This window comes from Bacteroidota bacterium, from assembly GCA_016713925.1.
Lineage (GTDB): Bacteria > Bacteroidota > Bacteroidia > AKYH767-A > OLB10 > JAJTFW01.
In genome coordinates, this window is record JADJOH010000008.1 from 1038089 (window position 1) to 1095759 (window position 57671).

Genomic DNA, 57671 nt, shown 5'->3' on the forward strand with positions numbered 1-57671 from the left:
GGAATCCGCAATCCAGGGCTGCTCGAAGTTGATAGAGTCTAAAACGGCAATGGCTATCTGTGGAGTTCCGGTACATCCGCCATAGTCCATGTTGACTCCGTTGATTTCATAGCTGGGACGGTTGATTTCATGTGTCATCAACAATGAATAATTGGAGGAGATGAACTTGGTTTGGCGAATAGAGTCCAGCCAGATCATATTGGCGAGATTACTTTCTTTAAATTGGTAATAGTTCGACTGCGACCATCCCGTCACGCCCGGTTTGTAGAGGAAGGAACTGGATTTCCACTGGTATTTAGAGGAGATGACAGAATCCGGATCCATGATGGAATCATTGGCTACTCTCCAGAAATACGCAACGTTGGAATCTATTTGCTGGGGTACAGTCCAGGAAACAATACCAAAGGCATTGCTGACCAATCCGGATTGTTTTACCGGACTATTAAAGAAAAAAGAAGTGTCAATTTCAAACCGGTAGTTCTTGGGAGCTGCGAATAAATTAGCCGTTGTCGCTTTGAGTACTATATTACCATTAGGAACAATTCCGTATTTCTGTGGGTAAACAGGATTAATATCGGTAGAGTTGATCTGTAATTGGGCATTGGCTACATTGTTACCGACGTTGTCAATTTCGTCGACTTCATTATAAATGTCCACGGTTACTTCAAATAAATTTAAGCCGGCACCATTGGCGAAATCAACGGGCAACTCCACAGTGAAGGTGTCGCGGTAAGTAATGTAGGGGACCGGAACTATCGTGTCACGCTTACTTCCATCGGGCATGGTACGGCTGATAAGCAGATGAAGGGTGTCGCCTGTGTTTTTGCCCAGATTACTGATCACTACTTTCACGGCAAAAGTGTCGGTTTCCGTTGTGACTACGGAAGGCTCGAAAAATATTCCTTCGTTGTTAATACTGTAGTCCGGCTTTTCAAAGGAATTCATATGGATAGCCGGATCACCGTGCAAGGTCATGTTCATGCAAACGCTCTTGCGTTCAAAAGTAGCATCAATAATTTGCTCTACTGTTTTACGCATATTCTCACCCAATGCCTCACCGTAATTTTCACGGAAAGTGTTTTCGTGAAAGCGTATCGAATATTCATCCAATGGATCTATAAGCCCTTTGTCCGGAACAGCGATGAATGCAATAGACCCTTTATCAGGGGTGAGTACAAAACGTTCATTGAGCAGCCTGCTGGTAGTATGCACGTCTCCCACAAAACAAGAAAGCGCAAGTACAACCGGATAGCGGTCTTTGTTATTGTAGTTCTCCGGATCGTCGGTAGCAATATCGAATGAAGTTCCTGCAGCATGACCGTAGAAGGTCATCATCGTACAGCCGGTGTCAATGAGTTGCTGAATGTATTGTCCGAGATTAATTTGAATAGGATCCGTTGAACTTTTTAAGATGGTAGTGACGTTACCTCCAAAGAGGGTGTCTTCAACTATTGTTTTATAAATACTCAATTTACCGGAGAGGATATTCTGTTCTCCAATGTCAGTTCCGCCGCCAAAATGCAGGATGTTTTTCATCCATGGTGCGGGATTAAAGTTTTGCTGATTTTCAAACGAAATAAGTTTGTCGAGGTATGCCGTTACATCCGGTTCATTCTGCGCTGAAATTCTTCCCGTGGCCATCTCCGGAACAAAGTTGGGAGTATTTAATTGTGAGGTGTAGATTTGATCCGATGCAGGTTCCCCATAGGTCGGAATGAAGTTTTGGTTATAGGCATTTCCTCCTCTGGAATTTTGTGATAATACTGATTTACCCAACAGCAGTAAATACTTCGGCTTTGGCGTGATATTGTCAAGCAGCTGATCGGAGAAATTGCGAATGGATAAAACATGCTTTTTTATTCCCCAGGCAAACTGGTCATAGAGTTCATCAATATCCGCAAGCAGTACATTATATCCTTTCGAATTTCTATAACCGGCATAACTTGTTGCACCATTCCATATGGCTTTGTGTGATATGATGAGAAAGTCTTTCCCTGCACCCTGTTCTGTGAAATTGTTAAACCGTGCGTATTTATTCGGGTCTGTATCCGTATTTACTGTCTTCAGTTCCATGTTGCCGGCATAATTAAAAACCAGGCTATTGTCAGTCAATAAGCATTTCTGTTCGGTTCCGTTGATAGGGATGATGGCCTGCAGCAGATTTCCTGAGGTACCGGTGTTTACAATTTTGACAGTATCACCACTAATGATGTATAGTCGTGGTGAAGCGGCATTTACATTCGACATCTGCAATAAAATCTTTGATGCGGTACCATTCACAATCATACTCATCGGTAAGGCGTCACCGTTAAAATCAAAGGAACGGGGATACCGCAACTTCGTATACGCCATCTGCATGTAATTCAGATTGCCGGCAAAGGTAGGGTCGTTTTGTGGAGCGAATTGAAAGGTGTAAGCCCCGGATGCAGGAAGGTTGCTGATGCCAAACTGATGCTTTACCAATTCGTAAGCGTAGAAAATCGTATCAAAGATTTGCGTGCCCGCACTTTTAAATATATATGGATGGGCGTTGGCGTTAGCTCCCATGATCATCGTTTCAACTGTCGGCTGCGGTCCTGATGAGAGGAACTTTCCAATGGTGAAATTTACATCAAAAGGAGCCTGCTTGCTGATTCTGTTGGATAAAAAACCTTCTCCTTCGGTAAAGGAATTGTCGGCGATATCATTAAAATCTCTCCAGCCAATATTGTATTCACTCCCATAGACTTTAATTTCTTCTTTCAGAAAATGGGCTTCCGGTGTATAAGCGCTGAAATTATTGTCATTTACTACCGGCATTCTTCTGTTGTTGGTAGAAAATGGCGAATAGGTCAGGAAGTAGGCAGAAGTGTCATTGTACAAACTATAATAAGGATTGGCCTGACTTTCCGGTACATCATAGAGTTTGGCGTCGTATGCCCCATCATTGCCCTTCCCATAAAATTCCAGATAATCGCCGGGACCAAAAATATTATCCGCATTCGCATCTTCTACTCTTATAAATTGCTCCTTTCCGCGATGGTACATCTGATAACGATCCGGACTAAACCAGGAGCTGACAGGAACGCCGGTGTTCTGCATGTCGTTGTAGGTAACTCTATAGATACCTTCTTTCCAAATACTGATGCGGAAATATTGCTGCGTGGAGAGTGCCTGGCCATTGGTGAAAGCAATCCATTCATTTCCGTAGGGCTGCGCATTTGCAGATGAAGTGGCAATGAGTAGGAATAGGACGAGGGTGTAAAATTTTTTCATAGTAACTCTTTTTACTTAGTGACTGACGCGGTCTTTTGTTTAAAGATGCTCAGGCGAATCGAGAATACATTTGAATAGAGGGATTCAGATGTGTTACCGATATTGGTGAGGGCATAATCAATACTTACATTCTTAAGCCGGAGTCCGACTCCTATATTGGGCTGCGCGGTAGTGGAAGTACTCGCATCGATATTTTTTACCGATTGAATGTTGCCCAAACCGGCACGCAGAAAAATGAAATCATCGTAGGCAAATTCAAGACCTATCTTCGGATCTATACTCACCACATCTGTTTTCACAGGTACATTTCTTTTGCCATCAAAGGTGATGTCCAGATCCAATGAAGGCTGGACTGATATTTTTTTTGTGATACCTGTTTTATAAGCAGTACCTAATATGAGTCGTGGTAAGGTGACTTCTAAACCATTTTCAGGAATTTCATTGCCGGTTTGATTGAAAACTGCTTCCAGGCTTTCGGTGTTGTATGACCATGCATTAAACGTGGAGGTGATGTCTTTTCCTGTAGCAGCAAATCTCCACTTGCCCCTTTCATATTGTGCACCTGCATCGAGACCGAAGCCCCAGGCCTTGGCGAAATCTCCTACTTTCCGGTGGACTACTTTCACATTTCCGCCAATACTCAATCCTTCAATTTTCATTTTTTGTGCATAAGAAAATAAGAAGGCATAGTTGGCCGATGAAAATGATTTCAGACGGTCGTAGTCGATGTTACCGTCTTTATCAATTAAGTCGGTGGAGTCAATAATGTCATCAATGGCGAAGCGAATGACGGATACCCCTATGGTTCTTGTTTCATCTATGGGGGCAGCAAAGGCACCGAAAGCGTATTTGGCAATACCGGCGAAATACTCACTATGCATCAGGGCGATTTGCAAATTCCCTTTTACGCGCGTGAGTCCTGCAGGATTCCAGTAGCCGGCAGTGGCGTCATCAACAATGGCTGACATAGCACCGCTTAAGCCAAGCCCACGGGCACCAACGCCGATGGCTAAAAACTCATTACTGTATTTTGGCGCTTGGGCAGTAAGCGTAGCGGGAATCACCATCAGCATGTGGATGATGAACAGGAAATATTTGGTTGTTGTCTGCATAGGTTTGGATACCGGTAGAAACGATATACCTGAATAAAAAGTATATTCCGGTATAATTGGTTTTACGTCTGTAAGAGGGTAAAGGTTCTGTTACTCAAAAGTAAGCAGGTTTTATCTTTAAAAGGGTGGGTGAAAAGTAAAATATTAACATCTTCTTTTTATCACCGGTAACACCAGGAGCAGGCCTTCTCCTGAAATGCAATATCTTCGCAACCGTGCGCCATCTGCCTAATCTGTTAACACTATTAAACCTGCTCTTCGGGTGCATGGCGATTGTTGCTGTATTCAATGCGAAAATGGAGTTGGCCGGGCTGTATGTGCTCCTGTCTATTGTTGCTGATTTCTTCGATGGATTTGCCGCCCGGGCGCTGAAGGCCTATTCTGAGTTGGGGAAACAACTGGATTCATTGGCGGACATGGTGAGCTTCGGCGTGGTGCCGGGGATGATTCTTTTTACCATTTTTTACATGGGATCCTCTTCTTCCGAAGCCGATGAAAATCTCCTGTTGGCCGGACAGTATTCGATGTTCATTGTCACCTTATTTTCAGCCCTGCGTCTGGCCAAGTTTAATATCGATCCCCGTCAGGCTTCGTATTTTATCGGACTTCCAACTCCCGCTAATGCGCTGATGATCATTTCGTTTCCCCTAATTCTGAGCCACGATGAGTTCGGACTTTCTACCTTGATTTACCATCCTTTATTTCTGATCCTATTTGCAGTTGTGAGTGCTTTCCTTTTGATCGCTGAAATTCCTTTGATCGCTCTAAAGTTCAAATCCTTTGATTTAAAAAGTAATAAGGGGCCATATTTCCTGCTGACAGGCAGCATTTTGCTTGGAATTGTTTTCCGTTATGCCGCCCCGCCGTTGATCATTGTTTTCTATGTAATTTTGTCGCTGATACTACCACCTGATAAAATAAGAAAATGAAATTTAACGCCCATATTAATGTCATGCCGCAAAAAGCATTATTGGATCCACAAGGAAGAGCAGTAAGTGCCGGCATGAAAAATCTGAACCTTCCTGAAATAGGAAATGTAAGAATTGGAAAGCATATTACGCTGGAAGTAGAGGCATCAAATAAAGAAGAAGCTACTGAAAAGGTAGATATTGCCTGCAAAAATTACTGTCAAATCCAATCATGGAAACTTACGAGTTTCAGTTGGAGCAAGCTTGATAATTTTTCATCAGAATTTCTTAAGATGAAATATTTCCTGATAGTCGTTTGTTGCTGCTTTTTCGGAACGGCTGTTTTTGCACAATCCGACACTTCGGGATTTGAAGAAGCGGTTCAAAAATTCAGAAAGGAGCTGGATGATGATTACCGCAATGTGGAAACATCGCCGCTGGGAAAGGATCGCGCCCTTACTTTTCAGGGACATCATTTTTTTCCTTTCGATTCCCGCTATTGCATTCCGGCCAAAGCAGAACGTTTAGAGAAACCTGAAGTTTTTAAGATGCGTACCACCACCGATCGCACCCCTGAATACAGAAAACTATACAAGCTGACATTCAGCATTCGGGACACCGCTTATTTTTTATATGCTTATCAGAATATTTCCCTCCTTGAAAAGGAAGAATATAAAGATCATTTATTTCTTCCTTTCACCGATAAAACCAATGGCTTTGAAAGTTATGGTGGCGGACGATATATCGATTTACAACTTCCGGAAGGCGATTCGATGCTGATCGATTTTAATAAAAGCTATAATCCTTATTGCGCGTATAGCACGAAATACTCCTGTCCTATTCCTCCTAAAGAAAATGCTCTTCCCATAAAAATTGAAGCAGGAATTCTTGCACCTGAAGAGCATTAAGTAAAAACTGATTTTAGGAACCACGATAGTTCATAGAGATTCTAGTCTTGATAGAAACTATCATTGTAACCACGGCACTAAGGACACGAAGGATCACGGAGGACTTTTTTTAAAACAAGAAAGTAGCATCCATTCCAAAACATTCATCAATTCAATAACTCAACAACTCATTAATTCAAACTAAATCCTGATGTGAAAAACGAATTTACTTCCTCCCGATCAGTATTTTGATAAGAAGAATTTTTTTTCACCTCAATTCAAAATTCTTCCCGAGGTAAACTTTTCGCACCTGTTCATCGTTGGCGAGGTCCTGGGCGGTACCTTCTTTTAAAATTCTTCCTTCAAAGAGGAGGTAGGCGCGATCGGTGATGTTTAAGGTTTCGTGAACATTGTGATCAGTGATGAGAATGCCAATGTTTTTTTCTTTCAGTTTATGAATGATGCTCTGAATGTCTTCTACAGCAATGGGATCTACTCCTGCAAATGGTTCGTCCAATAAAATGAATTTCGGGTTTACGGAGAGGCATCGCGCAATTTCTGTTCTTCGCCTTTCTCCTCCGGAAAGTACATCGCCTCTGCTCTTCCGGATTTTTACAAGGCCAAATTCTTCCAGTAAGGATTCTACTTTTATTTCCTGATCCTTTTTTGATAAGCCGGACATCTCCAGCACCGACTTAATATTATCTTCTACACTTAACTTCCTGAAAACAGAAGCTTCTTGCGCCAGATAGCCGATGCCCATCTTCGCCCTTTTATACATGGGTTCCTTCGTGATATCTTTATCGTCAAGAAATATATAGCCTTCGTTGGGTTTAATCAATCCCACTGTCATGTAAAAAGTAGTGGTCTTGCCGGCACCGTTGGGGCCGAGTAATCCCACAATTTCTCCTTGTTCCACCCGGATGGAAACGTTATCCACGACCGTACGGCGTTTGTATCGTTTTACCAAATGATCGCTTCGGAGAATGGACATGCGGCGAAGGTAGTGATTAAAGAAATGAAGGGGTGTAAATTTGCTCTAGAAGGTCAGTTGGAAACTTCCACGGAACCCGAACTTGGAGATATCAGGGTTTTCCAGATAGCTCATCCGCCAGAGAAAGTCCATGCGGAAAACTTTGAAGATGTTTTCAACGCCTAAACCCATCTCTACATAGGGCTTTTTATTGAGGGAATAAAACAGCGTGTTGTCCGTTTGTAAATTCAGGTTGGAATTTTGCAATTCTCCCCAAACTGCTTTTACCTGTGCCACCTCTCTCCATTTTAACTTTCTTAGCAATGGAATTTTATCCAGGAAGAATCCGTCAAAGTGATGGGTAGCGTATCCGCTGAAATAATAATCACTTACAAATTCAAAGAAATTCATCATATTAAATGCAGCATAATCATAAAAATAAGTCTCGTTGCCCGGATGAATCTCCAGCAAAGGGTAGGGGACTTTCCCCCATGTTCTTCCTGCACTCAAAACCCAGTACGTATAACCAAAAGGCGCGAGCTTTAAGCGGTCGTCTATGCGGATGGATAATTTATCGAAGTTGAAATCTCCTTCATAAAATCCTTTAAATCCTTTTGTATAATTGATTTGTATCGTGGGATAATCGCTGCCTAAACTGATGCGATCCACTTTGCCTGCTACAAATTTTTCTCTGTAAGCAAAGCGCGTAAAGAAAGAAACCGATGTGGTGGTAAAATTATTTTTTAATGACGGTACGACTATCGTCAGCGAAGTAACTGATGTCAAGATCTCCAATGGGAACAAACTCATTGTGCGTAAAGGTGACTTTGTTGGAGAGTCCGGGAAACCACTCGATTTCATACCAGGCTTTCTGGCTTTCAGAGGTATTTAATTTTGTAGCCGGATTTCTTCTGAACAAAGAAGAGAGAATGTTGTCGTCCTGAAATGCATTGTCACTTTGTCCGAGTTGCTCTACATCGAACCGGTATTTTAATCCTGCGAATTGCCGGGGCTTGGAGGAGATTTTATATTTAAAACCACCCATATATTTGAATTTTTCATCCTTCAATCCGTAGGCAAGATAACCTTCCAGTTGAATTTTTGTACTTAAATCATCACTGGTACGTAAGCCGACACGGAAGCGGTTTCCTTCAATGGGATTATAACTGTAGAGCGTATAATAAGGACCGAGTTCAATTAAGCCGATGTCCTTATAGCCGGTGAAGAAGAGAGTGATGAGATCTACATACGTTTTAAAGGCCGGCAATGTTTTTATCGTGTCGACCATATGGTAGATTTTCAATTCCCGCTCCGCCAGCGAATCATGCCTCGACTCATCCCAGAAATCCGCCGTTCGCGCCAACGCATCTTCACTGACAACAATATTTTCTGTCCCTTTAAAAATCTCATCCGGAATATCATGATTGATGAGAATTTTTTTGTAGGATGTCGTCTTCCTTCCGATAAAACTCATGCCGTTCTCTCTGGTAGCAAAATCCAAAACCAGCATATCTTTGGACATGATCCATTGCTTGTTATCTACCCTCACATATTCCTGTACTACCGCCATATCTTCTACCCAGTTGATGTTGGCATCATGCGCAATACGCATCGATATTTTTTTTCACGGCCCAGGTCGTATCGTGTACCCAGAATTCGCCGCTAAAGGTTAATTCCTGCGGACGACGTGGTTTGAATTTTAATTTATAACACCATTGATCATCGATAAAGGTGGAATCGAGCAGGTAGTAGCGGTAGTAAACAAGTCCGAGATCAGAAATAGGACTGATAAATCCTTTGCCAAAGAGATCAATGAAGTTACTGTAGATATTCACCCGCTGGTACATGTCTCCGAGAAACTGCGTGACAGAAGCGTTTTCCAGTCCGGAGACCTTGCTGGCTTTGATGATTTCTTTTTTATTCTGTGGATTGTTTTTAAAATAGATATCGGATAAGGTTTCCGAAATGAAAAAGGGAAGAAAGGGTTTACTGTTTGTTTCTGTACTGTCGATGTTATCCCAAACAAATGCAAAAGGTTTTAATAATTTATTGCCTTTCATTTTCTGGCTGATATTGGTCAAATCAAATTCCAGTTTGTTGTAGACTTCGTACTGATAGGATTCGAGTTTGGTGGGATCGTTCTCGTCTTTTTTACGGATAATATTTTTGAGGATGATGTTGGCGGGATTTTCTCCGGCTTTAATCACGACTTCCTGCAATTCGACTTTACTTGCTTTTAAAACGATATTGATCACCTGCTCTTGTCCCTTCTTCACACGCATCTTCACGGTTTTATAACCTACCAGCGTACAAATTATCGAATCGCCAGGTGTGTCTGTGGAGATGATATATTTCCCGTCGAAGTCGGTATTCACTCCGATGGTGGTTCCTTTGAAAACAACGGTGGCAAATGGGATAGGCTCGTTGGTTAATTCATCCGTAACTTTACCGGTAATTTTCGTTTGCTGTGCATTTGCAGCGAAAGTGCTGAAAACAAAAATGATCAAATAAAAATAATGCAAACGTTGAAGCATAAATCTTAATAAATTATTTATCTGTTTTAACGTGAATTTTAGTCTAAGGTTATCAGTTCTTCCCAGAACTCCAGGGCTCTGCGGGTATGTGGAATAACAATGCTGCCTCCGACCAGGTTGGCGATAGAAAACGCTTCAAACAATTCATCCGTCGTCACTCCCTGTTCTCTGCACTTGCCAAGGTGGTAGCGAATACAATCGTCGCACCGAAGCACCATGGAAGCTACTAATCCGAGTAATTCCTTGGTTTTAACATCCAATGCACCTTCCTGATAAGTGGAAGTGTCCAGTGCAAAAAAACGTTTCATGTTGAGGTTGCCTTGCTCAAGAATCTTACCGTTCATCTTTTCACGGTAGGCATTGAAATCTTTTACTGTGGTCATAGGTATGTTCTTGCGAAATTACGGTTCAACAATCAATTAACGGCAAGATTTTTCTGAAATGACAAAATCATGGCGTAAAACGGTTTTAAACGGCGATGGCCTTTGCACGTTCAGTAGCTACCATCTTTGATACATAGATACTGATTTCATAGAGCAGAAAAAGTGGAATGGCTACCATGAGCTGGCTCGTGATGTCGGGAGATGGAGTGATCAAGGCAGCAATGATCAGGTTCAGTACCATGGCATGCTTACGGTATTGTCGCATGAAGGCAGGTGTGAGAACCCCCAGTTTACTGAGGAAATACACGACCATGGGTAACTCAAACACAATGCCGGTCGACATGGAAAGAACGGTCACCGTATTGATATAGGAATCCATGCTGATGGAGTTTGCAATTTCTTCGCTTACCTTATAGTTCCCCAGGAAATTAATAGAAAGCGGGGTGATGATAAAGTAGCCAAAGCTGATGCCCAACATAAAAAGTAGAGAAGTAAAGAATACTATTCCTTTTGAATATTTAATCTCTTTAGCGGAAAGTGCCGGTTTAACAAAGCGCCATATCTCCCAAATCAGATAGGGAAATCCCAGAACAAAGCCGGCCATGAAGGCAATCCACATATGCGTGGTAAATTGACCGCTGATGTTCAGATTTACGACACTGAAATCCACTTTATCCAGACACATGTCAAGATTATACCGCGCCGATAAATCACATAAAACTCTATAGGTTAGGAAGTCAGTGTTTTTTGGCGCCATGATAATGCCGTCAAAAACAATTTCTTTATTCATAAAAGCCACTATCGCAATCACAAGAATTACTGCAGCAGAACGTACCAGATGCCAGCGGAGGGCTTCCAGATGATCAAGAAAAGTCATTTCATGTGGCTCTTTCATTCAATTAGTTCATGCGTTTAGTTAAATAATTAAATTTTTTAAGTACATCGGCATTGATTTTAAATAATCCCTTCTTTCAGCAAATCATGAAGGTGAACAAAGCCAAGGAACTTTTCTCCATCGGTAACGACCAGTTGTGTGATATTGTGTGTTTTCATCAGGGCCAGGGCTTCAACCGCCATGGTGTTTCGTTCGACAGTTTTGGGTGATTTGGTCATGATGTTAATTGCTTTTAATTTTTCAAAGCGGGTATTCTTTTGCATCATTCTGCGCAAGTCACCATCGGTGATAATTCCCAATAACTTATTTTTTTGTACTACAGCGGTGGCTCCCAGACGTTTGGAAGAGATTTCGAAGATGATTTCAGTCAAGGGGGCCTGAGGAGAAACAATCGGTTGAGGGGTACCCGGGAAAACGTCTTCCACTTTGAGGTAGAGGCGTTTGCCGAGTGCGCCACCGGGATGAAATTTTGCGAAATCCAATGCCGTAAACCCTTTCATCTCCAATAAACACACTGCCAGTGCATCGCCTAAAGCCAATTGAGCCGTTGTACTGCTGGTTGGGGCAAGATTATGGGGACAAGCTTCTTTGTCGACACTTGTAGAGAGAACATAGTCAGCGTGTTGTGCTAAAAAGGAATCCGTTTTCCCCACCATGGCCACCAACTTATTTCCACCGCTCTTGATGAACGGGGCTAAAACTTTGATTTCAGGAGTATTACCGGAGTTGGAGATTAAGATCACGACGTCATTTCGTTGTATCATTCCCAAATCCCCGTGAATGGCATCGGCAGCATGTAAAAAGATCGAAGGCGTGCCGGTCGAATTAAAGGTGGCTACCATTTTATTGGCGATAATGGCTGATTTTCCGATTCCGCTCACGATCACTCTTCCGGAGGAACCATGAATCATCTTTACAACGGCTACAAAATCTTTTCCCACAAAAGCAGATAATCCGGTAATGGCATCTGCTTCGAGCTTTAAAGTGTTTCTTGCTAATGAAATAATTTTTTTATCGCTAAGCATCTTTTGATTTTGATTTGACGAAGATCATATAAATTTATTTTCAATGGTTGAAACCCTGTCATCTTTTACTTGTTTTATTCAATACAATACAATATCTTCACCGTTACAATGTTGTTATATTGGCCTAAACAGTATGAATTCGTAATGAACCTGTAGTTTTTTATGAAATATTATCTCGGATCCGGCCCAAAAATAACTTAAATTCGCAGTCCTTAAATTTCCCGTTAAATGTTAGTTGCAGAAAATACGCTGTCAGAGGCGTTAATTAAATACTTTGGTTACGATTCTTTCAAGGGAGAGCAGGAAGCTGTTATCCGTAATGTACTTGAAGGGAAGAATACTTTCGTAATCATGCCTACCGGTGGTGGCAAATCCATGTGTTATCAGTTGCCCGCTTTAATGAGCGAAGGTACCGCTATAATCATTTCACCATTGATTGCCTTGATGAAGAATCAGGTGGATGCAATTCGTGGTTTCAATACCGATGATGGTGTCGCGCATTTTTTAAATTCTTCTCTTACGAAGATTGAGATTGCCAGAGTGCGTAAGGACATGAAAGCCGGTAAGACGAAGTTGCTCTATGTTGCTCCTGAGTCGTTGACCAAGGATGAAAATGTAAAGTTTCTGAAAGAAGTTAATATTTCATTTTTCGCGATCGATGAAGCACATTGTATTTCGGAGTGGGGTCATGACTTCCGTCCGGAATACCGTCGCCTCCGACCCATTATTGATTTAATAGGAGAGTTTCCTGTCATCGCTCTAACGGCTACCGCTACCGAAAAAGTGCAAGCCGATATTCAGAAGAATCTGGGCATGATGGATGCTAAAGTTTTTAAAGCATCTTTTAATCGCCCTAACCTTTATTATGAAATCCGCCCGAAGCTGAATGTGCTGAAGGAGATGATTAAATTCGTGAAGCAACATCCCGGTAAATCCGGAATTATCTATTGCCTCAGCCGTAAGAAGGTGGAGGAAGTGGCTTCTACGCTTTCTGTGAATGGAATTCGTGCCTTGCCTTATCATGCCGGACTCGACGCCGGAACACGCGCTTCTCATCAGGATAAATTTTTGATGGAAGAGATTGATGTCATCGTTGCCACGATCGCTGGATATTATCAGGAAACCGGTCGTGCCGGAAGAGATGGACGTGAAGGGAGATGTGTGACTTTCTACAGCTATAAGGATATCGAAAAGCTGGAGAAGTTTATGAAAGGTAAGCCGGTGGCCGAACAGGAAATCGGAAAGCAGTTGCTGCTGGAAACAGTGGGCTATGCAGAGACAACCGTTTGTCGTCGTCGCGTTTTGCTCAACTATTTTGGCGAGCGTTATGATCAGGATAATTGTGGCAGTTGTGATAATTGTCTGCATCCGAAACCATTGATAGAAGTACAGGATGAATTAAGTCTTTTGCTCGAAACGATTTTACTGGTGAAAGAAAAACATCAGTCGGAGCATGTGGTGAATGTGTTGATCGGAAAAGTAGATCAGCAGGTTAAAAATTATAAGCACGATAAGCTGGAAGTCTTTGCCGAAGGTGTTGACAGAGGTGATCGCTTCTGGACCGCACTGGTTCGTCAGGCGATTCTTGCCGGCTTATTGACAAAGGATATTGATAATTACGGATTACTCAAGTTGAGTGATGATGGTCATAAGTATTTAAAGAATCCCACTCCATTCAAGATTTCTCTTGATGCTAATTTTGAAGACACCGAGACCGATGAGGACGATGAGTTTTCAGGTGGTGCTGGCGGTGGAGCAGCGGATGAGCATTTATTTGAATTGCTGAAGACGCTGCGTAAGAATGTGGCGAAGCAGAAAAATCTTCCTCCCTTTGTCGTGTTTCAGGATCCCTCCCTCGAGGAGATGGCGACGAATTATCCGATCAGCATTGATGAATTGAAAAATATTACCGGCGTTGGAGCAGGAAAAGCTGCTAAATACGGTAAACCTTTCATCGATATGATTAAAAAGTACGTGGAGGAGAATGAAATTGAGCGTCCCATGGACCTCGTGGTGAAGAGCGTTGTCAATAAGAGTGGATTAAAGGTGTATATCATTCAGAATATTGATCGTAAAATTTCTCTGGAAGATATGGCCGATGCCAAGGGAATGAAGATGAAGGATATCATCGGTGAGATTGAAAGCATTGTTGCCTCCGGAACCAGAATCGATATACAGTATTATATCAATGAAGTGATTGACGAGGAGCGTCAGGATGAGGTTTTTGATTATTTCAAAACTGCCGAAAATGATTCGATAGAAAGTGCCATCAATGAACTCGGTGAAAATGAATATACCGAAGAAGAAGTCAGATTGATGCGTATCAAATTTATGAGTGAAGTCGGAAATTAATTACAACGAATAACTAGTGAAAGCCCCATCGGAAACGTCGGGGCTTTTTTGTTTTACGAAGGAACGGAGTTAAACCGAAATAAATTATGATGGCTACTATTTCACCAACACCCAGGCACCTTTTTCAAAACCGACCTGAATTTCGCTGAGGTGTTGCTGAATGTCATTCATGTTGCCGGAGGAATAAAGACTGACTACATGTAAGCCCCTTTCATTTTTGCCCAGCAGGGATGCTTCATAACCTAAAAGGTTCGCTTCTTCCACCAGCTTGATTGCATTTTCTTCGATGCGAAAACATCCGCCAACAATGTAAAAAGTAGCTCCTGAATGTTTCGTGTTTTTTGTTTCGGAAATCGTTGCTACCTCTTTCACCACTTCTTCCACTTTGGTGGAGTCAATCGGTGCTGGTTCGATAACTTCAGCTGCGGGTGCTGCTGTTTCTGAAGGGACTTCTAAGGGAGTACTTTCTTCCTGAAGTTGTTCTTCCATCGCCCGTTCAATTAAAATCGAATCTTCCGTAACAACCGGATAGAGCGCTTCCGGTTGATGAAAGATTTCTTTTACGGGAATAATTTCCGCCAAACCCGTGTTCAACTGCTGAATGATACGTGGATTAAAAACGAGTAGTGCAAGTACAGCAGCTGCCGGAATTAATTCCATTAACCGCCAGCCCTGACGCGATTTTTTCTCTTTTCTAACTACCAGTTTCTTGACTTTAGCCGTTTCTTCCCGGCGAATTGCAGGAGAATGGATACTCACTAAGCCAAAGGAATCGGTCAGGTAATTTTCAGTGAGATCCGGCTCATATTGAATGCGTTGTTCCTTATCAAAAGTAAGCGCTCCTATTTTTTCAATCCAGACTTGCTCACCGGATGATAATCTGTTGAAAATGTCTTCTACAAATATTTTTATTTCGGTAAGTGCTTCTCCGTAAGTGATACCGGAACGCTTGGAAAGGTGATGTGCAAGCAAACCATCATTCGTCCGCAAACTTGCATTGAAGGCCAGTTTACGGGAAGGTGGACTAAAGGTATGCTGCGCAGGATTAAGGAAAGCCGACCGCGTATTGGCAACAAATCCCCCAAGTCCGGGAATGATCACACAATCGTTGGTGTAAAGTAATTCGCTGATATATAGTGCAGTACGCAAATTTGGTGGCTTCAGAGTGCTAAGATAGCACATCTTGAAAATAAATTCAAAGAATGTGGGCGAAGGCTTACTACAATTGGGTGGCGAATTCTTCCGCTTTTACCAGATCATCGGGTGAATCCACTGCTATCGTTTCAAATTCCGTGACCGCTGTTTTTATCTTAAAACCATTTTCCAGCCACCTCAATTGTTCTAACGATTCAGCCATTTCGAGTTTACCGTGTTTTAATTCAGCGAGCTTTGGAAGAATGGCTGCTGCATACCCATAAATGCCAATATGTTTAAAATAGGTATGCCTGTTATGCCAATCAGATTCCGAAACACCTTTTAAATAAGGAATGACCTGCCTGGAAAATATAAAGCATCTCCATTCGCCGATAAAACAACTTTTGGCGAATTCACATTGAAGAGTTCAGCATGGCTTTGAATTTTTTTTACCAGTGTAGCAATCTCTGCTCCGCCTTCACGCAATAAGCCCGAAACAAGATCAATTTGTCCGGGGTGTATGAAGGGCTCGTCTCCCTGAATATTGATGACGGCATCAAATTTTTCTCCGCAAGCCAGCAATGTTTCTGCACAACGATCCGTTCCGGAAGGATGTCCGGCATCGGTCATTACCACTTCTCCGCCAAAGGAGATAACGGCATCGTATATCCGCTTATCGTCAGTAGCAACGATAACTTTTGTCAATGACCCCGCCAGTTTCGCCTGATCGTATACCCGATGGATCATGCTTTTTCCCGCAATCAAGGCGAGTGGTTTTCCCGGGTAACGGGTGGAGGCATAGCGTGCCGGAATTACACCAAGTACTTTCATCCTATTTGCTGACAGGTCCCCGGGTAAGATGAATGATGCCTTTCAAAACACGTTGTTCCACTGCTCCCGACAATCGAATTTCATTGACTTTACATACGTAGAAATAAACGCCGTCGGGGGATTCTTCGCCGTCATTGTTGCGCTTGCCGTTCCAGTTGATATCCGGATCTGTCGTTTCGAAAATCTTGTCCCCCCAGCGATTAAATATGGTCATTTCAACATCTTTCACATCACGATAGGGAAGGATAGGATGGTAGATGTCATTGATGAAATTGCCGTCGGGAGTGAAAATGTTGGGCAGCACATAATCCGGACAACTTTCGGTGCAAACTATATTGCTCGAATCACTTTCATTGCCGGTGGAGTCAGTGGCGGTGATATAATAACATCCTGCTATACTTCCATCTCCGCTATAAATGTAGCTGAAAGTGCCGGCAGGAACTGATCCCACCTGAGAATAACTATTGCTTCCGGCGGGTGCATAATAAATCTGATAAGAGGCGATATCGTAGGCGCAACTGATGTCAATTTGCCAGCTGATGGTGTCTTTGAGTTGGGGACAATTAGGTCCGTTGGCAATCAGTGGAGGACAAGGCGGTTCATTGTCAACAGGGGTACTGCAGAAAATTTGCGATTTGTTGATGATAGGATCCACAAGTCCGGTGTCCTGATAAGCACCCACGCTTTTTACATAATAGCAATAGTTTTGTCCGTTGTTGAGCGAGTCATCTACATACTGCACATCTGAAGTAAAGCCGATGGAATCAAATACGCCGGGAGCATTTTCTCGGTAGATCACGTATTGCGTGTTGGTCCAGGGGACATTTACATTCCAGCCTAGATTATTCTTCTCATCTCCGGGAGCGATGGAGAGATAGACGCTGTAGGCTATTTGCGAAAATCCGGCGGAGAATACATTCCCGGGAGTGTCGTTCCAGAATTGAACCCTATAACGGTATTGAACAGCCGTAGTATTGAGTCCGTTGTCGTTAAAGGTGGTATCGTTAAGGTCAGTGAAGGTGGCAATGGTTACAAAATTTCCGGATGCATCTGCCCGCTGCAATTCATAGCGGTAGGGTCCGGGCATCTGAGTAGGATCAATATCGACCGGCTTGCCCCAGGCCACATACACCTGACCGGTAGCAGCATCCGTACTGTTCACGTCAACATTCGTAATCACCGGTAAGTCGCGGTTGAGGCGGTTGCAAAATTCTACGGAAGCATAGCTCTCCGCGCCGTCGGGATAAAATGCAGTGACCATGTAGCAGTACTGCACCGCAATAGCCAGACCGGCACCATTGTTATTATCTGTAAAAGTTGTTGTTCCCAATCCGTTCACGGAGCCAATTCTGACATATCCGGTATATGCAGGAACGCCGGTTTCACAGTACGAAGGAATGAAACCATAGGAGCCGATACGACGGTAGATATGATAACCTACTGCTTCTGTACAGGCACTCTGATCCCAGTTCAGGATGAGACTGCTTCCCAAAGGTGCGGATGTCGGATTTTTTGGAGAAGGTCCTACCACCGTGATAAACATTGATTCCAGATCCGCTAACTGTATCTGCGCGTTGTTATCTTCGGCTTTGAATACAACAGTATAAGGCGCTTTTCGTACATGCGCACAGTTAGTGTTCCAGGTAAAGTCGCCGGTAGTACTTCCTGTATTGGGTGTCGAGGTAAAATTCGCGGGACTCACGGTTACTTCAAAAGGTCCGCCTTTGGCAGTTAAGGTTATCGTTTCGGTGGAAGTGATGTCGGTGGCAGAAACGGTAAAGGCGAGCACATTCCCCGCTTCTACGCAGGTATCAATGATCGTGGAGAAAACAGGAGGATCATTGATAGGAGGGTAAATGGTGATCTGCATATCGCGGGTCACATAGCCGATGTTTAACAAACCTATACCCGGAATATTCCTCCATTCTCTGATGATCATCGCCACGTTGAATTCTCCCTGTTGCATCGGACTATCCCATATCAGATCTCCCGTTATTGCATCTAACGTAAAAGAAGTGCTGGCAGGAGGATAAAAGAAAGTAGGTATTGGTGAACCACCAAAACCTTTGCATGGAACCAGCTCATAGGAAAGGCTATCCCCATCCGGATCATATGCATTCGGATTATGTATGAACAAGCGGTTGACGGCACCATCATCAATGGGTGGCTGCAGCAGTTGTGGAGAGGAATTGGTGAGAAAAGCAGGTGAAATAATTAACTGTGTCTGCACATAAAAAGGAATATTAACAGATCCCGGAATGTTGATCACATTCGCATTTCTGTTCTCATCTAAAAAATACATGATATAACTTCCTGTTCCGGGGTACACATGCGTTCTGACATAAATGTTTCTTTGAATATCGGGACCCACGTTGAAATCAATACTAAGCCTTGGAATAGTATCCCGTGAACCATCTCCCCACCAGAATTCAAGCTCCGGTCGATCTGCAGGACTGGAAGTCTTTGTATAGGTAACAATTTTTACACTGTAAGTATACGTGCTCAGTTTTACATAGGTAATTTCACCGGCACGATTATGCGTCGCAGTGGCGTTTTCACTATAAAGCAGTAACGCCGCAAGTAAAAACAGGAGAAATCCCTTTAATTTAACAATAATCATATTTTAATTTTAACGGAGATCAGGGGTGGATGTTGCTTAATAGGTAATCACTTGTTGTTCGATCATTTCAGGGACATCCCTGTATTCATATTGTTGATTGCGCAGGGCGGGTTCAAATCCTGCTTCTCTGATAGCCTCTTGAATGCCGTTGCTGGTAAAGCGGTGAGGAGCACCGGCAGCGGAAACCACATTTTCTTCAATCATAATCGACCCAAAATCATTGGCACCGGCATGCAAACATACTTGTGCAATCTCTTTTCCAACCGTTAGCCAGGAAGCCTGAATATTGGTGATATTGGGCAGCATGATACGGCTGATGGCGATCATACGAATATACTCATCTCCACTCACCGAATTACGGATTCCTTTTACTCTTCTCAACATTGTGCCTTCATCCTGAAAGGGCCAGGGTATAAAGGCGATAAATCCTTTCGAGTTTTTCGGTTTCTCTGCCTGCACTTCCCGTAACCAGACGAGATGTTCAAAGCGCTCCTCCAATGTTTCAATATGTCCGAACATCATGGTCGCTGAGGTAGTGATGTCCAGTTGGTGTGCCGCTCTCATTACATCCAGCCATTCTCTGCCGGAGCATTTTCCCTTCGAGATCATGCGTCGTACCCGGTCATTCAGAATTTCAGCTCCTGCACCGGGCAAGGAATCCAATCCCGACTCTTTCAACGCAGTCAATACTTCGGTATGTGTTTTTCCTTCCAGCTTGGCAATATGTGCAACTTCCGGTGGACCCAATGAATGTAATTTGAGCGCAGGATATAATTTCTTTAGCTGACGGAAGAGGTCGGTGTAAAATTTTAATCCTAAATCAGGATGATGACCACCTTGCAGGAGTAATTGCTCACCTCCCAGACGAAAAGTCTCTTCAATTTTAGTTTTGTATTGCTCAATATCGGTGATGTACGACTCGGCATGCCCGGGTATACGATAGAAGTTGCAGAACTTGCAATTCGCAATGCAGACATTCGTCGTGTTCACATTTCTGTCAATGATCCATGTTACTTTGTTTTCAGGTTTGTGAATCTTACGCAATTCATTTCCTACATACATCAACTCGGAAGTAGGTACATGTTCAAAGAGATATTTCCCCTCATTTGCTGTGAGGAAATCCATGCGTAATGCTTTTTGCAATAGAAGTTCGCTGTTCATTTTATTCGTTCTCCGGCCTTTAATAACCTTTTATCCTGCGAAAAGTTATGAGCAATCCGCTGAATGGTTTGATGAAGATAAAGGCTTTCATTAATTTCATCCGCTCAAATTTACGCAACTCTATGCAGATCACACTTAAGCGCTTGTCAGCCTCTCGTAAAGATGGGCATCTCCTTGTTCTCTTCAACGGAAATGGTGATTTCTCTGAAAAATTGTTTTCAAAGCCGGAATTAGCCTTTGTGAAGGAAGAACTAAAGGCTGAAAAGAAATTTATTGCTGTAAATAAATATAGCAGAATGATTTACCTCCAAAAGCTGGAGGGGGAGGATAAGCCACTTCCTACCCGTTTGGAGAACGCCCGGAAGGCCGGGGCTGCCTTTTTTCAGAGATGCCAAGCTGCTAAACATGAGGTGGTTACAGTAAGTAGCACGATGGATGCTGCCATTGCGTTGGCTTTCGGTGAAGGCTTCGTATTGGGAGGCTATCAGTTTCTGAAATACCGGACAGCAAAAAAGAAGGAAGAACATGTGGTAAAATCCTTGCTTTTTGATGTTAAAGGTTTGACAGACAAAGATGTGCAGCGTCAGAATATTCTGAATGAAGCGGTGTTTAGAGCGAGAGATCTGGTGAATGAACCTCAATCGTTCTTAAATGCCACAGAATTCGGTCGTCAGTTCTATCATATGGGCAAGGAAGCCGGATTTCGGGTGCAGGTGTTGAATAAATCCAAAATTCGTCAATTGAAGATGGGTGGATTACTCGCCGTAAATCTGGGTAGTCCACAACCTCCCACCTTTACTATCATGGAATGGAAGCCAAAAAATGCGGTGAATAAAAAACCGTATGTGCTGGTTGGAAAGGGCGTCGTGTACGATACCGGAGGAATGAGTCTGAAGCCTACACCCAATTCCATGGACTATATGAAATGCGATATGGGCGGAGGTGCAGCAGTTGGCGGTGCGATGTACGCGATTGCAAAAGCGAAGCTGCCTCTCTACGTCATTGGTCTCGTTCCTGCAACGGATAATCGTCCTGACGGCGACGCCTATGTGCCGGGAGATGTGATTACCATGATGAGCGGAAAGACAGTAGAAGTGCTCAATACCGATGCAGAAGGACGACTCATTCTTGCCGATGCCCTGCATTATGCAAAACGATTCAAGCCCGAGCAAGTGTTGGAGTTTTCCACCTTAACCGGTGCCGCAGCAGCAGCTATAGGTCCGCAGGGAATTGTCTGTATGGGTGATGTAGATGAGAGTACCCGAAGAGCATTGCACGAAGCAGGAAATAATGTGTACGAACGTCTGGCTGAATTTCCATTCTGGGAAGAGTACGATGAAATGATTAAATCAGATATTGCCGATATAAAAAATGTAGGCGGAGCCAGTGCCGGTGCGATTACTGCCGGCAGATTCCTCAAGCAGTTTGTGGATTATCCATACATGCACTTTGATATCGCCGCTCCGGCCTTCAGTAAATCAAATGACTCCTACAGAGGGAAAAATGGTACAGGTGTGGGTGTGCGGTTGTTGTTTGAGTACTTCCGGAAAATTGTAGAGTGAAGAAGGGATATACGTTGATATACTTAGATATACTTAGATATACGTTTATGTGAGTAGATGTTGTTTGAGGCAGGTTGAGGTACGGTTGAGGTACGGTTGAGATACAGTTGAGATAGAGTTGAGATACGATTGAGATACGGTTGAGATACGGTTGAGATACGGTTGAGATACGGTTGAGATAGGTTGAGATAGAGTTGAGATACAGTTGAGATAGAGTTGAGATAGAGTTGAGATACGGTTGAGATACGGTTGAGATTCGGTTGAGATAGGTTGAGATAGAGTTGAGATACAGTTGAGATAGAGTTGAGATACGGTTGAGATACGGTTGAGATACAGTGAGCAAATACTAAACTTTAGTCTGCCTGATAATTTTGAATTAGAAACTCTGTGTCTCTGCTCCCGATAATTATCGGGATCCGCGTGAAACTCAGAAATTTCATTGAAGAAGTATTTGTATCATATAATTAAAGTTTTTATTTGTGGATTACCCTAATTAATTGAAGTAAAATATGAGCATAGAACAGGAAGGAAGAGTTAAAATAGGCATCAGCATTGGTGATGTAAATGGCATTGCGCCGGAAGTTATAATCAAAGCGCTATCGGATACCCGCATGACACAGGTCTGTACTCCTGTCATCTATGGCAGCAGTAAAGTGATTTCCTTACACCGCAAGACATTAAACCTTCAGGAGTTTAACTACAATACCATACGCAGCATTCAGGAAATAATTCCCAGGAAAGTGAATCTCATTAATTGCTGGGAAGAAGAACTGAAGCTGGAGATCGGTAAGGCGTCGACGTTAACCGGTCCTTATGCCCTGAAAGCTTTACAGGCTGCTACCAGTGATCTCGCCAGCGGATTTATTGACGCCCTGGTGACAGCGCCTATCGACAAACATACCATCGCTCCCGAAGGAGGATTTACCGGACATACAGAATTTCTGGCGAAAGCCTTCAACACGAATGATTACCTGATGTTTTTGGTTTCCGGATCCCTGCGTGTTGCACTGGTGACCGGGCATATTCCGGTTTCAAAAATTTCATCCATGATCACGAAGGAGCGCATCCTGCATAAACTGAATATCATGGTGAAATCATTGAAACGCGATTTTGGTATCAGAAAGCCAAGGATCGCATTGCTGGCCTTAAATCCTCATGCCGGTGATCAGGGTGTGATTGGAAATGAAGATCAGGAAATTGTAGGTGCAGCGGTGAAAGAAGCTTATCAGAATGGTATTCTTGCCTTTGGGCCTTATCCGAGCGATGGCTTTTTTGGTTCCGGGCAACATACACAGTTTGATGCTGTGCTGGCCATGTATCATGATCAGGGTTTGATCCCGTTTAAAACACTGGCATTCGAGAGCGGGGTGAATTTTACCGCCGGACTTCCTATCGTCCGAACTTCTCCTGACCATGGAACAGCCTATGATATCGCCGGTAAAGGCATCGCCAGTGAAGCTTCTCTTCGGGAAGCCATTTATCTGGCCGTGGATATTTTCAACCGTCGAGCCGATTACGATGCTGCGAATGCCAAACCGCTGGCCTTCTCGAAATTGACCGGGGAAAGGTAGAATTCCATCCATAGAATATTTGGATGAGCAGTTACTACAACCGTATGAATTAATATTTTTGCAAAAAATTAAAACTATGTCCTTCAAGACAATTGATGATTATAATTTCTCCGGTAAACGGGCGCTGATTCGTGTAGATTTTAATGTTCCGCTCAACAGTGCATTTGAGGTAACGGATGCCTCCCGCATCAAAGCGGCTATTCCAACTATTCAGAAAATTCTGAAAGATGGTGGCAGCGTCATTTTAATGTCTCATCTCGGTCGGCCTAAGGAAGGTCCGGCGGAGAAATACTCCTTGAAGCATACCATCAACACGCTCGAAAAATTGCTCGACCGCAAAGTGAAATTCGCTGACGATTGTATGGGTGCATCAGCAACCGATCTTTCCAAAGACCTGCAGCCGGGTGAAGTACTACTGCTGGAGAATCTTCGTTTTTATAAACAGGAAGAAAAGGGCGATATGGAGTTTGCAAAGAAATTAGCTACTTACGGTGATGTCTATGTGAACGATGCCTTCGGAACAGCTCATCGGGCACATGCCAGTACTGCCGTCATCGCTCAGTTCTTTAAGCATAACAGCCTCTTTGGATATGTGATGGCCGGAGAATTAAAGAACGCGGAAAAGGTGCTCAGCCATGCCGAAAAACCTTTTACCGCCATCATGGGTGGTGCGAAAGTGAGTGATAAAATTCTGATCATCGAACAACTCATGAACAAGGTGGATCATCTCATCATTGGTGGTGGAATGGCTTATACTTTTATTAAAGCACAGGGTGGTGAGATTGGCAATTCACTTTGTGAAAGCGATAAACTGGATCTGGCACTGGATATTCTGCAAAAGGCAACTGCCAAAGGCGTAAAGATTCACTTACCGGTGGATTCCGTCAATGGCGATAAGTTCGATAAGGATGCAAAGACTAACGTTACGGATATACGAAAAATTGAAGCCGGATGGTTGGGATTAGATATTGGTCCGGTATCGGCTGCAGCTTTCGCGGAAGTAATTAAAGGCAGTAAAACGATTTTGTGGAACGGTCCGATGGGCGTGTTTGAGATGCCGGCCTTTGAAAGCGGAACAAAAACGGTAGCCGAAGCGATTGTAGCCGCTACGGCGAATGGAGCCTTCTCGCTCATAGGCGGGGGAGATTCAGCAGCGGCGATAAACCAGTTCAAAATGGCAGATAAGGTATCCTATGTGTCCACGGGTGGAGGAGCGCTGTTGGAGTATATTGAAGGTAAAGAACTGCCGGGAGTGAAAATGGTGAATGAAGCAAACTCGTAATCGTTCAAACCTAACAATAATGGAACGCGGATTTAGCGGATTTCGCTGATTTTCGCCGATTAAATTTATGAACTACTTAGATTTCATTCTTGCCGTACCACTTGTTTGGGGAGCATACAAAGGTTACCAGCGCGGAATCGTTTTCGAGATTGCGATGCTGATCGGCGTGGTGCTCGGACTTTATTTAGCATTTAAGGTCAGCAGTTTATTTGAAGGTGCTGTGAGTAAAATGCTCGATGCACAAGGAAGTACATTGCAATACCTCACCTTCTTCATTGTCTTCATCGCTGTGGTGCTCATCATGATCCTGCTCGCGAAATTCATGGAGGGAATTCTTAAAATCGGTAACCTGAATGTCTTTAATAAAATCGCCGGTGCCTTCTTCGGGATGCTGAAGTTCGCATTGGTTGTTAGTGTAGTCTTATCGGTATTCCGCCCCGTGGATGCGCAGTTGGGATTACTCTCTGCCAAAACGAAATCTGAATCGTATCTGTATCAACCGGTCATCTCCGTGTCGCAATATCTCTTCCCTGCATTGAAAGATGTACAGCAGGAGTTCTCGAAACATGTGAACTAATTCATCTGCGAAAATCCGTTCTATCAGTGTAATCCGTGTTCCCAATAGTATGCTCCACCTCCGAAATATTGAAGAATTAAAATCCGACTGGCTCGAACTCGTTGATCAGCTCAATACGCAGTTTGACAATGACCTTGATTTACAAGGCATCATTTTTCTCATTGGTGTACAGGAATTGGGGCAAGGTCCGCGGGAATATGCCAAGCACGAGAAACAGGATTTGATGCACATCGCCACCTGTAAACTTTTGAGTCAGTTCGGCTATTATACCCTCGAAGGTCTCGACGAAGAAGGCTGGCCGCATTGGAAACTCGATCAGAAAATGCCTCCCATGACTTTGGGCGAACAGGATTATTTACTCAAGCAGGCGGTGATTGATTATTTCAGAGAGCAGGGCTTGTTTTAATGAGGAGTGCTTTTTTGTATTTTAAATGAACGTTCATCCTTGTTTCTTCCATTAGCAACCATTCCTTAACCCCGGAAAAGATTTGAGATGCTTTTTATTTTCCTTGTCCTTGATGTCAGGGCTGCCTGAAGGTGCACTGCTATTTCCATCATAGCGGGTGATACCGGTACTTGTTCCAAACCAAATATTCCCTTCCTTGTCTTCAACAACAGATTGAATATAGTCGCTCGCCAGTCCATCCTGCAGAGTGAAAACAGTAAACGATTTACCATCGAATTTTGACACTCCGCCTCCTGCAGAAGCAAACCAGAGATTGCCGCGTGAATCTTCTTTCACCGTCCAGATAAAATTATTGGTGAGACCATTGGAAGTATTGAACGTAGTAAAGGATTTACCATCGAATCTGCCGGCACCACCAAATCGACTTCCGAACCAGATATGTCCCTCCTGATCTCCTGTGATCGATTGTATGAAGTTATTACAAAGACCGGTGGCTTCGGAATAGTGTGTGAAAAAGGGAGCAATGGATGACTGATGAGAGCGAAAATCGTCGGATTGGTTCAAATCGTGGTTGCAGGAATTTTGAAGACAATCACTTGCACCCGCAGTGGTAGTATAACGGTACGCACTTCCGCCATTGGTCCCAATCCAAAGTGCGGCGTGGTTATCAATGTATAGCGAAGTGATCATATCAGGTGCAGGATAGGCGTTGGTGAGATTCGCATGTGGTCTTTGGGGTAAGGAGAGTGCGGTGAATACCTTTCCGTCAAATTTGCAAACTCCGGTTTCAGTACCTATCCACAGGTTGTCGGAGGTGTCGAGAGTCAGACACCATACCTGATTGCTGATTCTTCCATCATTAGTGGTGTAGTTGGTATAACTTTCCGGCAGATGGAGGGGCGCTTGTGCATTATAACGGTATAGGCCACCGTTAGTCGCCAGCCAGATGTTTCCTGACTTATCCTCAACAATATCTCTGATCACATTCCCCGCTATTCCCGCTTTGTTTTCAAAGAGGTATTGCTTGCGGCCATCAAATACTCCAAATCCATTGGAATGCGTCGTAAACCATAGATTCCCTTTTTTATCTATCAGCAAATTCCGGATATAGGCACCCGTATTTAAGGCTGTATCTTCTTTTGGTGCATGGAGAAAGCTGCCTGATTTAGCCGGTGTCGGTGCGTAAAGTGCTGTTACATTAAAGGGGCATCCTTCTTCGCGTGGTGTATGAATGGCAGCCGGACCTCCTGTGCAGGAGATGATCAAGGGTACAAGGAGCAGTATTGTGCAGAGTTGTTTCATAAGAGATGTATTTAATGATTTAATGCTGTTTTTATTTCAGGTCACCTCATCAATTGGACCGGTGTGGATTTCTATTTTACAAATGTAAGTCTACATTCGTAGAATAAATGTTAGTCAGTAGTTATTGCCTTGTTAACGACTTGTTATCGTTTAAAAATTGCTGAGAAAAGCGTTAATTTTGATGCTTCACATGAAGAAAAATAATTCGCGATTCTTTATTGGTATTTCTTCCATCGCTCTGCTGTCGGTACTGCTGATTCAAATCAACTGGATGAGGGAGATGGCAGGAATGAAGGAGAATTTATTTAATGAGAAGGCTGCTATTGTGCTTGCCCGTACTACAGAAGCAGTAGCCTGAGATAGTGTGCTGAATAGAGCTTTGGAAAGCGGAATGGAAAGTAAGGAAGACCGACTGTATATTGATTCGCTGTTCCGGCAATTTATGAAGTACTATAATTTTAATGTAGATTTTTCATTTGATATCCTTCATCCTGCTTCCACCACTGTTCAAACAGCGATTGGTTTTGGGAAGACGGAAGCAGATGGGCAGGCATGTTATAACCAGAGTATGGAGGAGCATGCCACCACACATTCCTGGCGGTTACAATTGAATACACCTCATAAAGATGGATTTTTGGCGAATGAACTCCTCCTGCCGTTGGCCTTGTCTATTGTACTGGTCGCCATCGTCTTGATTTTATTCATCCTTACAGTCAGGAAATTATTCATGGAACAATTCATTTCCACTCAGACCACGGCATTGATGAATACGATGACGCATGAATTCAAGACGCCAATTACCAATATCGCATTAGCGGGAAAGTTGCTCATGAAGGATGCAGCCGGTGCTCCATCGGATAAATTAGAGCACTATGTCAATGTGATACTCGAGGAGAATGACCGCCTCAACCGTCAGGTAGAACAGGTGTTGAGTATGTCGGCATTGGAAAGGGGAGAGCTGAAGCCGGATTTGGAAGTCGTTGACCTGCATCACCTCCTGTTGGATACTGTGAAACGTTTTGCGTTGCAGGTAGAAAGCAAGCAAGGGGTGATTCGTACAGCGTTGAATGCTCAGTCATCATTGGTGTATGCCGATGCCATGCAACTCAGCAATGCCATTGGTAATTTAATCGACAATGCCATTAAATATTCGAAGGGTGCTCCGGAGATTGATGTGAAGACCATGAACGAAGATTCATCTATCGTGCTGGTGCTGGCGGATAAAGGAATTGGAATTGATAAAATGTATGTAAAGGAAGTTTTTTATCACTACTTCCGGGTACCAACAGGTGATATTCACAATGTCAAAGGGTTTGGATTGGGTCTGGCTTATGTCCGTAAAGTGATCGAATTGCATAATGGTGAGATAATTTTGCAGAGTGAACCAGGACAAGGAACTACCTTTACAATTAGAATTCCACTTCATGACCATGCGCAATAAAATACTTCTTGCTGAAGATGATCATCATCTGGGAAATCTGCTTTCAGACTATCTGCAGTCAGAAGGATTTGTAGTAAGCCTCTACCGTGATGGAGAAGCTGCATTGGTAGCATTGAATCAAAATGCCTTTGATCTTTGCTTGCTGGATGTGATGATGCCCCGCCTGGATGGATTCTCATTGGCACGCGCCATCAGAAGCAAGGACAAAAAGATTCCGGTTATATTTATTACGGCGAAATCATTGAAGGAAGATAAGTTGAAAGGTTATGAAACAGGAGCAGACGATTATATTACCAAACCTTTTGACGAGGAAGAACTCTTATGGAAGATAAAAGCATTTCTTCGTCATGCTCCCGATCTGAATGCAAGCAGTACTCCTCCGGTAGTAGCCATTGGAAAATATAAATTTGATTTCAACAATCAACTGCTCATCCTGGAGGAACATTCTCGCCGCATTACTGAGAAGGAAAGTGAAATTCTGCACTATATGCAATCCCATCGAAACAAGGTGATCAAACGGGAGGAATTACTGACCGCGCTATGGGGCGAGAACGATTATTTTCTCGGTCGCAGCTTAGATGTCTTTATTACCAAAATACGTAAATACCTGAAAGAGGATGGGGAAATCAGTATAGAAAATGTATTTGGTGTCGGATTTGTGTTTAATGTGAAGTCCGCTGAATGATGGTCTGTAAGTGGGAAAGAAAAATGGAAATTTTGGGGAAGTATTAGTTGTAAGCGTGTATAACTAAAATTCTTATTCCAATTGGGATGATACTGATGAGCGAAAGGCTGGATAGGTTACTGCATTCTTTATTTATCTTTTATTTTCCTTCGGAAGTGTAACGGAAAGCCATATATACCCCAGGGTTCCCGCCACCAATGATGCAATAAGAATAGCGATTTTTGACTGCGTGATCATTCCGGAATCAGTGAAAGCAAGGAGTGTAATAAAAATGGACATGGTAAATCCAATACCTGCTAAGAGGCCAACACCGATTACTTTTTTCCAATTCAGGTCCTCAGGCAAAACACATAGTCCCAGCGAGCAGGCAATGAATCCAAAGAGAAATATTCCGATCGGCTTTCCTACAATCAGTCCGGTAAAAATTCCAAGACTATTCACTTGCGTCAACCCATCCTGCCATCCTTCCGGAATAGTGATACAAGTATTGGCAAGGGCAAATACCGGCAGAATAATAAATGCAACCGGCTTATGAAGCCAGTGCTGAAGAATATAAGATGGTGATTTTTCTCCACCGTCACCGAAGGGTAAAGCAAATGCCAACAGCACACCGGTGATGGTGGCATGAACACCGGAATGCAGCATGAAGTACCACATCGCGACACCACCGATGAGGTAAGGGAGAAGGTAATATATTTTCAGACGGTTAAAAAGAAGCAGTAATCCGAAGATGACCAGTGCAATAATCAGATTCATATAAACAATGGTACTCGTATAAAACAGTGCGATCACTATAATTGCACCCAGGTCATCAATGACGGCTAAGGCAGTTAGTAAAATTTTTAGTGAAACAGGTACGCGGTTTCCAAGTAATGAAAGTATTCCGATCGCAAATGCTATATCAGTAGCCATGGGGATACCCGCTCCTGCTTGTGTAGAGGTTCCGAAGTTGAAGAGAAGAAATAATCCCGCAGGAACAAGCATTCCACCTAAAGCGGAGAATAGGGGCAGGGAGGCATTTTTTAAACTGGAAAGTTCTCCTTGATATATTTCCCGCTCCAGCTCCAAACCTATCAATAGAAAAAATATCGCCATCCATCCATCATTGATCCAATGTGCTATTGTATGATCATTGAATTCATAATTCCAGAATTCTAAATAACTTTCCTGAAAAGCAGAGTTGGCCAATAAAAGCGAAATGGCCGTGCAGCAAATGAGTAGTATGCCACCCGATTTTTCACTTTCAAAGAATTCAGAGAAGAGTTTACTTAGCGGGGATTGATTCATCAGGAGAGATCATTTTGTCACGACCAAACAATAAGGCATATACCGGCATTGTAATTCCGCGTTTTAATAGGGTGAAAAGGATTACGCAATAAACGGTGCTAAAAAGAATTACTGAGAAGCAAATGGACTGTATGATTAATCCATCGGCATGATTTTGTTGTAAGGGTAATGTTGCAATAACTGCAGCACCCAACCCTTTTGGAATCATAATAGAGATCGTTGCTTTGTCAAGTAAGGGTGAGTTCTTCCCAATCACCAATTTTACAGCGAAGATTCGAATAACAAATAAGACCAGCGTTATTCCGGCTCCCCAAAGTAGCCAGTCCAGACGGTTAATCTGGATACTTAGTCCGATGAAAACGAAGAAGAAGGTGCGAAGAAAAAATACCAGTTCGCTGAAGAAATCTTTTTCATCCTGTGGCAGAACAATACTGTGATTGGGAATGAAATTTTCCAGAAGTCGGGGTTCAAAGTATTGAAGGTTACCAATCGCAATCCCAAATGAAAGAGCTGTTAAAGGACCACTAAAGCTCAGGTATTCTGTTAAGCCGTAAAGTATAAATAAAAAGGCTGGAGTGGCGAATTTTGTCGTTTTGAGCGTTGGAATTTTATTGATGATAAAGGACCAGGTAAAGGCTCCTAGAATTCCAATAAGCAGAGCCATTACCAGTGAAGAAACAAATTGTGAAACGACGAGATGAGCTTCCATTTGTCCGGTGATCATCAATCCTAAAATGCTGATAGGGATAGCCAAGGTAAAAACATCGGTTTCTGCCGATTCAATGATGAGCGTAGTGGACGTTTTGGGCAGCACCGGAATTTTTTTCACTAAACCTACCACTACCGCGGAGGATGTTCCTCCAAGCGCCGATCCAATAAAAAGACAGGTGAGAGTAGGTAAGTCAAAAATACCTTTGCATAAAAGAAAGGTGGTGATCCAGGTAGTAAAGAAACCTACAGTGGTGATGCCCGCAGATTCTTTAAAAGAGGCTTTGACTTCCGCAATTTTCAGGTCAGTACCACTTTCAAATAAAATGAAAATAAGAACGAGATTGCTGAATAAGGATCCAAATTTTCCCAAACGATGCAGGGTCAATCAGTTTTAGTACCGGACCAATTAAAATTCCTATAAACATCAAACCCAGGACATCAGGAATACTCTTGCGTTCAAACACTCCGTTTAAGTAGTGCCCCCAGAAAATAAATAATCCGATGATGATAATAATTACCGGTGTCTGCATAGTGGAATGTTATTGGGTTTAGTTTAAGCCATTCAGTTTACTTTTAATGTAAATTAAATTCCTGCTATCATATATTTCAATTGTCCAACTCGCATTTCTGCTCAGCTAATGAGATGATTGAGTCCTCAAAAGGAATTTTGAAATGGGAGAGCAATGTGGTATTGATACTTGTGAATTCAAAAGTAGTCAAAAAAAACCGTTTATCCAATTAGAAGTAGATTAGCCTAATTATGCATAGAAGTTGTCGCCGGTTAATCTCAAAAAATGCAGGTTTTGATCAAATAGAATGATGTTTCCCTCTTTTCAGAAAATGGGTCAGCTCGTAATACACAACTAAGTCTGTTAATTTGACAGAAACTGTATTTGAAATGTCTGCCTTGTAGTAGTGCAAGCCAAAACAGGTTTCAGGATTTCGATATTCCCTTTAGCAATGAATACTTCTCATCCATGCATCTTCAATCCCGTATAAAATCTAATCAACTATTAATTTTCCGAAAGCAATTTTATTTTTTCGGCTGACTTCGATTACATATTCGCCGGAAGAAAGCGTGCTGATATCAATACTTGTGTTAAAGGCAGTACTGGATATTAATTGTCCCCCCATGGAGTGAATGCTTACCATCGCCCCTTTCGAATCAAACCCCTCCGGTAGTTGCAAATGTATGTATTGATGGGCAGGATTTGGAAAAATCTCCACTTTCAATGCAGTTGAATTGGGTTCAATAAATGGAAGACCGGTTAATATTTTATTTACCGCAATGTATCCGCTATCACCCACTGCAAAAACAGTAGAGTCATTGTAGGAGGAGATATCGTTGATTTGCTGATCTACTGCATCGTAATTCCAGGTAGTGATATCGCCCGGACTCCTGAAAATCAATCCGGTTTGTGATCCCTGTGAATATCCACCTGTAAAAATCTCTCCACTTCCGCTTTGGTGTAAGGTGAGAAAGTCAGGATAGAAAAAAGTAGCGGAATTGAGATCTTCAGCCCATGTTAAGCCTCCGTCGGTGGAAATGTACAAGCCAAATCCTAAACTTAACGCTTTATAACCGGCATATGCCAAAGTATCATTGATCAGTAATACAGATGTTACGGGATTCATATTAGGATGAGAGGGAATACTATCCCAGTTTAATCCTCCGTCAGTAGTTCGGAAAATGAGTCCGCTTTTACTGGCAGCTAAACCGAGTTGTGCATCGAAGAAATCAATATCCACGATCATGTTTTGTGCATCCAAGGTGGAACTGTTCATCGTAGCCGGACTCCATACTCCACCCGATAGCCGCGAAATAAGTTCTCCCTGAAAACATCCCGATCCACCTATGAAACCATTGTCCGGGTCAAAGAAGAATAGTCCTTGATTGTAACAATTATTTCCTGCAAGTGTATTCAACGTCCAGTTCAATCCTCCATCTACTGTTTTGTACGAACCGGAGTAAGGTCCTGCGGTAAGATAGCCAATGGAGTCAGAAAGGAATTGTAGATTTAAAATATCATCATCTGTTCCAACGAAGGTGATACCCGAATAATTCACCGGATTCCAGGTAAGTCCCCCGTCGGTGGTTTTTAAAAGCAAACTATCATCACCACCAATATATCCGACAGAAGAAGAAGGAAAGTGAATGGTGTTTAAGTTGCGGGTGGTGCCGCTGGTGATTGGAGTCCAGAGTTGCGCATGTGTTGAAACAGTCAGGAAAGCAAATGCGATGGTGAGGCCTTGTAGGATGTTTTTCATAAGTGGAATTATATTTTACAAAGCTAACCCATAGCTCCGGCAGCGACCATGTACAATTGCGACTTATTCTTGTATATTTTTAAATTCACTGGGAGAAAGTCCGGTTTGTGCTTTGAAGAACTTACTGAAATGAGCAGGATCCGTGAAGTTCAGTTCATAGCCTACTTCCTTGGCCGACACCCCGGTGTTCAACAACCGCTTTGCTTCAAGAATGATATGCCGGTTAATGACTGCACTCACCGTCTCCCCGCATTTCTGCATCACCTCATCATTCAGGTATTTCTCCGTAACATTTAAAGTGGCGGCATAGTCCTTGACCTTCTTGAGGTTTTTATACTCATTATGCATCAACCTCCTGAACGCCGAATAGAGTCCGGCATGTTTTCCACGCTCTTCTGTAGAGGTGTTCCCCCGCAACCGCAGACAATAGAGCAGGAGCAAAGTCAGTTGATTCAACACAATTTGATTTTTCAAAGGACCTTTGGAATTAAATTCCTTCCAGGCTTTGGTGGAGATGTATTTCAATTCCTCTCCAAAACCGATATCAAAATGATAACCCGGCGAAAATTCATTCACATCAAAACAGGTATGATCAAATAATAATTGCTCGATGCGTTTATCCTGATCGAAATGCAATAAATCAAAAAGAAATACGAAGCCTGTCGAGTTTATTTTCCGTTTTACTTTATGGACTTGTCCGGGCGTAACAATATGAATCGAATGCGCAACAATCGGAAACTCCACAAAATCGACAGTATGTGTCCCGCCACCCTTCAAGAACACAAAGCACTCATAATAATGATGACGGTGGGGTTCAACAGCATCATTCTTCAACTGTTTATCCAGCTCAATCATTCTTATTTCCTTTTTCTCGTGTTCTTCAAGGTCGTGGATGGGGATCATGTGAGGAGGGGAGGAGGGGAGGAGGGGCGGAATCTCATCTCATCTGGACGAGATTTGGGGGAGGGAGGAGGGGTGTTTGGTGAAGCAAATTTATGAATTTAAATTAGTTCGATTTGTAGTTTTGTTTTTCCTGATAATTTCATGGGCGTTTATAATTAGAATAAAGTGATAATGATTCAGGGTTAATTGCTGTGAAAAAGTATTTTCTCAATTCATTTCAGTTTTTTAATGGATTTGCTTCCTAACAAAGATTTCATTTGTGTAATGGCAATAGAATTTAACTGTTTTATTCTTTCGCTTTGTGGTAAATTTTGATGTATTAATACTGCATTGATGCTTTCCATATTTGAAAGTACAACCAATTGTTCCAATGTGGCTTCGTCTCTGATATTCCCTTTTGCAGAAGTATTGGCTTCCCTCCATTGTTTTGCTGTGATGCCAAATAATGCGACATTCAAAAGATCGGCTTCATCAGCGTACACAAAGTTTATTTTGTCCTTAGAAAGCGTCGCAGGAATAAGCTTTTCCTTGATAGCATCGGTATGAAGGGTGTAATTCACTTTTGCCAAAGTGCGTTGCAAGTTCCATTCTAATTTCAGGCGATCATTCTCATCTGCTTTTAATCGTTGAAATTCTTTGATGAAGTAAAATTTAAATTCCGCGCTTATCCATGTAGCAAATTCAAAGGCAATATCTCTATGAGCAAAAGTACCACCATATCGCCCGGATTTTGATATGATCCCGGTTGCGTTTGTAGATTCAATCCATCGCTTAGGTGTAAGCGAAAAGCTGTTTAAACCTGCTTGATTTCTAATTCCATCGAATTCGATGGAATTAAAATTTGGGTTGTTGAATTGTTCCCAAAGCCCGCAAAACTCAATGGTGCTTCTAGTTCTTAACCAGTTTTGCAAGATATAGTCACTTCTCTCTGCATCGCGGTAACGTGCCATGTCTGTGAGTGAAATATAGTCATTGAGTTTATCGGAAATCAGAGCAATTTCCCTCCCTTGGACGTTGATAATTTTACTTTTAGTCATGTTTCATTTTTATCTATGATAAATAAAACCTAATTAACCTTTAATTATTGAGGTCTATGCAAGAATTTAACCCAACTTGGTTGATGTTTAATTTCTTACTTCTTCTGCTTTTGAGGTTATAGTTTAATAAATCACTCCCAATAATAAATAATGCGAATTATATTTTTAGTGTAAATAAAGCTTTTGGCCATTAGTTATAATTCTAACTCCCCAAATTTGTACTTTTATTCTTCATATCGTCTTAACAGGCGTTTGAAAAACCGGATAAATTCATTTCATTTTTTCTGTAAGATAAATTCTAGTATTCGGATCGTACGTTAGTGGGAAATAAGCGTTCATTGTTCCGTTATTGCTCGTAACCTTTACAGTAATGAGCTTTGCTTTACTTTTATCGGTGATATCAGTATAATGTGCCATTTCCGCTATTCCGGTATAGGTGTTTTTAATAGTATTTTTCTTTCCTGAAATACTATAAACGGTTACTTCTTTCCCCACTATTGCACTTATTTCCTTTAATCGCTCCTGAACATCATATCCTTTTTTCATAACAAATAGTTCCGCTTCCTTATTTTTCTCCAGATCCAATATATCCTGACTATTCACAGCGTTGGGCAAAAAGATAAATACTGTAACAATAAATAGGTTTCTTATCATGTTAGGAGAGGGTGAGTTTTGAGGTTTGGGAATCTTTATTGTTTTTAGGATTCGATTAGGTCTTCCAAATTATTTTGAAAGCCATTTAGCAATTCCTTTTTTAGCTTTTGAATGAGAAATTGTTCTACCTTCTTCAAGATCTTTAAGCCCTTTACGAACAGAAGCTTTTTGGCTGGTACTTAATTTTAATACTTTATCCGCTTCTCCAGATAGATTTAAAAGCTTATAAATGTTTTCAAGCAGTGATTTGTCTTTAGTCTCTTTTAATTTAGAGATAAATCGTTTTTGAATAGCCACTGTTGTTATAATTTAAATGTATCAGTTACAAATTTAGTAAAATTTAATAGGATTGCAAAACTTCATAATCCCGAAAAGACTTTTTACCAGCGGTGATATTTCTTGCCTTTGAATCGTCGTATTTACTTTTATGTTTTTATGTTGTTTTCAACTAACTTGGAAGTATAGGTATTGGTCTGTTTTGTCATCTGACTGTAAGTTTTATCTGCAGTCCAACTAATTTCTTAGACGTAGTGTTTGCTTCACATGGATTGGTCTTTTGCCATGGTGTGTTTCCTGATTTCGGGGCTGAGCAACGAATAGCGCTAAAATCAACTCATGTCAATTAATTAATGAGTTGATATATATAGTATTGTAGTTTCATTTATATACGGTCAGGCCGCCAGCCGGAGGGACCGGAATGATGGAAACTTTATTAGAGTATATTTGTTTTGAAAAAGCCATTTCACTTCATGAAATTGCAAAAACCTCTAATGAAACATACCCATAAATCTATGAAGTATCTATTGACGAAAACGCTGATTATTTTGTTATTGTTAGGGACGAAAGTTTCTGCACAAAGCGATCATAAGAAAATTATTAATGATTATTTCCTTAAACATTACAAGGAGATTGGAGTAACTATGGATGATGTTTCGGAGTGGACAATCACCGATCAGAATTATTCCAAGCAAACCGGAATTACGCATATTTATCTCCGTCAGCAATACAAGGGAATTCCAGTGGCGAACGGACTTGCCAATTTTGCTTTGAAAGAAGATAAGTTGATTCTTACCGGAAACAGATTGATTTCAAATTTGAACAGTAAGATCCGGTATAAAACGCCTGACCTGAATCCTCAGCAAGCTATTCATGCTGCTGCCACCTTATTGAATGTTGGTCGCCCTGAAAATCTTCGAATTTTAAATACCGTATCTTCTCAACATTTTATTTACAGCAAAGGGAACATTTCAACAGTAGATATTCCGGTCAGGCTGATGTATTACGCCATCTCCGGTGAGCTTGTCCGACTGGCTTGGGATTTGTCCATTTATACATTAGATGCTAAGCATTGGTGGTCTGTACAGATTGATGCAGAAACAGGAGCATTAATTTCTAATAACGATTGGGTGGTGAAATGTAATTTTGATCATGGTCCATCTGCATCCTGTAGCGCAACTTGTGCAACTGCAGGGCCTTCTTCAGGCAAATCAACACCAGGCATCAGCTCCATTCCCGGCACCTATACCGTTTTCCCATTGCCTGTGGAGAGTCCGAATCATGGATCTATATCTACCGTCATCGAACCTGCAGATTCCCTTTCTTCTCCTTATGGCTGGCACGATACCGATGGTGTATCGGGGTATGAGTATACCATTACACGTGGTAATAATGTTTTCGCTTATGATGACGGTGACGATGATAATCTTCCCGGATTTAGTCCTGATGGTGGACCGTCATTGACGTTTAATTTCCCTTATAATAGTTCAGGCGCACCTCTGACTTATCAATCTGCAGCTATCACCAATTTATTTTACATGAATAATTTGATGCACGATATATGGTACAACCATGGATTTGATGAGGAAAGTGGAAATTTTCAGGTGAACAATTACGGAAATGGAGGAATCGGTGTTGATGAAGTGCTTGCTGAAGCACAAGATGGAGGAGGTACCAACAATGCAAATTTTGCAACTCCTCCTGATGGTTCTAATCCGCGCATGCAAATGTATTTATGGAATTCAGCGCAACAGGCCGGAAATTACCTTGAAATAAATTCTCCTACTGTGATTACCGGTACGTATGGCGCTGCCGATGCAACGTTTGGTCCCGGTTTACCTGCTACGCCGATTACTGCTGATATTGCATTGCTGGAAGACAATACAGCACCAGTGAACGATGGTTGTGAAACCGTTGTGAATGCAGCTCAACTCGCCGGGAAAATTGTACTGGTAGTCCGTGGAACCTGCAGTTTTAATATTAAAGTTGAGGCTGCTCAAAATGCCGGGGCCCTTGCAGTGATTGTCGTTAATAATGTGGCAGGAGCTCCTATTCAAATGGGAGGTACCAGCACGACGATCACTATACCTTCTATTATGATTTCGCTGGCGGATGGAAATCTCATTAAGGCGCAACTGCTTCTTGGTACTGTATCAGGAACCATCAGCGATGGTGGCGGAGGTTCTGCTGTAAGAGATGGTGATTTTGATAATGTAATCATCGCGCATGAGTATGGTCACGGAATATCCAACAGATTAACAGGAGGTCCGTCTAATTCGAATTGTCTGAACAATGCGGAGCAAATGGGAGAAGGATGGAGCGATTGGTTTGGTTTGATGTTGACCATTGAACCGGGAGATCAGGGTAGCGACACGCGCGGAGTGGGTACTTTTGCCATCGGTGAGCCTACCAATGGTGTAGGTATTCGTCCCGCACCTTACTCAACAGATTTTGGTATTAATAACTATACCTACGGTGCTTCCAATAACGCCGGACAAATTTCACAACCGCATGGTGTAGGCTTCATTTTCGCAACAGCACTTTGGGATTTAACATGGGCTTTGATTGATCAATACGGTGGTACGCCTGATCCGGATTTATATACCGGTACAGGAGGAAATAATATCGCCATGAAACTCGTCATTGAGGGGTTGAAATTGCAGCCCTGTAACCCCGGAATGCTCGATGGTCGTGATGCCATCTTGCAGGCGGATCAGTTGCTGTACGGTGGTATCCATCAATGCCTGATATGGGAGGTGTTTGCGAACAGAGGATTTGGCTTCAGTGCCAGCCAGGGAAGTGCTTCGAGTCGTTCGGATCAATCCGAAGCATTTGATATTCCTACTTTTTGTCAGATTGCTACTGCGCCTCCTGTGGCTGCCTTTGTGGCGAGCAGTTTAACGAGTTGTGTGACGGAATTAAGTTTTACCGATAGCAGTTATTCTACACCACAATCCTGGCTATGGAATTTTGGAGACGGAACAACTTCCACCTTGCAGAACCCATCGCATAACTTTCCATCAACCGGTGTGTTCACGGTAGAATTAATTGTTACCAATACACTCGGAAGCGATACCACCTCTCAACAAATTACCATTAGTCTTCCTCCCACTCCGGTTACCAATGATGTAGTCGTTTGTGAAGGAGATACTGCATTTGTAAGTACACTGGTAACAGGTAGTGCAGAATGGAGGAATGCTTCCAATACGCTTATTTATGTCGGAGATACTTTAGTGGTTCCGAATGTAAGTACGACACAGACTTATTATGTTAAAAATTTAGTTGGAAATCCCAGCCAGAATGTCGGACCTGTGAATACTGCTTTTGGAACAGGCGGATATCATGGCAATGCATTTCATGGTGCGCAAAACTTTACAGCAGCTCAGGCTTTTGAAATAGTATCAGTATTGGTAGATGCAAGTGGTGCAGGGCCACGTCAGATTTTCCTTGCCAGCGGATCTAATACTGACGGAACACCTCCTTCCGGACCACAAATTGTCGATTCGGTCACTGTGAATCTGGTGAATGGATTACAACGTGTGAATGTAAATTTGATGGTTCCTGCTTCAGGTAATTATAATCTGGGCGCTAACAATGCCAATTTATATCGTAATAACGGCGGTGCGAGCTATCCGTATACATTGGCAAATTACATGACCATTACCAGTTCTTCCGCCACTACAAATCCGGGTACCTACTATTACTATTTCTATGATATCGAAGTACGCGATCCTCAGTGTATATCATTAACGGATACCGTAGTGGTGACCCCCGAAATTGTTGATTTTGGATATGTGGTCACAGGGAATGCCGTTGCATTTTCGGATTCTTCAGTAGCGGCGACAGGTTGGCTATGGGATTTTGGAGATGGTGGATCATCTGCCTTGCAAAATCCGAATCACACTTACGCATCTTCAGGAACATATACGGTTACCTTGACCATAAACGGCGCTGGTTGTTCGAAATCTTATGTGGTAACCATTGGTACTACCGGTTTAGATGAATTCGCCGGAAATAACCTGCAATTTACATTGTTCCCTAATCCTGCTCGCAAGCAAACCACGCTGCAGTTAAATCAGAAGTTGCCACAGCCTGCTAATTTGATACTCTATACTCTGGAAGGAAAGGAAGTAATTTCTATGCGTGTAAATGCGGGCGTTAAAGAGGTAATAATTCCTGTGAACGAATTGGCTGCTCAGTTGTATGTAGTCGTTTTAAGAAACGAGGAGGGAGAAGTGAGGCAGAAACTGTTCGTTGAATAATTCCGAAAGAAATACATAATCAAAATTTGCTAACCCCCGGATGATACACCGTCATACCGGGGGTTGTTTTTTGAAGAATGGATGGGAGATGTATGTGTATAGTGAATGCAGCCTGTAGCCTATTAACAGGCAAGAATTTTTAAATGGTAAATCATTGTAGCTACCATTTGCAGAAGTGGCAGCAGTTGTTGCTAATTGTACACTTCGACCAACCAGTTATACAACTATCCTGTCGTAATCCGGTCGCTCAACGTAGTTTTAACTAGTTATTAATGGATGCTCACGGTGATCAGATGGGCCCTGGTGCTCCCCTCGTCGTCTAAGCATCGCATTTCCGCATTTCCGCACCTGCCTGCCGGCAGCTACTGTTTGGACACAAATGTATTAAATTAGCCTTATGAAGAAACCAAATTATATAATTGATTTCGAAGGCGAACTGAGCGATAAAAGGTTAGAAGACAGGGCAAGAAAGGTTGTTTCAGCCTTAGTAATTTCTCGAACAAGTTCTGTTCACGGTAGCACGTTAACTGAAGCTGATCAAAAAGGGTTTTACAGGTTTTTGGATAATGAAAACGTTAGTGAGGCAGAGCTCATCAGTTCTCTAACGAAACGATGTAAAAGAAATGTTCAAGGAAAAGATGTATTAGTAATTCAAGATAGTAGTTCTTATGGTTTAGGGCATCTAAAGGAAAGCATAGAAGAAGATAGCGGTTTAGGATTAGTTGGCAACAAAATGGGGTTAGGCTTTTTAACTCATATTAGCTTGGTACTTGATGCCCAAACTGAAGATTTGTTGGGCTATTCCGATGTACAATTATGGCATCGAAAAGAAGATAAGTCAAACAATACAACACGGATTTATAAGCAACAACCCATTGAAGAAAAGGAGTCCTATAAGTGGATAAAAGCGAGTGAAAGCTCAAAAGCTATATTATCAGAAGCAGCAACAATCACGATAATAGAAGATCGTGAAGGTGACATTTATGATCAGTTTTGCACTGTGCCGGATGACCGGACTGATTTAATAATTAGAAGCAGAAGTGACAGGAAACTTGCAGATGGAAGTTCAATGGATGAAACCATTAAAAAGTCAAAGTCGCTCGGTCAATTATCCATTCCGATAATTAAAGATTTAAGAAAACAAAAGATTGCAAGGATAGCACAAGCCGAAATTAAAGTATGCAAAGTAGAGTTAGAACGACCACATGGGAAATATATTAACAAGGAATTACCAAAGTCAAAAGAGTTATTTGTAGTAAATGTTCAGGAAAAAAGTAATGTAAAAATAAAGGATCCGATACACTGGCGAATTCTCACTACAATTGAAGTACGAACAGGTGAAGATGCAGAGAAAATCATTGAACGTTATAAACAAAGATGGTATATTGAACAGTTGTTTCGATTGACTAAGAAGCAAGGATTTAAAATAGAGCAAACCCAACTTAAAAATGGATGGGGTATTAGAAAACTCTATCTGTTGGTGTTGGCAGCTGCACTAAAAGTGATGCAACTCTACCTTGCATATGGAGTGGAAAAAAGCCAGCCCATAACAAACGTCTTCGACGAGAAAGAAATAGAATGCTTGGAAAAATCGAGCAAAAATTAAAAGTAACTGAAGCCACAACAAACCCATATTCTCCTAAAGTACTAGCATGGGCATCATGGATAATAGGAAGATTGGGTGGTTGGAAAGGAAATCCAAATCAAAGACCACCAGGCCCAATTATATTACTAAAAGGCGTAGAAAAATTTGAGAATATTTATGAAGGATGGAAATTGGCTTCAAATTACACTTAAAGATGTGTCCAAACAGTAGCTGCCGGCAGGCAGGTTTCGCATTTCGTACTTTCGTACCTGCCTGCCGGCAGGCAGGTTTCGCATTTTCGCATTTTCGTATTTCGTACTCCCTCCTCCCTAAAATTCTAATATTGGTTGATTCTTTTTCTTTATAAGAAAAATAAGATTGCATTATAACTTTTATTTCCCTGTCTTTTTTTCAATTACAGCTATCGACTTTTGAAGTAGCAGTGAGTTGGGGATAGTTATCGTCTCCCCGCTGGTCGTTTTCAGATGAATAAAAAAGTAGGTCAACTCCGTCACTTCCCCCTCTAAGGGATACTCTTTGTCCAGCATTTTTATTGTGTCACCTAATTTCAAAGGGTGATTAAAGAATAGTATGACACTCGATGTAATATTAGAGAGCAAGGACCATTGCGCAAAAAAAGCAATACCTAATGCGGTCAGAATTGTACTTGCAAATAAAGCAATTTCATTTTGCTCCAGTCCCCAGATACCTGTAAGAATAATTACGACAGCAATGGATGTAAATAGATGCACTGCTTTTATAATTATCTTTCTTCTGGCTCTTTGAAGTTGAGTGTTTTTTAATGCATTATTTATGATGGTCTTGATAACAAAAAAGGCAATCACGTATATGCCGAGAATGGCCAGGGTTTCCAGGATTTGTATTTTTTGGGCGCTCATAATTTATAATTTGCTTGCTTTGCCTGATCAGGATGCGGATTAGTTTTCATTCTTAAAAGTCAATTTTTCTCTGTTTATTCCAATACTGTTTATGCTTTCGTAAAGCAAGGAGGAGTTTAATAACAAGCGATCAAGTTCTTGTTCAAAAAAGGCTGCTGTATGCGGGTTCCATAAATGAGGTTGCTTTTCAAGTTCCCTAAAGCTATTCCCCAGCGTAGTTATGTATTCTTTTTTTTGCGGCGCATCATTTATGAAGATGGGCGGGTATAAATCATACATTAACATCCAGTTCTTTGCGATTCTTGTTACTCTGCCGTTGCCATCAGCAAAGGGGTGAATACGAATGAGCTCGTGATGAAAATAAATGGCTCTTAATATGGGATGACGGATGGATTGTATCTTAAAAAAAAGTTCAGAAACTAAGGGAGGGACCAGATACGGATCCGGACATATATGAGCACCAATTTGAACGACTGTCTGCCGGTAACGATTTGGATGTATAGCATTGGTTTCAGGAGATACCAACCGAAGCAATTGAAATAATTGGATCTCTTTTTCAAAATTGTTTTGCAAAATTATTTCCTCAAGAACAAAATCAAGTGAGATTTTTAAATTTTTCAAATATACTTCTGCCTCCTCTTCGTTTTGAGCTTCCATTTGAGCATTTTTTATACTCAATAGTTCCTTTAGAGTATTGACACCCTCTAAATAAATGTTTAATAAGTCATCGTCCATATGGTGTCGGCTATAAATAATTAGCCGGTAAATAGACTTTACATAATGATCAATGTCTTTGATCTTATTTTGATTGACTTGAATAGCTTCTATTGGTAATAATTCCATTTTTCTCTGTTTGTTGTTGTATTTATGTGTCTTCGCCCCGTTATAATGGCTGGAGATTCCATCAAAGCCATAATCGCAATCATGTACCACGAAGCCCCAGCTGCTCAATATTAAGATATGATAACTCTTGTCCACCCTTAAAACCAATAGCAAAGAGAAGATAAAGTGATATGAATTTAGAGGAATTTTGAGGGATTTCTAAATCACTTTTTAATTGAACTGAAAATATTCCGAGGACAAAGAATAATAATGCCGGATTGGTTAAGTTTTCTAGTAATAAATTGGAATTCATCTTATGCTAATTGTTTATTTCTATGGGTTGCATAGATCACAATAGGTGGGGTCTTCTTTTTGTTTCCCGTTTGGGTATTGCTCCTCTTTGGTATGATCGCATTTTTGACAAGTAGAGAGGGTACTAATATTGGAACGGGTAGGGGAATTGCATAGCTCACAAGGCAAGCCCTCTTTGGCAGCTGTAATTCCAAATCCCGGAGTAGAACATTTGGGGCATAAGGATTTTGCTTTGTCGGTTAATTTTATAACGGCCCTTTCAATAATCTTCATTCTTGTGGGGTTGTACAGGGCGCGCATGTCGGTTTCCACAAATGCCTTTCCGTATTTGGAAATAAAATCTTCAAAAACATGTTTTAAGGATTCGTGATCTGTAATTCCTTTAACGAGATGGTTATCGTTTTTAATGATCAGACCGTGAGATGGAAATTTTGTCTTTTCAATAAATCTATTTAGTTCTGCTAAAGTTGTTACTTCTGACCCGTTAAAGTTGGTGTCAGTACTTATTTCCTTCACTAAGATTTCTAAATCATTTTTTTTGTCCAAAAGAAGCAGGAATTCCTCATCTGCCGGAATAAAAAACAGTGAAGGATGTGGACCGAAAGATCCTTCACTGGCTATTGCTAAATCAAGATTGTCGACTTCCGTGGCCCGCAGGCATTTCAATCGCGCTGTTGTTATGGGATCGTGTTTCCTTTCGATTTCTCCGCTAAATGTTCCCAGTACATCTGTATCAAAATTTTCAACCAAATGACATTCAACACCAAGTTCCTTTTCCAAAAGAGGTGCAATAACTTTTTCTTTGCCATGCTTCGTGACTATAAGCAATTTTCTTCCTTTAAACATGAGTGGTTAATCCTCACAAAGGGAAATGTTTATTACTGATTTAATGGTTAGTTTCTTCTTTGATGATTTTGCCGCAGCTATAATATTTTTAGTTTTATTGAGTTCTTCCGTTAAATCAATAATTCTCTTTTTAGCGACCTCATCATCTTTTCCAAACCTTACCTGCGAGCTGAGATTTTTTATGTTATTAAATCGAATTTTAGTCATCAAAAAGTTAGTGAGGATTTCGTGGGCTTCTTCATCTGTGAATTTGCCTTCAATCAGGATTAATTTTTCGGCTACTTTTGTTGTTTCCATGAATTTGTTCGTGTATTGTCTTGTTAATTAATTGTATATAAATTAGTTGTCGTCTTCATTTTAATTTGACGGTTCAAATTTGAGAATTTTTAATCATTAATTATTATTTATATTTGTAATGTAAAATATAAATAATAATTATGAACTTTGCCTTAAATCAACTTGAAATACTTTTGAAGATCGTGCAAACGCAAAGTGTAACCAAAGCTTCTGAAGAGTTACATTTGACACAACCTGCTGTTTCTATTCAACTGAAAAATTTCCAAAATCAATTTGATATTCCATTAACAGAAGTGGTGGGCAGAAAAATTTACATTACTGACTTTGGAAGGGAGATTGCTGAATCGGCTGAAAATATTCTTAACCAGGTATATGCTATTAACTTTAAAACGATGGCATTCAAAGGTCAGCTGACCGGGCGATTGAAAATTTCAATCGTATCTACCGGGAAGTACGTAATGCCTTATTTTCTTTCAGATTTTCTGCTCTTGCATTCAGGTGTGGAGTTACAGTTGGATGTTACCAACAAGACCAAAGTGATTGAAAGTCTGGATAGCAATGAAGTGGATTTTGCACTGGTGTCTGTATTACCTTCACACTTAAATATCGAAAAACTTGACCTGCTTCAGAATAAATTGTATTTAGTGGGAAATTCGAAATCTAAGTTGAAGCATGGAATGAAAGAAAAGGAGATTTTTGAAGAGTTGCCTTTAATCTTTAGAGAGAAGGGCTCCGGTACGCGTCAAACGATGGAGAAATACATTGAAAGGAGGAACTTGTCGGTGTTGAAAAAAATGGAATTAACTTCCAACGAAGCTGTAAAACAGGCATTGTTGGCTGGCTTAGGATATTCAATAATGCCTTTAATAGGGATCAGAAACGAATTGGAAAATAATGAACTCACGATAATCCCTATGAAAGGACTACCCATTAAAACAACCTGGAGTTTAATATGGTTAAAAGGGAAGAAGCACTCGCCCGTTTCTCAATCTTTTTTAGAAAATTTGAAAAAGGATAAATCGAGAATCGTCAATGAAAAATTTAGCTGGTATGAACACTATTAAAACGTTGTTTTCTTAATACTGCATAAATGCTTTACAGAACTGAAGGACGAAACAGACGTGTTCGTTTGATGCGATTTTCCATCAACATAAAAGATAGTATTAATTATCTTTATTTGTGGGTTGCATGATGGCCAGGGTAAATCCCAAGCCAAAAAGTAAGGTGATGAGTCCGGCAAAATAGGGGATAATATCAATCATTTCTATTCTTATTAATTAGTTTTAAATAAATTCCAAAGGCTAATATGGATGGAACCCATAAGCCAATAAATGTAGCATCTTCTTTTGCTCCTTGAAAGTAGAGTAGCTCTGAGAATACTAAAGATAAAAGTGCAGCAACGAATAGAAGTTTATCCGCAGTCGTAAATTTTTTTAACATGATTTTTAGTTAATGGTTTTAGATGATGTTTAATCAGTCAGTAGAACATTTAAAATCTTCTTTAAGTTTTGATTATTTTATTAAACCACCTAAATGTCAGGTTTACACCATCTTATAATTGTATCCAAATTGATTTAACCTCATGTTTAGCCGTATTAAATGGTGTTGGAATATACCCATCTTAATAGGGCTCACAGGATATAAATTTCAGATGTGGTAAAACAAATGTTAGACACACATTATAAATTTATTTGAAAATAGAATTTCTTAGTCCCAAAAGACCTGTAAGGGCGGAATATTTGTAACCCGGAATATACTATTGCCCCACTCACCACCTGCACCCGACCGAAGGTCGGGTGCAGGTGGTGAGTGAGGAGATAAGAGCTTGTCGGTTACCAGGATACCGCCCTTACAGGGCTTATATGAAAGATATGTCCATTTCCGTTCTGAAGATATTTCTTTCTGTCCACTGCAAAAGAACTACTTTGGATTGTCAAAGAATACTTCGGATTTTAGTTTGAAAGACATTTCCTTTAAATTAGTCAGAACTTTTGATCACCTTATTGATAAAATATGTCCCGGGAAACGATACTGTCCACCTAACTCATCTTATCTCCTCTTGTCTTCTATTCAAAATGCCCCTTCAATACGTCAATGTGAGGAGGCGATCGAGGCGCTACATCGACTTTATGAATTGTTCTGCCGTGAGTACAGAAATATCTGCCTTTTTATAATCTTTTAAATTCCGTGTAATTAAGGTGGAAATTTTGAATTCTAATGCCGTAAAGTATTGTAGTGCGTCCTCAAAATCGTTAAAATCTGAATTTAGTGCCAGGTCAACGGATTTTTCACTTACACTTAAAACATTGACAAGTGTTTTAAAAGTAAGCAATTTTTTTCTGGCTTGAACAGCTGTAAATTGTTTGGATAATATATAATTTAAATTAGAAAAGGAAAGCGAAGAAACATATACTTTAATCTCATCTTCGTCAGCTAATGAAAATAGTTTTGCTGAATATTGATAATGCGGATCTCTCTTCGCTAATAAGTCGAGAATAATATCGGTGTCAACAAAAACTTTTAACATCACTTGTATTTTTTTGTTAGAAAATCAGCATATTCCTTTTTTGCATCATGTTTTTTTGGCAGATGAATAATTCCCGAAAGACTTTTTACTACCGGGGTAATTTCCCGTTTTTTGTTTGGTGAATTTTCCGTAATGTTTTGAAGGTAATTCTCGATAAGCCTGGAAACACTGGTTTTCCTGGCTTTTGCATAATGCTTCGCCTTTTCGATTACCGTTTGATTCAGCTTGAGTGTCAATTTTGCGTCCATGATATTATAATTACGTACAAATATACAAATATTTATACGTGCAACAAATAGATTTGGTTTAAATTTTGCTTTAGGACCCGATGGTTCCGTATTTGTTGAGAAGCAGTTCCTCCTCTCCGGAATTCTTAACAGCGTTTGCAACAGCAAGCAGCGCCTCGCCACCGCCCACAAAAAATGCCGGTAGCCGGTAGCTGGTAGCCGGTAGCCCAAAGCCGGTAGCCGGTAGCCCAAAGCCGGTAGCTGGCGGCTGGTAGCTCGTCGCCCCTCACCCCTCAACAAAGTACATCTCAATCTCTCCCTTGTTCTTGGCCTGAATTTTTCCACGGTGGACACAGTTGTATTTTTCCTTCACCAATTCATAAGTGCTGCCACTGATGTTGATTTTCCCGGACTCGCTGTTTTGTTCCATTCGTGCAGCGAGGTTGACCGTATCGCCCCAGATGTCGTAAGCATATTTCTTTACTCCCACAATTCCTGCTACCACAGGACCGGTATGAATACCAATCCGTAGTAAAAATGGAATTTCACCTTTTGCTTCTTTTTCTTTTTTGCGCTCCAGCATGTAATTTCTGATTTCAATAGCCGCCTGGATCATGTCCAGGGCATGCGTATAAGTGGGCACGGGCAGACCACTCGCACACATATATGCGTCACCAATCGTTTTTATCTTTTCTATTTTGTACTTCTGCAAAATCAGGTCAAAGGCACTGAAGCAATGATGTATTTCATCCACTAATAATTCTGCACTTACCTTTTCACTGATACCGGTAAAGTCCTTGAAGTCGGTGAACATGACGGTGACCATTGTGAATGCTTTGGCTTTGGTGCTGCCATTGGTTTTTAACTCTTCCGCCATTTCCGCGGGAAGGATGTTCAGGAGCAACTCCTCACTGCGCTGCTTTTCGTGGATAATAATTTCCGTTGACTTTTTTTGATTCCTGTAATTTTTAAAAACGAAGAACAGCAACAATGTGATCAGGGCTATTCCCGATAATGCAGCATAGGAATAGATTTTTTGCTGCGCCACTTCTGCATCCTTTAATTGAAGCTGAGCATCGGCTATTTCATCCCGTTGCTTAATGGCAATGCCTTCTATTTTACTTCTTGCATTTTGCCCGTAGAGACTATCGTTTAAGCTAATGAATTTTTCAAGATATTTTATTGTATTTTTTGAATCCCCTTTCTCTTTGTGTATTAAATATAGCTGCTGGTAACAACCAAGAATTCGGGTTTGATATTCTATCTCAATGGCCTTTTGCAGGGATAAATTGGAATAGACCAGGGCGCTGTCCAGGTACTTTTTATCCGTCTTTGCTTTTGCTAAAAAGATATCTGAAAACCCTCCGAAATTTTCAGAGCAAATTCTTTTCTCCTGAATGGACTCAAAATAGGCATTCGTTTTTCTTGATAAATAAAGACAGGAGTCATACTGCTGTCTTAGGAAAAACAAATCCGATAAACGGGCGATGTTATGCGCCTCCATAAATTTCTGATTGTGTTTTTGGGATTCAGCTATAGCTAAGCGGATTAAACTATCGGATAGTGCAGTATCGTTCACGCTATTGAATGCATTCCCGAATCCGCCGATGGTTCGTATATACCATACTTTGTCCTGAATAGTATTGACTTCCGGCAATAGTTGGAGGACAACACTATGTAATTTCTCGTTTGAAGTATTCGGATTAAATTGGATGGCCACCAATTTTGAAAGCGGCAACATATCCCTCACATTAAACTCTGTATTGTACTTCACCGCCAATAATGCCAATTCATAGGATTTAATTATATCACTAAAAAATCCATAAGCATAGGCCTGACATAAATATATTTCCCCCAGCTTCTTCTCGTAATGAATTTTCTTAGCAAGAAGTTCAGCCTGTTCACCAAAGGCAATGGCTTTGCGCGGCAAGAGATTGCGGTACTCGTACGCCAGTATCGCCAACACATCCACTCTTTCGGTTTCAGAGATATCTGCTCTCTTTAAAACCTGCTCCAGGGAGTCAGCTAAAGGTTGCCCTTCCTTTTGGGCGTGGGCGGGATGAATTGTAAGGAAAAAGATTCCTGCTAAAATAATTAGTTTCATATTTCTGAAGTTCATATCCTTTCCCGGAGACAGGAGTGTTTTTGAAAACTTGCCTCCATCAGACAAATATAAATTTTAAACGGTTACTTTAAAATTCAATCTGTATCTTTTCAGCTAAGTTGATCTGATTTCTGCCACTTTCCTCGCAAAAATCCTACTGGAGTGTGGCCTGAATCTCTTGTTCACATAGTGACTTCCTCCTGAAATATCAAATGAGCCAAAAGCAGTCTGGTGACACCGGTTCAGGAAGCCGGTTGCTTTCTGCTGCAAAAAGTAGAAGAGGTAAAAGAGGTAAAAGAGGGAGTAGGGGGAGGGGCAGTAGTGGGATGCACTTAACCGGGATGGAAGTGGTGGCGTCCCCGGCATAACGTGACAGAAGGCTTAAGTTAATGTTTTAAGATGGTGGCAACTTTATTTTTCAGATCGGGTAAATCATGTTGAATTATTTCCCAAACTAATCTGGAATCAATTCCAAAATATTCATGGACAAAAATATTTCGCATTCCTTTAATTTGCGCCCATTCTATTTCAGAGAATTTGGTTTTGATTTCTTCAGAAATATGATCACTCGCTTCACCAATAATTTCCATTTGCTTTATGCAGGCAAAGCGCATCATGGAGTTATTCATGAATGTATCAAAGTCAGCATTCACTAAATAAGTTTCAATTTCGCCGATGGCATCCATCATATGTTTCAACCGGGCGCTGTCTCCAAATTTACCGCGCATAAATCAATTGCTTTTCCTGGTCAATTATTGGTTTAATATGTTTTGATAAACCATTTGAAGAAACTAAATCTACCTTGGTTTTCAGCATCTTTTCCAAATCAATTTGCATTTGTACAAACCCTAATCCAATTCGCTGTGTATAGTCCAGGTCAACCAGTATATCAATATCGCTCAGTTCGTCAGCCAGCCCCCTTACATACGACCCAAAGAGATACGCTTTAAGCACCGGTCGGGTGCTAAAGTATGCTTTGAGTGTTTCTAACTGTGAGTTATCGAGCTTCATTTTACAAAGATAAGATTTTCTGACGTTTTCGTTCATTAAATGGCTCAAAAAGAGATGTTCATAGGATTTAATAATATCATTGAAAAATCAATAGGCGTAGGCCTGACATAAATATATTTCCCCATCTTCTTCTCGTAATGAATTTTCTTAGCAAGAAGTTCAACCTGTTCACCAAAGGCAATGGCTTTGCGCGGCATGAGATTGCGGTACTCGTACGCCAACGTCGCCAACACATCCACCCTTTCGGTTTCAGAGATATCCGCTCTCTTTAAAACCTGCTCCAGGGAGTCGGCTAAGGGCTGTCCTTCCTTTTGGGCGTGGGCGGGATGAAGGGAAATGAAAAGGAATGCTAGTAAAATGATGTATTTCATAGTGCTGAATTTTAACTGCTACTTTAATTTTTCTACATTTTTTGCCTTCCGTCAAATTCACTTATTTTCTATTTGAGCTGCAAGGCGGCCACTACTTTTTGTTCTCTGAGCTATTGTGATCGTTAATAGTATTTACTATTTCATTTAATTTATCCAAAATCATGTTTAATCGTTCATTACGGGTTTCATAAAATAAGTTGCCTGAAATGGCTTCTTGTTTATTCTTGTCGGACAGGATACTTTTAAGTTCGTTCGTTAAAAAGGATTTAACATCTTTTGGAGATTTTAATAATTGCTCCACGATATCGACTCTGTTATCGAGAACGTAAACAATATCTTCAAAATCATGACTCGTTCTTGGCTCATTCTTTCCTCTGCTGTTGTATGCTGCAAATTTTGTCGCTAGGAAATAGGGTAGGGGCAATATTTGAATGACTTGTCCTTCAATTTTAATGAGTTCTTTTAAAGCAAAGCCGGGAGCAAACCACGGATTAGCCGGGGCCCATCCAAGAGCTTTGGTATTCATTACATCCACCTTTACTTCTTCATATCGGAACCGACATATTACATCATCATCGGCAGTTTGTTTAAAACCCTTCATTGTTAATTCTAGCCTTATTTTTTCCAACTCTGTAACACTTGAGATGGATAGGCTAATATCCACATCTTTGGTTGGGCGCACGTCGTCAGCTGCCGGGTCATTGATATATAAACTAACTGTAGCACCACCCACATACACTACCTGATTGTTCAATTCACCAAGTGCGAGAGCAATTTTTTTGATAATACCTTTATTAATGGTGGCATTCTTCATCCTATTCTTTTCCTTAGTTCTCCAATAGCCAAGGTTCTTTCTCTCGCTTTACCAATTCTCAAGGCATCCACCAAAGCCAGCAATTCATGTAATTTAGAGTCTTGCAAAACGGCTGCTGGTACAGTAGCATATAATGGTACGATGCTGTGGCCACGTACATTGCCTTTAGCATAGGGCCATACAAAGTTTTCGTTACTTTCAATTTTTTCTTTGAGCGGAGAAGCGGAGTGCGCAGTGACAATACCTCTCACTACCGCCCCTGGTTTTTGCGGAAATGTATAAGCGATGCCGTATTGTAAAAATTCAATTAAGGCTGATTTCATTACCTCTTTACCATTGCCGAAAAGTAAGCCCGCATACAGTGATCGGGCTACCGACTGACTTACTTCCGATTGACTCATTCCTAATGCATCTGCTAAGGGCTTTTGCTGCCAGTTATCGCTGCCAACTGCCACTATCTTTAACAGAATAACAATATCCTGTGGCTTCATTTGATAATTTATTGTTTTCATAGTATATGACTATATCGCATATTGCGATATGCAATAGTATTGATTTAAAACCGGAAACACAAGAAATTATAAAATTATATTGCATATTGCGATATGCGATATAGTTATTTTTTAACCCATTAAGATCCCTAAGAGAAGTCTATTTTTCTCTTCATCTGTATAAAATTCAAAATTCAGCCCCCTTCTCGTCCTATTGTATAGATAGTCTGAATTACTTCTTATTCTTGGTTTTATTAGGCAAGCCCAAAGTTGATTTTGCATTTAATGCCGAAACTACTTTCTTACCCGTTTTAGCTTCCAATTCTTTCCGGGCCACTTTTGCCACATTGCCGCCTTGCTTCGCCACCTTTTTGCTTTCTTCAAAATCTTTGGGCGCTACAGCTTCTGATATATCTTTAGTGGATGCTTCTGCAAGCATGTTCAATATCAGCTCGGTGTTGGTCATGTTGTCGCGTAAGTTCTCCTTCTTTAGCCCTTTTAGAATTTTATACTCTGTAGTGGTTTTATCTGCCCATGTTTTGGTGATAATATCCGTAAGTGTAGCAAACTGAACGCCTTCTTTCAGCCCTCTTTTTTTCCATTCATCCGTGAGCTCTTTGCGTATTTCTATGCTTTTAAGCCGTTGGTTTATCCAGCTTTCGGAATAGCCCAATTTCAGGTATTGCTCCAAAGCCCTGTCAATGCTCAGTTCCGGGTCTTGCATTTCATCCAATCTTTCGGCAGCCACTTGTGCCAACCACAGCTTAAAAGGTTCGGCTTTAGGTGATGGGATTGATTGTATCAGTCGAAATAGTTGTTCGGTATCGGCAACATCGGTTAGATAAAATTTGCCATCTGCCGACTGCATTTTCAGTTGACTACAATTTGTAGCCAACTGACTTCCTTCTGCTTTTAGACGTGTTTTTAGCACACTCCAATACTTTCTTGGATTTTGACTATCTGTTAAAACGGCAACGACATCCACTATAGAAAAATACCATTTCTCCTGCTCTGCTTCCCATAGCGTTCTGACTTTTTTATCCTCAAATATTTTTATTTCATTTTGTTTATTATCCATGGTAATTCATTTTTTTGATTAGTCATTCAACATATGACAATTCTTCACAGGTTGTCCCATCCTGGTGTTATTCTGTTGAATACTGTCAACATCACCTTTAAGCTTACCGGTCGAGTGACTTCGCGATCGGTAATTTGCAAAGAGTAAATTTAACCGATCGGTAGCACATTTTGACGGTTGTTACAAAATATTTATGATCGCTGATTGCATCCGTTAGGACATCCGGATGAACTTAAAAGTAGCACTGAACTTTGATTTTAGCGTACAATCGCGAATTCTCGCGACCGGAATGGCCGACTCATTTTACCACTAGTAGCTTGCTCGGTCCCTATGTGGGGCATCTCGCTGTTGTGCGACGAGACGGAATAGGGGTCATCTCGTTGTCATGCAACGAGATGGAATTGGGGGTCAACATGGTCCGGAATCTCCACCTCCAGTAGGGTGTCCATTGATTTAGGTTTTGAAGCCATCTATTTGCCTTTTATAAAAGCAAATGTTCTTCAGTTCTTATTGCAATCAAACTTTTAGGGGGTCAAGATGCGCCGGAATGACAGGCATCAAGGGGTCAACATGCGTCGGAATGTCAGCCATTATTTAGGGGGTCAATATGTGCCGGAATGTCAGCTCCACTTTACCACTTTCAACCAACAAAAACACTTCCCTGGGGGTCAGCTTCGCCGGAATAGGGGGTCAACATCAATCGGAATGAGGGGTCAACATGGTCCGGAATCTCCAGAAGGTTGTGCGATTGCAAAAAAATTAAATCACATAAGGGTGGGATATAGAAAATTAGAAATGCTTCTTAGGGTGGAGAAAAAATGCTCTTAAATTAAAATTGCTTGAAGCGTTGGCTTGTGCGTTTTTTAGGAGTGTATTATTTTGAGTGAGGACTATTTGTTTCATCATTACTTGAAATTAAAATATCCAATTGAAGGGTTGTCTAATTCTCCTATCAACATTGCTCTGTCAAGTAACATGTTTGATTCTTCGCAACAAGTTTCCGGCAACAAAGCACAATTATGACAAGCTGCAAGATTGCAAGAGTTCGGACCTTGTCCGTGACTATCAATGCAAATAGGGTCGCTTGAGCACCACCTTGCATTTTCAATTGCGTTGTACACTATCGTTTCAAGATTACCGGGCTTTCCTTGCCTTACTAGTCCACCTAAAGAACCTTCTGAATCTCCTGATGCGGTGTAAATCAAAACTCCGTTCATCACTTCGTTTGGAAATTCAAGATTGCAATAAATTCTTTCACGCAATGCAGAACTTCCGTAACCACATTCATAGCTAAATTGGTTAATGACTAAATGAGCAAAGGTGTGAATCAAAACAAACTCCGGTTTTATTTCCCTTCGCTTTTGTCCTTTCGCTTCTCGTGGTTTGTTGTAATTGTAAGATAAAAACTTTGCTCTTGCAATCACTTCTTTTTTTGTTACCCATTCTTTCAATCGCTTTTCACTAAACTCAAAGAACACTCCTTCACCTCTTACAACCATTGCTGGAAGCCAAGTGATACTTCTGCCAAGTTTTATAAAATCCTTTTTCGCATCTAAAGTTTTTCCATCATCAGGAAGCCATCTTGAAAAACCTACAAATGCTCTTGTCTCTCTCAGCTTGTGTAATAATCCAATGCTTGTTAAACCTGTGCTGATTGCTCCACCTGTTTCTGAATCATCATAAGCGTTCGCCGGATTTTTTGAAACAAAGAAATCCTGGTTTTCTCCTCCGGCTTCTGCAAGTATCGCATCATACTCCATTTTTCTATATTTCTCCTCTGAATCATCAGTGTTTGAACTGTCAGCACCGGAAATTCTTTTTGTAGCTGCTTCCAATAATTTTTCTGTGTAGAGTTCTTTTTTATCCTCTGCAAAATTTCTTTCTGCAACTAATTCAAATCTCATTCGTTGAAAATTTCCGTTCTCCATTCCTGTTGTCAGAAATCCCCAATTCTTTTCCAACACTTCAACCAATCTTCTGTCAACTGATTTTTCCCATTGAGGCAAATAGATTGAACTGCGAACTTGTGAGAAGTAAACATTGGATGCACCTTTTTGAACTACGATTAAATGTTGTCCGCAATGTGTTGTGTTATTTCTTTCTGCTTCTTCACCTAACCACGGTCTGCCACCGGAACAAGTAACACCAATCTTTGTAAGTGATTGTTCGTTGAATGCTCCTGCCATTGTTTTATGTGCTCCGCAACTGCAAGTAATTTCAATACCTGATAATGCACCTGAACTTCTACCTGCCCTCAATCTTAAATTGTGTTCTCCTTCAGGTTGTGTTCCACCGTGAACCCATTCCAGGAAAGGAAAGTCTTCAATGTGTCCATGTGGGCAAATTGCAATAAACCGAACAGGAATTAATTTTTGTCTTTGCCTTTCTGTTTTATCGGAACATGACCTTCCTGAACCAAATGAAACACCAGTGCAAGTTGGTTTCTGAGAATCGTAAATTGATACTTTCTCCATGTGACCGCAACTTGTACAATAATGCCAACGAGGAAATCTAACGAATGGAATTTTTAATGATGGATTTGTAACACCTGGCCCTGGGTCTCTGAAATCTGGAGGTAATCGAAATTCCTTTACTCCTAATCTTTTCGCAAGTCTTGGTTCTTGTATTTTGAATTCATCTAACTCAGTAATGGTTCTGAATTTTTCTTCCCACATATCAAGACCGACTACCATTAATGACTCATCTTTGGGAAAGTTAATCATCTGCCCAACTCCCCAAGGAGAAATTAATTGTGAGCGTCTTATAGGTCTTTTTGCGGGCATAATTTAATTTTCGTCAATGTTAAAATATTTTGAATCTCGTGACATGATATAAGCTTCACATGATGAATCAACATTCCTCATTGAAGTTGGAGTTGACCATGCACCCTTCAAATTTTCAGAAATAGAAGTGCCTGCTGGGTACATTAAAACAGAATTTTGCTGATTGCCGAATCCGCCATACTCTATTGGCAGTTCTAACTGCCATTCACTGATTTTCTCTTCAAGTAGTTTTAATGTAGATTCATATTCTTCTTCGTCAATCAAATTCACTCTGTCATAAATAATTTGCGTTACTCTTTCAATCACATCTTTGTTTGGAAATGGTCTTGGCTTCTCTGTGCTTTGGTCTGTTGAATAAAATCTAATCAGTCCGATTAAGATTGCATGTAATGCTCTTTCTCTTGCTGGTGCTGAAAAAGGCGTAACACTTGTCGGTTCAACCTTGCTGTAAATTTTTGAATGATATTCCTGGAAGTGTTCAAAGTGAGAACGGTCTCTTGGCTTTGAACAATTGTAAATTGTGAAAACAATTCCGGGACCTTTCTTTGAACGACCTACACGGCTTGTTGCCTGAATATATTCTGATGTAGTTTTTGGTTGTCCGATAACAGTCATTAAACCTAATCTTGGAATGTCAACTCCAACTGAAATCATATTTGTTGCAAGACAAACATCAACCGGATATTCTGTTTTATCTCCTGTCCATGATTTTAAAAGTTGTTCAAGATATTCTGGAATGTCGTTGCTGTTGATACGACTTGTCAATTCAATATCTCTGTTGATGAATCTCCTTTCATCGCCTTTGATTGCTTTACGAATCCAAATTGAATTCATGTATTCACGAATGTCAGCACGAATAAGAGTAGCCGCATGTCCTAACTCACGAATGCTATTGAAGTAAGTCAATGCAGTCCAATAAGGGTCTCTTTCTTTTTCGTCTGCAACCGGAATTGATTTTACTGATTGAAGCAAAGCAGATAAAACTCTTACCTGTGCTGTTGCATGTGAAGGCAATGCAGATGCAAATATGCCTGTGTAAATTCTACCTGTGCTTGCATTGTCCTCGTATGCAAAGAATGAATCACCCGCACTTAAACATTGTGCAGGGAAAATATTTACATTGTTTGTTCCTCTACCGTAAAGCGAATTGATTTGTTCTTTTGCTCTGCTGATTGTTGCAGATGATGCAATAATTTTTGGTTTGATGTTA

The 57671-nt window shown here is 41.2% G+C and carries 51 protein-coding genes and 2 pseudogenes (2 of these 53 running past the window's edge); 15 read left to right on the top strand and 38 right to left on the bottom strand.

What is annotated here, in order from left to right:
• Window positions 1–3255, bottom strand: the 5' portion of a protein-coding gene (locus tag IPJ86_18205) for a hypothetical protein (protein ID MBK7889153.1). Its footprint begins 1773 nt before the window's first position; 3255 of the gene's 5028 nt are visible here — the first part of the coding sequence; its start codon is at window positions 3253–3255; its stop codon lies off the left edge, out of view.
• A gap of 11 nt (window positions 3256–3266) precedes the next feature.
• Window positions 3267–4328, bottom strand: coding sequence for a PorV/PorQ family protein (locus tag IPJ86_18210; protein ID MBK7889154.1), 1062 nt, complete (start codon window positions 4326–4328; stop codon window positions 3267–3269).
• Window positions 4329–4633: 305 nt separating this feature from the next.
• Between IPJ86_18210 and IPJ86_18215 the strand changes: the two genes are divergently transcribed.
• Window positions 4634–5296 carry a CDP-alcohol phosphatidyltransferase family protein gene (locus IPJ86_18215; GenBank protein ID MBK7889155.1) on the top strand — a complete coding sequence of 221 codons (663 nt, stop codon included), beginning with the start codon at window positions 4634–4636 and terminating at the stop codon, window positions 5294–5296.
• Window positions 5293–6183, top strand: coding sequence for a phosphoribosylformylglycinamidine synthase subunit PurS (locus IPJ86_18220; GenBank protein ID MBK7889156.1), 891 nt, complete (start codon window positions 5293–5295; stop codon window positions 6181–6183). The genes IPJ86_18215 and IPJ86_18220 overlap by 4 nt, the downstream gene beginning before the upstream one ends.
• Window positions 6184–6430: 247 nt before the next feature.
• Here IPJ86_18220 and lptB read toward each other — a convergent pair whose 3' ends face one another.
• The 7 genes from lptB to IPJ86_18255 form a co-directional block, all read right to left on the bottom strand.
• Window positions 6431–7156 carry an LPS export ABC transporter ATP-binding protein gene (lptB, locus tag IPJ86_18225; GenBank protein MBK7889157.1) on the bottom strand — a complete coding sequence of 242 codons (726 nt, stop codon included), beginning with the start codon at window positions 7154–7156 and terminating at the stop codon, window positions 6431–6433.
• Between the two features lie 45 nt (window positions 7157–7201).
• On the bottom strand, window positions 7202–7921 hold the full coding sequence (locus tag IPJ86_18230) for a hypothetical protein (GenBank protein MBK7889158.1): 720 nt from the start codon (window positions 7919–7921) through the stop codon (window positions 7202–7204).
• On the bottom strand, window positions 7872–8747 hold the full coding sequence (locus IPJ86_18235; protein ID MBK7889159.1) for a hypothetical protein: 876 nt from the start codon (window positions 8745–8747) through the stop codon (window positions 7872–7874). The genes IPJ86_18230 and IPJ86_18235 overlap by 50 nt, the downstream gene beginning before the upstream one ends.
• Window positions 8731–9669, bottom strand: a complete 939-nt coding sequence (locus tag IPJ86_18240; GenBank protein MBK7889160.1) for a carboxypeptidase-like regulatory domain-containing protein — start codon at window positions 9667–9669, stop codon at window positions 8731–8733. The genes IPJ86_18235 and IPJ86_18240 overlap by 17 nt, the downstream gene beginning before the upstream one ends.
• Window positions 9670–9707: 38 nt before the next feature.
• On the bottom strand, window positions 9708–10052 hold the full coding sequence (locus tag IPJ86_18245; GenBank protein ID MBK7889161.1) for a carboxymuconolactone decarboxylase family protein: 345 nt from the start codon (window positions 10050–10052) through the stop codon (window positions 9708–9710).
• Between the two features lie 85 nt (window positions 10053–10137).
• On the bottom strand, window positions 10138–10947 hold the full coding sequence (gene tatC / locus IPJ86_18250) for a twin-arginine translocase subunit TatC (protein MBK7889162.1): 810 nt from the start codon (window positions 10945–10947) through the stop codon (window positions 10138–10140).
• Between the two features lie 59 nt (window positions 10948–11006).
• A complete protein-coding gene (locus IPJ86_18255) occupies window positions 11007–11972 on the bottom strand; it encodes a KpsF/GutQ family sugar-phosphate isomerase (GenBank protein ID MBK7889163.1) in 966 nt (321 codons plus the stop codon).
• A 228-nt stretch (window positions 11973–12200) separates the two neighbouring features.
• Between IPJ86_18255 and IPJ86_18260 the strand changes: the two genes are divergently transcribed.
• Complete coding sequence (locus IPJ86_18260; GenBank protein MBK7889164.1) at window positions 12201–14324, top strand: RecQ family ATP-dependent DNA helicase; 2124 nt, start codon at window positions 12201–12203, stop codon at window positions 14322–14324.
• A 96-nt stretch (window positions 14325–14420) separates the two neighbouring features.
• Here IPJ86_18260 and IPJ86_18265 read toward each other — a convergent pair whose 3' ends face one another.
• The 4 genes and pseudogenes from IPJ86_18265 to mqnC form a co-directional block, all read right to left on the bottom strand.
• The gene (locus IPJ86_18265; GenBank protein ID MBK7889165.1) at window positions 14421–15473 is read right to left on the bottom strand and encodes a hypothetical protein; all 1053 of its coding nucleotides are present in this window, start codon (window positions 15471–15473) and stop codon (window positions 14421–14423) included.
• Window positions 15474–15543: 70 nt separating this feature from the next.
• A pseudogene (gene kdsB, locus IPJ86_18270) lies at window positions 15544–16289 on the bottom strand (3-deoxy-manno-octulosonate cytidylyltransferase).
• Window position 16290: 1 nt separating this feature from the next.
• Window positions 16291–18909, bottom strand: a complete 2619-nt coding sequence (locus IPJ86_18275; GenBank protein MBK7889166.1) for a gliding motility-associated C-terminal domain-containing protein — start codon at window positions 18907–18909, stop codon at window positions 16291–16293.
• A 36-nt stretch (window positions 18910–18945) separates the two neighbouring features.
• The gene (gene mqnC / locus IPJ86_18280; GenBank protein ID MBK7889167.1) at window positions 18946–20070 is read right to left on the bottom strand and encodes a dehypoxanthine futalosine cyclase; all 1125 of its coding nucleotides are present in this window, start codon (window positions 20068–20070) and stop codon (window positions 18946–18948) included.
• Window positions 20071–20366: 296 nt separating this feature from the next.
• Here mqnC and IPJ86_18285 point away from each other — a divergent pair, with 296 nt between their 5' ends.
• The 5 genes from IPJ86_18285 to IPJ86_18305 all read left to right on the top strand — a co-directional run bounded on the left by IPJ86_18285 (window position 20367) and on the right by IPJ86_18305 (window position 25468).
• Window positions 20367–21632: a leucyl aminopeptidase family protein gene (locus IPJ86_18285; GenBank protein ID MBK7889168.1), complete on the top strand. Its 1266-nt coding sequence runs from the start codon at window positions 20367–20369 to the stop codon at window positions 21630–21632.
• A gap of 509 nt (window positions 21633–22141) precedes the next feature.
• Window positions 22142–23203 (top strand): 4-hydroxythreonine-4-phosphate dehydrogenase PdxA, encoded by a 1062-nt coding sequence (gene pdxA, locus IPJ86_18290; protein MBK7889169.1) that lies wholly within the window; start codon window positions 22142–22144, stop codon window positions 23201–23203.
• A gap of 76 nt (window positions 23204–23279) precedes the next feature.
• A complete protein-coding gene (locus IPJ86_18295; protein ID MBK7889170.1) occupies window positions 23280–24485 on the top strand; it encodes a phosphoglycerate kinase in 1206 nt (401 codons plus the stop codon).
• A gap of 67 nt (window positions 24486–24552) precedes the next feature.
• The gene (locus IPJ86_18300; protein MBK7889171.1) at window positions 24553–25062 is read left to right on the top strand and encodes a CvpA family protein; all 510 of its coding nucleotides are present in this window, start codon (window positions 24553–24555) and stop codon (window positions 25060–25062) included.
• A gap of 49 nt (window positions 25063–25111) precedes the next feature.
• Window positions 25112–25468 (top strand): hypothetical protein, encoded by a 357-nt coding sequence (locus tag IPJ86_18305; GenBank protein MBK7889172.1) that lies wholly within the window; start codon window positions 25112–25114, stop codon window positions 25466–25468.
• A gap of 51 nt (window positions 25469–25519) precedes the next feature.
• On the opposite strand, the gene IPJ86_18310 is transcribed toward IPJ86_18305, so the two are convergent.
• Window positions 25520–26770: a hypothetical protein gene (locus tag IPJ86_18310; protein MBK7889173.1), complete on the bottom strand. Its 1251-nt coding sequence runs from the start codon at window positions 26768–26770 to the stop codon at window positions 25520–25522.
• A gap of 190 nt (window positions 26771–26960) precedes the next feature.
• Here IPJ86_18310 and IPJ86_18315 point away from each other — a divergent pair, with 190 nt between their 5' ends.
• Genes IPJ86_18315 through IPJ86_18325 form a run of 3 tightly spaced genes read left to right on the top strand, consistent with a single transcriptional unit; the run spans window position 26961 to window position 28896 of the window.
• On the top strand, window positions 26961–27128 hold the full coding sequence (locus IPJ86_18315) for a hypothetical protein (GenBank protein MBK7889174.1): 168 nt from the start codon (window positions 26961–26963) through the stop codon (window positions 27126–27128).
• Between the two features lie 6 nt (window positions 27129–27134).
• Window positions 27135–28211 carry a HAMP domain-containing histidine kinase gene (locus IPJ86_18320; GenBank protein MBK7889175.1) on the top strand — a complete coding sequence of 359 codons (1077 nt, stop codon included), beginning with the start codon at window positions 27135–27137 and terminating at the stop codon, window positions 28209–28211.
• The gene (locus tag IPJ86_18325; protein MBK7889176.1) at window positions 28195–28896 is read left to right on the top strand and encodes a response regulator transcription factor; all 702 of its coding nucleotides are present in this window, start codon (window positions 28195–28197) and stop codon (window positions 28894–28896) included. The genes IPJ86_18320 and IPJ86_18325 overlap by 17 nt, the downstream gene beginning before the upstream one ends.
• 132 nt (window positions 28897–29028) lie before the next feature.
• On the opposite strand, the gene nhaA is transcribed toward IPJ86_18325, so the two are convergent.
• The 7 genes from nhaA to IPJ86_18360 all read right to left on the bottom strand — a co-directional run bounded on the left by nhaA (window position 29029) and on the right by IPJ86_18360 (window position 36053).
• Window positions 29029–30183 (bottom strand): Na+/H+ antiporter NhaA, encoded by a 1155-nt coding sequence (nhaA, locus tag IPJ86_18330; protein ID MBK7889177.1) that lies wholly within the window; start codon window positions 30181–30183, stop codon window positions 29029–29031.
• A complete protein-coding gene (locus IPJ86_18335) occupies window positions 30161–31279 on the bottom strand; it encodes a cation:proton antiporter (GenBank protein ID MBK7889178.1) in 1119 nt (372 codons plus the stop codon). The genes nhaA and IPJ86_18335 overlap by 23 nt, the downstream gene beginning before the upstream one ends.
• 617 nt (window positions 31280–31896) lie before the next feature.
• The gene (locus IPJ86_18340) at window positions 31897–33162 is read right to left on the bottom strand and encodes a T9SS type A sorting domain-containing protein (protein ID MBK7889179.1); all 1266 of its coding nucleotides are present in this window, start codon (window positions 33160–33162) and stop codon (window positions 31897–31899) included.
• Window positions 33163–33225: 63 nt separating this feature from the next.
• Complete coding sequence (locus tag IPJ86_18345) at window positions 33226–34065, bottom strand: helix-turn-helix domain-containing protein (GenBank protein MBK7889180.1); 840 nt, start codon at window positions 34063–34065, stop codon at window positions 33226–33228.
• A gap of 212 nt (window positions 34066–34277) precedes the next feature.
• Window positions 34278–35102, bottom strand: coding sequence for a KilA-N domain-containing protein (locus IPJ86_18350; GenBank protein MBK7889181.1), 825 nt, complete (start codon window positions 35100–35102; stop codon window positions 34278–34280).
• A 270-nt stretch (window positions 35103–35372) separates the two neighbouring features.
• A complete protein-coding gene (locus tag IPJ86_18355; protein MBK7889182.1) occupies window positions 35373–35756 on the bottom strand; it encodes a hypothetical protein in 384 nt (127 codons plus the stop codon).
• Between the two features lie 69 nt (window positions 35757–35825).
• Window positions 35826–36053, bottom strand: coding sequence for a hypothetical protein (locus IPJ86_18360; GenBank protein MBK7889183.1), 228 nt, complete (start codon window positions 36051–36053; stop codon window positions 35826–35828).
• 494 nt (window positions 36054–36547) lie between these two features.
• Between IPJ86_18360 and IPJ86_18365 the strand changes: the two genes are divergently transcribed.
• The 3 genes from IPJ86_18365 (at window position 36548) to IPJ86_18375 (ending at window position 42091) form a co-directional block, all read left to right on the top strand.
• Complete coding sequence (locus tag IPJ86_18365; protein MBK7889184.1) at window positions 36548–40294, top strand: T9SS-dependent M36 family metallopeptidase; 3747 nt, start codon at window positions 36548–36550, stop codon at window positions 40292–40294.
• Window positions 40295–40691: 397 nt separating this feature from the next.
• Window positions 40692–41900 carry an IS4 family transposase gene (locus IPJ86_18370; protein MBK7889185.1) on the top strand — a complete coding sequence of 403 codons (1209 nt, stop codon included), beginning with the start codon at window positions 40692–40694 and terminating at the stop codon, window positions 41898–41900.
• Window positions 41873–42091 carry a hypothetical protein gene (locus tag IPJ86_18375; protein MBK7889186.1) on the top strand — a complete coding sequence of 73 codons (219 nt, stop codon included), beginning with the start codon at window positions 41873–41875 and terminating at the stop codon, window positions 42089–42091. Before IPJ86_18370 ends, IPJ86_18375 begins: the two co-directional genes overlap by 28 nt.
• Before the next feature lie 180 nt (window positions 42092–42271).
• On the opposite strand, the gene IPJ86_18380 is transcribed toward IPJ86_18375, so the two are convergent.
• The 5 genes and pseudogenes from IPJ86_18380 to IPJ86_18400 all read right to left on the bottom strand — a co-directional run bounded on the left by IPJ86_18380 (window position 42272) and on the right by IPJ86_18400 (window position 45055).
• Entirely contained in the window at window positions 42272–42778 is a 507-nt protein-coding gene (locus tag IPJ86_18380; protein MBK7889187.1) for a mechanosensitive ion channel, read from the bottom strand.
• A gap of 39 nt (window positions 42779–42817) precedes the next feature.
• A complete protein-coding gene (locus IPJ86_18385; GenBank protein ID MBK7889188.1) occupies window positions 42818–43621 on the bottom strand; it encodes a Fic family protein in 804 nt (267 codons plus the stop codon).
• Between the two features lie 35 nt (window positions 43622–43656).
• Window positions 43657–43913 (bottom strand): annotated as a pseudogene (locus tag IPJ86_18390) (sodium-dependent bicarbonate transport family permease).
• 20 nt (window positions 43914–43933) lie between these two features.
• Complete coding sequence (locus tag IPJ86_18395; protein MBK7889189.1) at window positions 43934–44758, bottom strand: hypothetical protein; 825 nt, start codon at window positions 44756–44758, stop codon at window positions 43934–43936.
• Between the two features lie 6 nt (window positions 44759–44764).
• Window positions 44765–45055 (bottom strand): hypothetical protein, encoded by a 291-nt coding sequence (locus IPJ86_18400; GenBank protein MBK7889190.1) that lies wholly within the window; start codon window positions 45053–45055, stop codon window positions 44765–44767.
• A gap of 140 nt (window positions 45056–45195) precedes the next feature.
• On the opposite strand from IPJ86_18400, the gene IPJ86_18405 reads away from it, so the two are divergent.
• Window positions 45196–46119, top strand: coding sequence for a LysR family transcriptional regulator (locus IPJ86_18405; protein MBK7889191.1), 924 nt, complete (start codon window positions 45196–45198; stop codon window positions 46117–46119).
• Between the two features lie 190 nt (window positions 46120–46309).
• On the opposite strand, the gene IPJ86_18410 is transcribed toward IPJ86_18405, so the two are convergent.
• The 12 genes from IPJ86_18410 to IPJ86_18465 form a co-directional block, all read right to left on the bottom strand.
• Window positions 46310–46495, bottom strand: coding sequence for a hypothetical protein (locus IPJ86_18410; protein MBK7889192.1), 186 nt, complete (start codon window positions 46493–46495; stop codon window positions 46310–46312).
• Between the two features lie 676 nt (window positions 46496–47171).
• Window positions 47172–47585, bottom strand: a complete 414-nt coding sequence (locus IPJ86_18415; GenBank protein ID MBK7889193.1) for a PIN domain-containing protein — start codon at window positions 47583–47585, stop codon at window positions 47172–47174.
• The gene (locus tag IPJ86_18420) at window positions 47582–47830 is read right to left on the bottom strand and encodes a hypothetical protein (protein ID MBK7889194.1); all 249 of its coding nucleotides are present in this window, start codon (window positions 47828–47830) and stop codon (window positions 47582–47584) included. Before IPJ86_18420 ends, IPJ86_18415 begins: the two co-directional genes overlap by 4 nt.
• A gap of 265 nt (window positions 47831–48095) precedes the next feature.
• Window positions 48096–49913: an adenylate/guanylate cyclase domain-containing protein gene (locus tag IPJ86_18425; protein MBK7889195.1), complete on the bottom strand. Its 1818-nt coding sequence runs from the start codon at window positions 49911–49913 to the stop codon at window positions 48096–48098.
• Between the two features lie 386 nt (window positions 49914–50299).
• Window positions 50300–50641 (bottom strand): DUF86 domain-containing protein, encoded by a 342-nt coding sequence (locus tag IPJ86_18430; GenBank protein MBK7889196.1) that lies wholly within the window; start codon window positions 50639–50641, stop codon window positions 50300–50302.
• Window positions 50631–50924: a nucleotidyltransferase domain-containing protein gene (locus tag IPJ86_18435; protein MBK7889197.1), complete on the bottom strand. Its 294-nt coding sequence runs from the start codon at window positions 50922–50924 to the stop codon at window positions 50631–50633. Before IPJ86_18435 ends, IPJ86_18430 begins: the two co-directional genes overlap by 11 nt.
• Window positions 50925–50968: 44 nt before the next feature.
• Complete coding sequence (locus IPJ86_18440) at window positions 50969–51295, bottom strand: hypothetical protein (protein MBK7889198.1); 327 nt, start codon at window positions 51293–51295, stop codon at window positions 50969–50971.
• Between the two features lie 91 nt (window positions 51296–51386).
• Complete coding sequence (locus tag IPJ86_18445) at window positions 51387–52109, bottom strand: nucleotidyl transferase AbiEii/AbiGii toxin family protein (protein MBK7889199.1); 723 nt, start codon at window positions 52107–52109, stop codon at window positions 51387–51389.
• Window positions 52106–52600 (bottom strand): hypothetical protein, encoded by a 495-nt coding sequence (locus IPJ86_18450; GenBank protein MBK7889200.1) that lies wholly within the window; start codon window positions 52598–52600, stop codon window positions 52106–52108. The genes IPJ86_18445 and IPJ86_18450 overlap by 4 nt, the downstream gene beginning before the upstream one ends.
• 232 nt (window positions 52601–52832) lie before the next feature.
• Window positions 52833–53678: a Bro-N domain-containing protein gene (locus tag IPJ86_18455; GenBank protein ID MBK7889201.1), complete on the bottom strand. Its 846-nt coding sequence runs from the start codon at window positions 53676–53678 to the stop codon at window positions 52833–52835.
• A 905-nt stretch (window positions 53679–54583) separates the two neighbouring features.
• Window positions 54584–56461: a DUF1998 domain-containing protein gene (locus IPJ86_18460; GenBank protein ID MBK7889202.1), complete on the bottom strand. Its 1878-nt coding sequence runs from the start codon at window positions 56459–56461 to the stop codon at window positions 54584–54586.
• Between the two features lie 3 nt (window positions 56462–56464).
• Window positions 56465–57671, bottom strand: partial view of a hypothetical protein gene (locus IPJ86_18465; protein ID MBK7889203.1) — the final stretch only. Its footprint extends 2168 nt past the window's final position; 1207 of the gene's 3375 nt are visible here — the last part of the coding sequence; its start codon lies beyond the right edge, outside the window; its stop codon occupies window positions 56465–56467.

Excerpts from the sequence above, each read along its gene's own strand:
- lptB (MBK7889157.1), bottom strand. The coding sequence starts at position 7,156 with ATGTCCATTCTCCGAAGCGATCATTTGGTAAAACGATACAAACGCCGT.
- IPJ86_18350 (MBK7889181.1), bottom strand. The coding sequence starts at position 35,102 with ATGACTAAAAGTAAAATTATCAACGTCCAAGGGAGGGAAATTGCTCTG.
- IPJ86_18435 (MBK7889197.1), bottom strand. The coding sequence starts at position 50,924 with ATGAAGCTCGATAACTCACAGTTAGAAACACTCAAAGCATACTTTAGC.
- IPJ86_18340 (MBK7889179.1), bottom strand. The coding sequence starts at position 33,162 with ATGAAAAACATCCTACAAGGCCTCACCATCGCATTTGCTTTCCTGACT.
- IPJ86_18295 (MBK7889170.1), top strand. The coding sequence starts at position 23,280 with ATGTCCTTCAAGACAATTGATGATTATAATTTCTCCGGTAAACGGGCG.
- IPJ86_18210 (MBK7889154.1), bottom strand. The coding sequence starts at position 4,328 with ATGCTGATGGTGATTCCCGCTACGCTTACTGCCCAAGCGCCAAAATAC.
- IPJ86_18450 (MBK7889200.1), bottom strand. The coding sequence starts at position 52,600 with ATGAAGCCACAGGATATTGTTATTCTGTTAAAGATAGTGGCAGTTGGC.
- IPJ86_18405 (MBK7889191.1), top strand. The coding sequence starts at position 45,196 with ATGAACTTTGCCTTAAATCAACTTGAAATACTTTTGAAGATCGTGCAA.
- IPJ86_18325 (MBK7889176.1), top strand. The coding sequence starts at position 28,195 with ATGACCATGCGCAATAAAATACTTCTTGCTGAAGATGATCATCATCTG.
- tatC (MBK7889162.1), bottom strand. The coding sequence starts at position 10,947 with ATGAAAGAGCCACATGAAATGACTTTTCTTGATCATCTGGAAGCCCTC.
- IPJ86_18245 (MBK7889161.1), bottom strand. The coding sequence starts at position 10,052 with ATGACCACAGTAAAAGATTTCAATGCCTACCGTGAAAAGATGAACGGT.
- IPJ86_18260 (MBK7889164.1), top strand. The coding sequence starts at position 12,201 with ATGTTAGTTGCAGAAAATACGCTGTCAGAGGCGTTAATTAAATACTTT.
- IPJ86_18305 (MBK7889172.1), top strand. The coding sequence starts at position 25,112 with ATGCTCCACCTCCGAAATATTGAAGAATTAAAATCCGACTGGCTCGAA.
- IPJ86_18380 (MBK7889187.1), bottom strand. The coding sequence starts at position 42,778 with ATGAGCGCCCAAAAAATACAAATCCTGGAAACCCTGGCCATTCTCGGC.
- IPJ86_18300 (MBK7889171.1), top strand. The coding sequence starts at position 24,553 with ATGAACTACTTAGATTTCATTCTTGCCGTACCACTTGTTTGGGGAGCA.
- IPJ86_18365 (MBK7889184.1), top strand. The coding sequence starts at position 36,548 with ATGAAGTATCTATTGACGAAAACGCTGATTATTTTGTTATTGTTAGGG.
- IPJ86_18440 (MBK7889198.1), bottom strand. The coding sequence starts at position 51,295 with ATGAAATACATCATTTTACTAGCATTCCTTTTCATTTCCCTTCATCCC.
- pdxA (MBK7889169.1), top strand. The coding sequence starts at position 22,142 with ATGAGCATAGAACAGGAAGGAAGAGTTAAAATAGGCATCAGCATTGGT.
- IPJ86_18220 (MBK7889156.1), top strand. The coding sequence starts at position 5,293 with ATGAAATTTAACGCCCATATTAATGTCATGCCGCAAAAAGCATTATTG.
- IPJ86_18240 (MBK7889160.1), bottom strand. The coding sequence starts at position 9,669 with ATGCTTCAACGTTTGCATTATTTTTATTTGATCATTTTTGTTTTCAGC.
- IPJ86_18355 (MBK7889182.1), bottom strand. The coding sequence starts at position 35,756 with ATGATAAGAAACCTATTTATTGTTACAGTATTTATCTTTTTGCCCAAC.
- IPJ86_18460 (MBK7889202.1), bottom strand. The coding sequence starts at position 56,461 with ATGCCCGCAAAAAGACCTATAAGACGCTCACAATTAATTTCTCCTTGG.
- IPJ86_18285 (MBK7889168.1), top strand. The coding sequence starts at position 20,367 with ATGATTTACCTCCAAAAGCTGGAGGGGGAGGATAAGCCACTTCCTACC.
- IPJ86_18410 (MBK7889192.1), bottom strand. The coding sequence starts at position 46,495 with ATGTTAAAAAAATTTACGACTGCGGATAAACTTCTATTCGTTGCTGCA.
- IPJ86_18315 (MBK7889174.1), top strand. The coding sequence starts at position 26,961 with ATGAAGAAAAATAATTCGCGATTCTTTATTGGTATTTCTTCCATCGCT.
- IPJ86_18345 (MBK7889180.1), bottom strand. The coding sequence starts at position 34,065 with ATGATCCCCATCCACGACCTTGAAGAACACGAGAAAAAGGAAATAAGA.
- IPJ86_18400 (MBK7889190.1), bottom strand. The coding sequence starts at position 45,055 with ATGGAAACAACAAAAGTAGCCGAAAAATTAATCCTGATTGAAGGCAAA.
- IPJ86_18395 (MBK7889189.1), bottom strand. The coding sequence starts at position 44,758 with ATGTTTAAAGGAAGAAAATTGCTTATAGTCACGAAGCATGGCAAAGAA.
- IPJ86_18385 (MBK7889188.1), bottom strand. The coding sequence starts at position 43,621 with ATGGAATTATTACCAATAGAAGCTATTCAAGTCAATCAAAATAAGATC.
- IPJ86_18310 (MBK7889173.1), bottom strand. The coding sequence starts at position 26,770 with ATGAAACAACTCTGCACAATACTGCTCCTTGTACCCTTGATCATCTCC.
- IPJ86_18375 (MBK7889186.1), top strand. The coding sequence starts at position 41,873 with ATGCTTGGAAAAATCGAGCAAAAATTAAAAGTAACTGAAGCCACAACA.
- IPJ86_18235 (MBK7889159.1), bottom strand. The coding sequence starts at position 8,747 with ATGCGTATTGCGCATGATGCCAACATCAACTGGGTAGAAGATATGGCG.
- IPJ86_18420 (MBK7889194.1), bottom strand. The coding sequence starts at position 47,830 with ATGGACGCAAAATTGACACTCAAGCTGAATCAAACGGTAATCGAAAAG.
- IPJ86_18430 (MBK7889196.1), bottom strand. The coding sequence starts at position 50,641 with ATGCGCGGTAAATTTGGAGACAGCGCCCGGTTGAAACATATGATGGAT.
- IPJ86_18455 (MBK7889201.1), bottom strand. The coding sequence starts at position 53,678 with ATGGATAATAAACAAAATGAAATAAAAATATTTGAGGATAAAAAAGTC.
- IPJ86_18445 (MBK7889199.1), bottom strand. The coding sequence starts at position 52,109 with ATGAAGAATGCCACCATTAATAAAGGTATTATCAAAAAAATTGCTCTC.
- mqnC (MBK7889167.1), bottom strand. The coding sequence starts at position 20,070 with ATGAACAGCGAACTTCTATTGCAAAAAGCATTACGCATGGATTTCCTC.
- nhaA (MBK7889177.1), bottom strand. The coding sequence starts at position 30,183 with ATGAATCAATCCCCGCTAAGTAAACTCTTCTCTGAATTCTTTGAAAGT.
- IPJ86_18370 (MBK7889185.1), top strand. The coding sequence starts at position 40,692 with ATGAAGAAACCAAATTATATAATTGATTTCGAAGGCGAACTGAGCGAT.
- IPJ86_18425 (MBK7889195.1), bottom strand. The coding sequence starts at position 49,913 with ATGAAACTAATTATTTTAGCAGGAATCTTTTTCCTTACAATTCATCCC.
- IPJ86_18255 (MBK7889163.1), bottom strand. The coding sequence starts at position 11,972 with ATGCTTAGCGATAAAAAAATTATTTCATTAGCAAGAAACACTTTAAAG.
- IPJ86_18275 (MBK7889166.1), bottom strand. The coding sequence starts at position 18,909 with ATGATTATTGTTAAATTAAAGGGATTTCTCCTGTTTTTACTTGCGGCG.
- IPJ86_18215 (MBK7889155.1), top strand. The coding sequence starts at position 4,634 with ATGGCGATTGTTGCTGTATTCAATGCGAAAATGGAGTTGGCCGGGCTG.